This window comes from Rhizobium hidalgonense, assembly GCF_005862185.2.
GTDB classification, from domain to species: Bacteria; Pseudomonadota; Alphaproteobacteria; order Rhizobiales; family Rhizobiaceae; genus Rhizobium; species Rhizobium hidalgonense.
Genome location: NZ_CP054028.1, coordinates 910,103 through 967,202, shown reverse-complemented (window position 1 = coordinate 967,202; position 57,100 = coordinate 910,103). Strand labels below are relative to the sequence as shown.

The 57,100-nt window shown below is 58.7% G+C and carries 53 protein-coding genes and 2 pseudogenes (2 of these 55 cut by a window edge); 26 read left to right on the top strand and 29 right to left on the bottom strand.

Annotated features, from left to right (window positions below; translation table 11 throughout):
* From FFM81_RS25760 to FFM81_RS25750, 3 genes are all read right to left on the bottom strand, one after another.
* A protein-coding gene (locus FFM81_RS25760; protein ID WP_138386155.1) for an aldehyde dehydrogenase family protein crosses the window boundary here: on the bottom strand, nt 1-974 show its 5' portion. 439 nt of this gene lie to the left of the window's left edge; the window shows 974 of its 1,413 coding nt (coding positions 1-974); its start codon is at nt 972-974; its stop codon lies beyond the left edge, outside the window.
* Entirely contained in the window at nt 974-2,035 is a 1,062-nt protein-coding gene (locus FFM81_RS25755; RefSeq protein ID WP_003567792.1) for a homoserine dehydrogenase, read from the bottom strand. The genes FFM81_RS25760 and FFM81_RS25755 overlap by 1 nt, the downstream gene beginning before the upstream one ends.
* Before the next feature lie 245 nt (nt 2,036-2,280).
* Entirely contained in the window at nt 2,281-2,757 is a 477-nt protein-coding gene (locus FFM81_RS25750) for an Lrp/AsnC family transcriptional regulator (RefSeq protein WP_003567790.1), read from the bottom strand.
* Nucleotides 2,758-2,929: 172 nt separating this feature from the next.
* Here FFM81_RS25750 and FFM81_RS25745 point away from each other — a divergent pair, with 172 nt between their 5' ends.
* The 9 genes from FFM81_RS25745 to FFM81_RS25705 all read left to right on the top strand — a co-directional run bounded on the left by FFM81_RS25745 (nt 2,930) and on the right by FFM81_RS25705 (nt 11,308).
* A complete protein-coding gene (locus tag FFM81_RS25745) occupies nt 2,930-4,330 on the top strand; it encodes an aspartate aminotransferase family protein (protein ID WP_138386154.1) in 1,401 nt (466 codons plus the stop codon).
* A 29-nt stretch (nt 4,331-4,359) separates the two neighbouring features.
* Nucleotides 4,360-5,136, top strand: a complete 777-nt coding sequence (locus tag FFM81_RS25740; RefSeq protein WP_003567786.1) for an amino acid ABC transporter ATP-binding protein — start codon at nt 4,360-4,362, stop codon at nt 5,134-5,136.
* Nucleotides 5,137-5,174: 38 nt separating this feature from the next.
* Nucleotides 5,175-5,993, top strand: a complete 819-nt coding sequence (locus FFM81_RS25735; protein WP_138386153.1) for a transporter substrate-binding domain-containing protein — start codon at nt 5,175-5,177, stop codon at nt 5,991-5,993.
* A gap of 60 nt (nt 5,994-6,053) precedes the next feature.
* A complete protein-coding gene (locus tag FFM81_RS25730) occupies nt 6,054-6,767 on the top strand; it encodes an ABC transporter permease subunit (RefSeq protein WP_003567782.1) in 714 nt (237 codons plus the stop codon).
* A gap of 1 nt (nt 6,768) precedes the next feature.
* Complete coding sequence (locus tag FFM81_RS25725) at nt 6,769-7,449, top strand: ABC transporter permease (protein ID WP_138386152.1); 681 nt, start codon at nt 6,769-6,771, stop codon at nt 7,447-7,449.
* A gap of 23 nt (nt 7,450-7,472) precedes the next feature.
* A complete protein-coding gene (locus FFM81_RS25720; protein ID WP_138386151.1) occupies nt 7,473-7,826 on the top strand; it encodes a cupin domain-containing protein in 354 nt (117 codons plus the stop codon).
* 42 nt (nt 7,827-7,868) lie between these two features.
* Nucleotides 7,869-9,188 carry an NAD(P)/FAD-dependent oxidoreductase gene (locus FFM81_RS25715; RefSeq protein ID WP_173883846.1) on the top strand — a complete coding sequence of 440 codons (1,320 nt, stop codon included), beginning with the start codon at nt 7,869-7,871 and terminating at the stop codon, nt 9,186-9,188.
* 141 nt (nt 9,189-9,329) lie between these two features.
* A complete protein-coding gene (gene eutB / locus FFM81_RS25710; protein ID WP_138386150.1) occupies nt 9,330-10,313 on the top strand; it encodes a hydroxyectoine utilization dehydratase EutB in 984 nt (327 codons plus the stop codon).
* Nucleotides 10,313-11,308, top strand: a complete 996-nt coding sequence (locus tag FFM81_RS25705) for a cyclodeaminase (RefSeq protein ID WP_138386149.1) — start codon at nt 10,313-10,315, stop codon at nt 11,306-11,308. The genes eutB and FFM81_RS25705 overlap by 1 nt, the downstream gene beginning before the upstream one ends.
* 325 nt (nt 11,309-11,633) lie before the next feature.
* Here the strand turns inward: FFM81_RS25705 and FFM81_RS25700 are convergent, their stop codons facing one another.
* Nucleotides 11,634-12,518, bottom strand: a complete 885-nt coding sequence (locus FFM81_RS25700) for a LysR substrate-binding domain-containing protein (RefSeq protein ID WP_173883845.1) — start codon at nt 12,516-12,518, stop codon at nt 11,634-11,636.
* Nucleotides 12,519-12,898: 380 nt separating this feature from the next.
* On the opposite strand from FFM81_RS25700, the gene ltaE reads away from it, so the two are divergent.
* The 4 genes from ltaE (at nt 12,899) to FFM81_RS25680 (ending at nt 17,437) form a co-directional block, all read left to right on the top strand.
* Nucleotides 12,899-13,933: a low-specificity L-threonine aldolase gene (ltaE, locus tag FFM81_RS25695; RefSeq protein WP_138386147.1), complete on the top strand. Its 1,035-nt coding sequence runs from the start codon at nt 12,899-12,901 to the stop codon at nt 13,931-13,933.
* Between the two features lie 452 nt (nt 13,934-14,385).
* A complete protein-coding gene (locus tag FFM81_RS25690) occupies nt 14,386-15,894 on the top strand; it encodes an NAD-dependent succinate-semialdehyde dehydrogenase (RefSeq protein ID WP_173883880.1) in 1,509 nt (502 codons plus the stop codon).
* Nucleotides 15,895-16,002: 108 nt separating this feature from the next.
* Entirely contained in the window at nt 16,003-16,356 is a 354-nt protein-coding gene (locus tag FFM81_RS25685) for a cupin domain-containing protein (protein WP_003567761.1), read from the top strand.
* 244 nt (nt 16,357-16,600) lie between these two features.
* Nucleotides 16,601-17,437 carry a GNAT family N-acetyltransferase gene (locus FFM81_RS25680; protein ID WP_037091923.1) on the top strand — a complete coding sequence of 279 codons (837 nt, stop codon included), beginning with the start codon at nt 16,601-16,603 and terminating at the stop codon, nt 17,435-17,437.
* On the opposite strand, the pseudogene FFM81_RS25675 reads toward FFM81_RS25680, so the two are convergent.
* The 4 genes and pseudogenes from FFM81_RS25675 to FFM81_RS25660 form a co-directional block, all read right to left on the bottom strand.
* A pseudogene (locus FFM81_RS25675) lies at nt 17,427-17,851 on the bottom strand (Lrp/AsnC family transcriptional regulator). The gene FFM81_RS25680 and the pseudogene FFM81_RS25675 overlap by 11 nt on opposite strands.
* Nucleotides 17,852-17,933: 82 nt before the next feature.
* A complete protein-coding gene (locus FFM81_RS25670; protein WP_097536543.1) occupies nt 17,934-18,617 on the bottom strand; it encodes a GntR family transcriptional regulator in 684 nt (227 codons plus the stop codon).
* A 104-nt stretch (nt 18,618-18,721) separates the two neighbouring features.
* Nucleotides 18,722-20,092 (bottom strand): aspartate aminotransferase family protein, encoded by a 1,371-nt coding sequence (locus FFM81_RS25665; RefSeq protein WP_138386146.1) that lies wholly within the window; start codon nt 20,090-20,092, stop codon nt 18,722-18,724.
* Between the two features lie 8 nt (nt 20,093-20,100).
* Nucleotides 20,101-21,165: a phosphotransferase gene (locus FFM81_RS25660; RefSeq protein WP_246401242.1), complete on the bottom strand. Its 1,065-nt coding sequence runs from the start codon at nt 21,163-21,165 to the stop codon at nt 20,101-20,103.
* Nucleotides 21,166-21,651: 486 nt separating this feature from the next.
* On the opposite strand from FFM81_RS25660, the gene FFM81_RS25655 reads away from it, so the two are divergent.
* Nucleotides 21,652-22,341: a haloacid dehalogenase type II gene (locus tag FFM81_RS25655; RefSeq protein WP_138386144.1), complete on the top strand. Its 690-nt coding sequence runs from the start codon at nt 21,652-21,654 to the stop codon at nt 22,339-22,341.
* Between the two features lie 628 nt (nt 22,342-22,969).
* On the opposite strand, the gene FFM81_RS25650 is transcribed toward FFM81_RS25655, so the two are convergent.
* From FFM81_RS25650 to FFM81_RS25640, 3 genes are all read right to left on the bottom strand, one after another.
* On the bottom strand, nt 22,970-24,397 hold the full coding sequence (locus tag FFM81_RS25650) for an aldehyde dehydrogenase family protein (protein ID WP_138386143.1): 1,428 nt from the start codon (nt 24,395-24,397) through the stop codon (nt 22,970-22,972).
* A gap of 153 nt (nt 24,398-24,550) precedes the next feature.
* Complete coding sequence (locus FFM81_RS25645; protein ID WP_173883844.1) at nt 24,551-25,528, bottom strand: threonine/serine dehydratase family protein; 978 nt, start codon at nt 25,526-25,528, stop codon at nt 24,551-24,553.
* A complete protein-coding gene (locus FFM81_RS25640) occupies nt 25,525-26,520 on the bottom strand; it encodes an ornithine cyclodeaminase family protein (protein ID WP_138386141.1) in 996 nt (331 codons plus the stop codon). Before FFM81_RS25640 ends, FFM81_RS25645 begins: the two co-directional genes overlap by 4 nt.
* 438 nt (nt 26,521-26,958) lie before the next feature.
* Between FFM81_RS25640 and FFM81_RS25635 the strand changes: the two genes are divergently transcribed.
* Both FFM81_RS25635 and FFM81_RS25630 read left to right on the top strand, forming a co-directional pair.
* The gene (locus tag FFM81_RS25635) at nt 26,959-27,627 is read left to right on the top strand and encodes a haloacid dehalogenase type II (RefSeq protein ID WP_138386140.1); all 669 of its coding nucleotides are present in this window, start codon (nt 26,959-26,961) and stop codon (nt 27,625-27,627) included.
* A gap of 41 nt (nt 27,628-27,668) precedes the next feature.
* Nucleotides 27,669-27,986, top strand: a pseudogene (locus FFM81_RS25630) (FAD-dependent oxidoreductase); the annotation flags it as partial.
* A gap of 25 nt (nt 27,987-28,011) precedes the next feature.
* Here FFM81_RS25630 and FFM81_RS25625 read toward each other — a convergent pair.
* From FFM81_RS25625 to FFM81_RS25600, 6 genes are all read right to left on the bottom strand, one after another.
* Nucleotides 28,012-29,334, bottom strand: a complete 1,323-nt coding sequence (locus FFM81_RS25625) for an NAD(P)/FAD-dependent oxidoreductase (protein ID WP_138386139.1) — start codon at nt 29,332-29,334, stop codon at nt 28,012-28,014.
* 19 nt (nt 29,335-29,353) lie between these two features.
* Nucleotides 29,354-29,779 carry a RidA family protein gene (locus FFM81_RS25620; RefSeq protein WP_138386138.1) on the bottom strand — a complete coding sequence of 142 codons (426 nt, stop codon included), beginning with the start codon at nt 29,777-29,779 and terminating at the stop codon, nt 29,354-29,356.
* Nucleotides 29,779-30,957 carry an alanine racemase gene (locus tag FFM81_RS25615; protein ID WP_138386137.1) on the bottom strand — a complete coding sequence of 393 codons (1,179 nt, stop codon included), beginning with the start codon at nt 30,955-30,957 and terminating at the stop codon, nt 29,779-29,781. Before FFM81_RS25615 ends, FFM81_RS25620 begins: the two co-directional genes overlap by 1 nt.
* A 78-nt stretch (nt 30,958-31,035) precedes the next feature.
* Nucleotides 31,036-31,764: a beta/alpha barrel domain-containing protein gene (locus FFM81_RS25610; protein WP_138386136.1), complete on the bottom strand. Its 729-nt coding sequence runs from the start codon at nt 31,762-31,764 to the stop codon at nt 31,036-31,038.
* Nucleotides 31,765-31,775: 11 nt separating this feature from the next.
* Nucleotides 31,776-32,750, bottom strand: a complete 975-nt coding sequence (pdxA, locus tag FFM81_RS25605; RefSeq protein ID WP_138386135.1) for a 4-hydroxythreonine-4-phosphate dehydrogenase PdxA — start codon at nt 32,748-32,750, stop codon at nt 31,776-31,778.
* Nucleotides 32,747-33,958, bottom strand: coding sequence for a four-carbon acid sugar kinase family protein (locus FFM81_RS25600; RefSeq protein WP_138386134.1), 1,212 nt, complete (start codon nt 33,956-33,958; stop codon nt 32,747-32,749). The genes pdxA and FFM81_RS25600 overlap by 4 nt, the downstream gene beginning before the upstream one ends.
* A 68-nt stretch (nt 33,959-34,026) precedes the next feature.
* Between FFM81_RS25600 and FFM81_RS25595 the strand changes: the two genes are divergently transcribed.
* Nucleotides 34,027-34,935 carry a LysR substrate-binding domain-containing protein gene (locus FFM81_RS25595; protein ID WP_193220763.1) on the top strand — a complete coding sequence of 303 codons (909 nt, stop codon included), beginning with the start codon at nt 34,027-34,029 and terminating at the stop codon, nt 34,933-34,935.
* 123 nt (nt 34,936-35,058) lie between these two features.
* On the opposite strand, the gene FFM81_RS25590 is transcribed toward FFM81_RS25595, so the two are convergent.
* Nucleotides 35,059-35,727 carry a FadR/GntR family transcriptional regulator gene (locus FFM81_RS25590; protein ID WP_003567727.1) on the bottom strand — a complete coding sequence of 223 codons (669 nt, stop codon included), beginning with the start codon at nt 35,725-35,727 and terminating at the stop codon, nt 35,059-35,061.
* Between the two features lie 204 nt (nt 35,728-35,931).
* Between FFM81_RS25590 and FFM81_RS25585 the strand changes: the two genes are divergently transcribed.
* From FFM81_RS25585 to acs, 6 genes are all read left to right on the top strand, one after another.
* Complete coding sequence (locus tag FFM81_RS25585) at nt 35,932-37,575, top strand: ABC transporter ATP-binding protein (RefSeq protein ID WP_138386133.1); 1,644 nt, start codon at nt 35,932-35,934, stop codon at nt 37,573-37,575.
* Nucleotides 37,576-37,632: 57 nt separating this feature from the next.
* A complete protein-coding gene (locus FFM81_RS25580) occupies nt 37,633-39,303 on the top strand; it encodes a peptide ABC transporter substrate-binding protein (protein ID WP_003567723.1) in 1,671 nt (556 codons plus the stop codon).
* A 72-nt stretch (nt 39,304-39,375) separates the two neighbouring features.
* Nucleotides 39,376-40,326 carry an ABC transporter permease gene (locus FFM81_RS25575; RefSeq protein WP_138386132.1) on the top strand — a complete coding sequence of 317 codons (951 nt, stop codon included), beginning with the start codon at nt 39,376-39,378 and terminating at the stop codon, nt 40,324-40,326.
* 32 nt (nt 40,327-40,358) lie between these two features.
* Nucleotides 40,359-41,237, top strand: a complete 879-nt coding sequence (locus tag FFM81_RS25570; RefSeq protein ID WP_138386131.1) for an ABC transporter permease — start codon at nt 40,359-40,361, stop codon at nt 41,235-41,237.
* 191 nt (nt 41,238-41,428) lie between these two features.
* Nucleotides 41,429-42,763 (top strand): NAD(P)/FAD-dependent oxidoreductase, encoded by a 1,335-nt coding sequence (locus tag FFM81_RS25565; RefSeq protein WP_003567717.1) that lies wholly within the window; start codon nt 41,429-41,431, stop codon nt 42,761-42,763.
* 156 nt (nt 42,764-42,919) lie between these two features.
* A complete protein-coding gene (gene acs, locus FFM81_RS25560) occupies nt 42,920-44,881 on the top strand; it encodes an acetate--CoA ligase (RefSeq protein WP_025418529.1) in 1,962 nt (653 codons plus the stop codon).
* A gap of 67 nt (nt 44,882-44,948) precedes the next feature.
* Here the strand turns inward: acs and FFM81_RS25555 are convergent, their stop codons facing one another.
* The 8 genes from FFM81_RS25555 to FFM81_RS25520 all read right to left on the bottom strand — a co-directional run bounded on the left by FFM81_RS25555 (nt 44,949) and on the right by FFM81_RS25520 (nt 52,286).
* Nucleotides 44,949-46,040, bottom strand: a complete 1,092-nt coding sequence (locus tag FFM81_RS25555; RefSeq protein WP_138385978.1) for a sialidase family protein — start codon at nt 46,038-46,040, stop codon at nt 44,949-44,951.
* Between the two features lie 13 nt (nt 46,041-46,053).
* Complete coding sequence (locus FFM81_RS25550; RefSeq protein ID WP_003568560.1) at nt 46,054-46,356, bottom strand: hypothetical protein; 303 nt, start codon at nt 46,354-46,356, stop codon at nt 46,054-46,056.
* A gap of 216 nt (nt 46,357-46,572) precedes the next feature.
* Nucleotides 46,573-48,117 (bottom strand): MFS transporter, encoded by a 1,545-nt coding sequence (locus FFM81_RS25545; protein WP_138385979.1) that lies wholly within the window; start codon nt 48,115-48,117, stop codon nt 46,573-46,575.
* Between the two features lie 146 nt (nt 48,118-48,263).
* Nucleotides 48,264-48,782, bottom strand: a complete 519-nt coding sequence (locus FFM81_RS33345; protein WP_425504977.1) for a PRC-barrel domain-containing protein — start codon at nt 48,780-48,782, stop codon at nt 48,264-48,266.
* Between the two features lie 2 nt (nt 48,783-48,784).
* Entirely contained in the window at nt 48,785-49,144 is a 360-nt protein-coding gene (locus tag FFM81_RS25535; RefSeq protein WP_138385980.1) for a hypothetical protein, read from the bottom strand.
* Nucleotide 49,145: 1 nt separating this feature from the next.
* Nucleotides 49,146-50,363: an Nramp family divalent metal transporter gene (locus FFM81_RS25530; RefSeq protein WP_138385981.1), complete on the bottom strand. Its 1,218-nt coding sequence runs from the start codon at nt 50,361-50,363 to the stop codon at nt 49,146-49,148.
* The gene (locus tag FFM81_RS25525) at nt 50,360-50,902 is read right to left on the bottom strand and encodes a hypothetical protein (RefSeq protein ID WP_138385982.1); all 543 of its coding nucleotides are present in this window, start codon (nt 50,900-50,902) and stop codon (nt 50,360-50,362) included. Before FFM81_RS25525 ends, FFM81_RS25530 begins: the two co-directional genes overlap by 4 nt.
* Before the next feature lie 199 nt (nt 50,903-51,101).
* Nucleotides 51,102-52,286, bottom strand: a complete 1,185-nt coding sequence (locus tag FFM81_RS25520; protein WP_138385983.1) for an MFS transporter — start codon at nt 52,284-52,286, stop codon at nt 51,102-51,104.
* 850 nt (nt 52,287-53,136) lie between these two features.
* Between FFM81_RS25520 and FFM81_RS25515 the strand changes: the two genes are divergently transcribed.
* The 3 genes from FFM81_RS25515 (at nt 53,137) to FFM81_RS25505 (ending at nt 54,932) form a co-directional block, all read left to right on the top strand.
* Nucleotides 53,137-53,568, top strand: coding sequence for a hypothetical protein (locus FFM81_RS25515; RefSeq protein WP_003568571.1), 432 nt, complete (start codon nt 53,137-53,139; stop codon nt 53,566-53,568).
* 161 nt (nt 53,569-53,729) lie between these two features.
* Entirely contained in the window at nt 53,730-54,323 is a 594-nt protein-coding gene (locus FFM81_RS25510; RefSeq protein WP_138385984.1) for a hypothetical protein, read from the top strand.
* A 30-nt stretch (nt 54,324-54,353) separates the two neighbouring features.
* Nucleotides 54,354-54,932 carry a hypothetical protein gene (locus tag FFM81_RS25505; RefSeq protein ID WP_138385985.1) on the top strand — a complete coding sequence of 193 codons (579 nt, stop codon included), beginning with the start codon at nt 54,354-54,356 and terminating at the stop codon, nt 54,930-54,932.
* A gap of 346 nt (nt 54,933-55,278) precedes the next feature.
* On the opposite strand, the gene FFM81_RS25500 is transcribed toward FFM81_RS25505, so the two are convergent.
* The 3 genes in view from FFM81_RS25500 to FFM81_RS25490 are tightly spaced (each overlapping or abutting the next) and all read right to left on the bottom strand, a layout consistent with a single transcriptional unit that may run on beyond the window.
* Nucleotides 55,279-55,638 carry a cupin domain-containing protein gene (locus FFM81_RS25500; protein ID WP_138385986.1) on the bottom strand — a complete coding sequence of 120 codons (360 nt, stop codon included), beginning with the start codon at nt 55,636-55,638 and terminating at the stop codon, nt 55,279-55,281.
* On the bottom strand, nt 55,631-56,299 hold the full coding sequence (locus FFM81_RS25495) for a cysteine hydrolase family protein (protein WP_138385987.1): 669 nt from the start codon (nt 56,297-56,299) through the stop codon (nt 55,631-55,633). Before FFM81_RS25495 ends, FFM81_RS25500 begins: the two co-directional genes overlap by 8 nt.
* Nucleotides 56,299-57,100, bottom strand: the 3' portion of a protein-coding gene (locus FFM81_RS25490) for an ABC transporter ATP-binding protein (protein WP_138385988.1). It continues 749 nt past the right edge of the window; 802 of the gene's 1,551 nt are visible here — the last part of the coding sequence; its start codon lies beyond the right edge, outside the window — the gene reads right to left on this strand; it ends in the stop codon at nt 56,299-56,301. The genes FFM81_RS25495 and FFM81_RS25490 overlap by 1 nt, the downstream gene beginning before the upstream one ends.

Here is a 57,100-nt window from a genome sequence, read left to right as displayed (position 1 = left end):
TTCACCGCACGTTCGGAGATCATCGGACCCATGTCAGTCTCAGCGTTCATCGGATCGCCGGTCTTCATCCGGACGGTTTGGGCCACGAACTCGGTCTTGAAGTGTTCATAGACCGAGCGTTGCACCAGAATCCGCTGCGTTCCGATGCAGTTCTGGCCAGCCGCCCAGAAGGCGCCTGACACACAATCTTCCACGGCGGCCTGAACATCGCTGTTTTCCATCACGATAACCGGCGCATTGCCACCGAGATCCATTGCGAGCTTCTTGATGCCTGCAGATCTCGCAATGGCCTCGCCCGTGACAAATCCCCCTGTAAAGGAGATCATGCGAACGTCTTTTGCCGAGACAAGTGCCTTGCCCAGGTCGGCGCCGCCGACAGCGACCGTGATGACCTCTTCCGGCAAGCCGCTTTCGATCAAGACCTCTACCAACTTGATGGCGGAGAGAGGCGTAAGCTCCGACGGCTTCAGCAGTACCGCGTTTGCGCCGGCAACGGCGGGGCCAAGCTTGTGGGCCACGAGATTGAGCGGGTCGTTGTAAGGCGTGATCGCGGCGATGATCCCTAGCGGCGCCCGGGTATACCAGCCCTGACGAGATTCCGAGCCAGCATAGGCATCAAACGGAATGACTTCGCCAGCATTGCGCTTGGCTTCTTCGGCGGAGAGCTTCAGTGTGTTGACACAACGTGTCGCCTCCTTGCGGGCCTGGGCAATTGTCTTCCCCGCCTCCTGAACGATCAGGAGCGCAAACTCCTCCTTGCGTTCTTCGATGGTGGCTGCGGCCCTTTCGAGAATTGCAGAGCGCTGGTGGCGGGGGAGCGACCGGGCAATCTGCGCGCCGCGCCTGGCGCGTTCGAGTAACAGGTCCACAGCCTCGGCACTGGTCTCTGGGATTGCGCCGACAAAGCTTCCATCGAACGGATTAGTGACGATGATCTCCTTGGAAGAGGCGGGTTTCAAGGCGAGACCGGGCATCACGCGGCCTCCTTCGCGAAATTTGCCGACTGCGCATTGTGTATAGCCACGATGTCGGACAGCAGCGCGTAGGCGGTTTCGACTCGACCGGCGCCCGGGCCACTCATTGTGACTGGGCCGAGAAGCTCTGTGTTCAGCGATACCGCGTTGGTGGCGCCATTGACGCCGGTGAGCGGATGTCCGAGGGCAAGCTGTTTGGGCGCGACACTGCCGGTTATCGTCCCGTCGGCATTGCGAACTGCTGACCCGACCAGTTTCCAACGCCTTCCAGTCTTGGCAGCTGCTTGAATGTCGGAGGGAGAAAGCTTGGAGATGCCGTTGCAGGAGACATCCTCGGGCTTGAGATTTGCTCCCAGCAGCTCATTTGCTAAGATCACGACTTTCAGGCGAACGTCGAAACCCTCGACATCGGCGGTCGGATCGGCTTCGGCATAGCCCAGCGCCTGCGCTTCCGCGACGGCGCTGGCAAAGTCGAGACCCTCCTCCATGCGGCCGAGGACGAAGTTCGACGTGCCGTTGAGGATCCCTTCGAACCCTTTCACCTCTGCGCCGGCAAGGGTCTTCTCTGCCATCCTTATGACGGGCGTGCCGCTCATGACGGAGCCCTCATACTCGAAATGAACGCTGTTCGCCTTGGCAAGGGCCTTCAGTTCCCGAGCAGCGATTGCGACAGGCCCCTTGTTCGTGGTGACGACGTGCTTGCCCGAGTTCAGAGCCCAGCGGCAGTGCGAAACCGCCGGTTCGCCGTCCATCGGGTTCGTAAATGTCGCCTCTACGACGATGTCGGCAGGCGCCGTCTTGATGATGGCTTCGTTATCGGCCTCGGCATTGCCGCCGGAGAGCCGGCCAAAACCGCCTTTCGCGAAATTCGCCTCCACGAGGGTTTTGGCATCCAGGCCATTCGGCGAAATGACGGAGCCCAGATGGAGATCGCTGACCGCAACGATGTTCAGGCGGAAACCAAGGTCCCGTTCCCACAGTGGATTCTTTATGGCGATGAGCTCGGCCAAAGCCCGGTTGACGCCACCAAATCCGATTAGGGCAATATTGTAGATCTTCATGTGGTTTCCTCCGATGAGCGATTTATGCGCATATCATCAGATGCAAATCGCTCAGTCGGAACGGGACAAATAGACCAATCTGCCGTGCATTTTGCTCATGATGCTGACCGCTTGCCCGTCCAGTCCGGCCCCAGCGCGCGGCGGGATAGGTGGTTCGTGCGAAGAAACCGGCTCGCCCCAGCAATACGTCGAAGTGGCAATCTTTGCGCAAAGTGGACGCGTCTGAGCGGCTGTCTGCGGAAACCTCAGGAAAAGTGATCAAAGTCGATCGGAACTGAAAAGCCAGTCTTGACGCGGTCCATGACCACCATTGTCTTGAAGCCTTTGATATCGGGATTTTCATAGAAGAACTTGCGGGTGAAGACCTCATAGTCCTCCATGCTCTCGGCAGTGACGATGAGGACGAAATCCGCATCTCCCGTTACATAGTAGCCGTTCATTACTTCCGGCGTCTGCCGGATCGATTGTTTGAACCGATCGACGATGTCGGCTCTTTCGCGCTCAAGCGTGACCAGTACAAGCATTGCGATCGGTCGGCCGACAGATTTGGGTTTCACAACCGCAACCTCCGCCTCAATCACTCCGGCCTCGCGCAGCCGCTTGAGGCGCCGCTGCACCGCAGTGGCCGAAAGACCGACCATCGCACCGAGCTCCTCGCTGCTGTGCCTGTTATGATTCTGCACAATGTTGAGAAGACGAGCATCTAGTCGATCGAGCTGCATTTGGAAACTCCGCAGGATTTCGTCATTTATCGCGCCTAAAAAGCAGGATTTCCTCGTCAGAGCAACACCTACGTCGGAAATGAGCGTCTCAGTGCTTCTACGCTTCACAGACAAGACAGAGGCGACAGAGACGTTCAGCCCACGATGACCTCGCTGCATGAGGAATTGAGAAATGACCAATATTGCTGAAATAGCTGAGATGGATCGCAGGACCGTTCTGCATCCATTCACCTACCTTAAAAATTACGCCGCCGGGGAGACCGATCCTACCATCGTCGAGACTGGAAAAGGCGTTCGTATCCGCGACGCATCCGGCCGGGAATATCTGGACGGGTTTGCGGGCCTCTACTGCGTGAATGTCGGCTACGGCCGGACCGAAGTCGCCGAAGCGATCGCCCGGCAGGCCTACAAGCTTGCCTATTACCATTCCTACGCCGGACACACGACCGAGGAGCTCGCACGACTTTCGGATCGACTGGTGCGAATGGCGCCAGGCAATATGTCCAAGGTCTTCTACGGGCTGTCCGGTTCGGACGCGAACGAGACGCAAGCGAAGATCGTCTGGTATTACAACAATCTTCGCGGGAAAGCGCAAAAGAAGAAGATCATCTCGCGTGAGCGTGGCTATCATGGCTGTTCTGTGGTTTCCGGTTCCATGACGGGCTTGAGCTTTTACCACGATCATATGGATCTACCGGTTTCGGGGATTCTGCGTACCGGCCTGCCGCATTTCTATCGCGGCGCGATACCTGGCGAGACCGAAGAAGCCTTTTCACAGCGTCGCGCTGATGAATTGGAAGCGCTTATTCTCGCCGAAGGGCCGGACACTGTCGGCGCCTTCATTGCGGAGCCGGTCCTTGGAACGGGAGGCATTACACCGCCGCCGGCAGGATACTGGCCGAAAATCCAAGCTGTGCTGAAGAAGTACGACGTACTGCTGATTGCCGACGAGGTGGTCTGCGGGTTTGGCCGCACCGGTGCCATGTTCGGTTCGGATCTCTACTGTATGAATCCCGATCTGATCACCGTCGCCAAGGGCTTGACCTCAGCCTATGTGCCGCTGTCGGCGGCCATCGTTTCGCAGAAAGTCTACGAGGTCATGGAGGAGGCGACGCCGCGTGTGGGCTCCTTCTCACACGGTTACACCTATTCCGGTCATCCGATCGGCGCTGCGGCCGCGAACGCAGTGCTTGATATCGTCGAGCGTGAAAATCTGGCCGGACAGTCCGCGACGAAAGGCGCTTATCTTTTGCAACGGTTGAAGGCAGAGTTTGATCAGAACCCGATCGTCGGGGAAGTTCGTGGCGTCGGCATGCTTGCTGCCATCGAGTTCGTTTCCGATCGCGGTACCCGGGCTTCGTTCGATCCGGGCCTGAAAGTCGGCGCGCGCATCTCCCAAGCCGCTCGAAATCGCAACCTCATTGCGCGCGCAATGCCGCATGGAGACATTCTGGGCTTTGCACCACCACTCGTGATGACGGAAGCGGAAATCGACGAAATGGTTGCGATCGCAAGGGCTGCCGTTGACGAGGTGCTGCGGGAGCTGGACTCCCAGGGATTGGTGGCGGGATAACGAATGGGCACTCGTCTGAGGCTTTGCGCATGAACGCAATTCTAAAGGTTCACGAACTTACAAAGACGTTTGGATCGACGAAGGTGCTGGATGGTATCAGCTTCGACATGAGACAAGGTGAGGTCATTTCTCTGATCGGGTCGTCCGGATGTGGAAAAAGCACCGCACTTCGCTGTATCAACTTTCTGGAGACGCCTACATCAGGTCGGATCGAGTGCATGGGCCAGTCCGTCTCCGTCGTCAATGACGAGCGCGGCCGTAGTCAGATCGTCAACGGTCGCGATATCAGGAACCTTCGCAGACACATCGGCATGGTGTTCCAGAACTTCAATCTCTGGCCTCACCTGAGCGTCCTGTCCAACGTGACCGAGGCACTCGTTTGGGTGCTGAAACTCGGGAAGAAAGACGCCGAAGAGGTTGCGCTCTCGGCCTTGTCGAAAGTCGGCATGGCGAGCTTCCGCAACCGCTATCCGCAACAGCTTTCGGGCGGGCAGCAACAACGCGTCGCGATTGCGCGCGTTCTGGCAATGAGACCAAAACTGATGCTGTGCGATGAGCCGACATCTGCACTGGACCCCGAACTCGTGGGCGAAGTGCTGAAAGTCATAAGGGCGCTGGCGGAAGCGGGGGCTACCATCCTCCTCGTCACGCATGAAATGCGGTTCGCACGGGATGTGTCGAACCGGATGATATTCCTGCAAAACGGCCGCCTTGAGCAGGATGACGAACCGAAGGAATTGTTTCGAAATCCCGCGACGGAAGGGGTGAAGCGGTTTCTATCGACAGTGATGGCGGCCAACGCCTGAAAACCGCACTACAACGAAAACCATAAGGGGTAACAATCATGATCAACAGCAATCTCATCAAGTCAGCATTCACGACCAGCCTTCTCGTCTGCGCACTGGCGACGGGCGCGTCGGCAAAGGACGGCGTTCTGCGCATCGGGACGGAGGGCGATGCGCCGAAGTTCAGCATGGCCGATCCGAGCGGCACGGTAACCGGTTTCGACGCCGATATCGCCAACGGCATCTGCGCCGAGCTGAAACTGAAGTGTGAATTCGTCGTACAGACATTCAGCTCGCTGGTGCCTTCGATGGACAGCGATCGCTTTGACGTCATCATTTCCGGCCTCGGTATCACCGCCGAACGTCAGAAGAAGATCGACTACTCCATCCCCTATGCGACAACACCACTCTATTTCGCTGTCGCCAAGGACTCCCCGCTTGCAGGTCTCAAGAGCCTCGCCGAAATCGAGAAGGCTCTCCAGGGCAAGAGTGTCGGCGTCGTCACCGGGACGACCTACGCCAGGTTCATTGAGAAGCGGCTGAACGGCGCCGATCTTAAGACATACGACGCCGTCACGCAGCTGACCGCCGATCTCGCGAGCGGCCGTATTGACATCGCCTTCGCGGATTCTCCGACATGGATGGATTTTCTCGCAACGCCTGACGGCGCCAACTTCACCAGAATCGACCTGAAAATCATGGCCATGGACGACCCAGACGTCCTTGGCCATGGCATGGGAGTCGGGATGCGCAAAGGCAATACCGAGCTCAAGACCAAGGTTGATGCCGCCCTCTGCAAGATGATCAACGATGGCAAGGTCAAGGAAGCATCGATGCATTGGTTCCAGGACGACTACACGATTCCCTGCAAAAAGTGATCGTTTCGAACATGAAGCCTGCCTTGGCACGGGCCAAGGCAGGTCACGGGGATTGTGTCCATGTTGGGTGACCTTTGGGTGTTGATGGTGGAGCAAAGTTGGGCGCTCGCTCTGCTGAAAGGAAGTGTCGTCACGATCGCGATCGGTTTGATCGGAATGACATGCGGTTTTCTGGTTGCAACGCCCTTGGCCATCATGCGCTGGCGGAAGGTCAAGGTCGTTTCGCAACTGGTCGACGGGTACAGCATTCTTGTTCGTGGCGTTCCGGGCTTGTTGGTCATCTATCTCCTGTTTTTCGGGTCGATCGAGTGGGTGAAGGCGATTACGGCTGCGTTCGGCTACCAGGACTCGGCTGATAACGCATACCCCTATATCATCGGGGTAATCGCGATTGCCGTCATCTCGTGCGCCTATTCGATCGAAGTCATCCGGGGTGCGCTTCAGGCGGTGCCTTACGGTCTGCTGGAAGCCGCTCAGTCGCTCGCGTTGCCAAGAGGTGTAACGTTTATGCGCATCACGTTCCCACTGGCACTGCGACTGGCGCTTGGCGGGATCAACAACGTCTGGCAGATGACGATCAAGGACACGTCGCTCGTCTCGGTCGTCGGCTTACAGGAATTGATGAGGACGGCTGCCATCGGTGCGGGAATCACACGATCCCCGCTGCTTTTCTACTGTATCGCTGCGGCGCTCTTCTTCTGCATGACCGCAGTCAGTCAAACCGCGTTTTCCAGCGCAGAACGTGCGCTCGACCGCGGCTTCCGAGGACGCTGACATGGATCTTGGGATAATTGCGTATGCCGTTCCGTTCCTTGTCATAGGTGCCAAGACGACCTTGCTGATCGCCGTATTCGGCGTCGGTATTGGGCTTCCCTTTGGTGTCGCCGTCGGGCTCGCGCGCTGCTCGAGAAGCCAGGCATTGCGCCGCGTTTGCGACGCTTACTGTGCGATCTTCCGCGGCACGCCTATGCTGGTGCAGGTCTTCGTCATCTATTACGGCTTGGCCCAGGTGAGTTTTATTCGTCAGAATCCGTTTCTGTGGTGGATGATTGGAGACGGGTTGAGCGCTGCGGTCCTTGCCGTGGTGCTCAACACAGGTGCCTACACAGCCGAGATTTTCCGCACGGCTTTCCTCTCCCTGCCCAAAGGACTTATCGAGGCGGCAGAAGCCTGCGGCATGCACCCGTGGCATGTCTTTAGGAGGGTGAAATTTCCCCTTGCGGTGCGCCAGGCGCTTCCGGCCTATAGTAGCGAGGCAGCGATCATCGTAAAGGAATCCAGCCTCGCATCCACGATTACCGTTCTGGAAATCACCGGATATGCGAAGCGGCTCATGAGCGAGACGTTCGCGATCATGGACATCTTCATCATCACCGCAGCGTTCTATCTCACCATAAATATCGTCGTCTTGACGGGTTTGAAACTCCTCGAACGGCGCCTTTCGCTTGCCCGATAAACAGATCCAAGAAAGGTCTTCCAATGTCCAAACTCACTTTCGTCGATTGCGGCAACCTGCCTCAACCGCGTAAGGGCCAGCCCGCGCCTGAAAGCCTTGTCGAGGGTAATCCGCAGTTTCTTTCCTGGGACATTGCGCAGACGGCCGACGGCGTCGTTCGCTCCGGCGTCTGGGAAGCGACGCCCGGCGCCTACCGCTCGATCAAGGGCGAAACTTTCGAATTCTGTGTCATTCTTTCGGGCGTGTCCGAACTGATCGAGGATGGCTGTGAGCCGCGGCGCATCGTTGCCGGCGACGCTTTCGCCATGCATCCGGGTTTCGTCGGAACCTGGAGGGTGATCGAAACGACGCGCAAGCTCTGGGTTTGCCGAGACTAAGTCAAAATCAATTGAAATCCTCTATCCGGAACTTAAGCTCTCATGGCCCAGGCTCAAGCGCATCCCATTAAGTCCACGCCCTACTGGTGGGAGGACAGCACATTTCCCGCCCTGCCAGCGCGGAACCTCGAGAAGACGTGCGACGTGGCGATCGTTGGAGGAGGGTACACGGGTTTGTCGGCGGCCCTCGAGCTTGCCCGTGCCGGTAAGCATGTCCAGCTGTTTGACCGTCAAGCCCTTGGCCTCGCGGCATCGGGCCGCAATGGAGGCATGGCCAGCGGAAGCATCCGCCCGGGGCGCAAGGATCTGGTCAGGCGGTTCGGGCAGGAGAGGGCGCAAGCCATTCTCCTGGAAGGTAAGGCGGCGCGAGAGGATCTCTGGCGCTTCCTCAGAGATGAGAACATCGAATGCGATTTCTCGCTGTCTGGCGCCTTCAGCGGGGCCATGACGGTTGATCAAGCCGACGAACTCCGTCGTCAGGCAGAGTTTCTGCATCAGAATCTCGGCATCGAGGCATATCCGGTGGAAAGGGCCGATGTTCCGAAGTTCATCGGAACCGACCTTTATGTCGGAGGCCTTGTGCGCAATGACATCGGTGGGCTGCAGCCGGCCAAGCTTCTTGCGGCCATGATCGATCTGGTAAGTTCATCGTCGGCGATCATACATGAAAATACCGCAGTCCTTGGATCGAAAAGCGAGGCCGAAGGCGTGCGAATTCAAACGCAGCGCGGAGAGGTTTTCGCCAGAAAACTTCTTGTCTGCACTGATGGCTACACCGACGGTTTCGACCCGTGGCTCCGTCGCCGCCTTGTTCCTGTCCGCAGCAGGATAATCGCGACTGAACCGCTCGACAGAGAGGTGATAGATCGGCTGATGCCGCCACGCCTGATGTATGGCGACCTGCGTAAGCTCAGCTACTATTATCGACCATCGCACGACGGATCTCGGATCTTGTTCGGCGGACGCGACGGCACGACCGAAGGAGACTCCGCCGCTCCGATTGCACATCTGCAAAGCGAACTTGCGCGACTTTTTCCCGAACTCGCAGGAATAGGTCTTACGCACAGCTGGTTCGGCTATGTCGCCATGAACCGCGACATGATCCCGCGCATGTTCTCCCGCGGAAATACAGTCTATGCGACCGGCTATTGCGGCTCCGGTGTCGTATGGGCCAGATGGCTGGGCAAGAAGGCGGCGTTCAAGATCCTCGGTGACCCGGAACAATCGCGTTCAGCGTTCGATTTCGATGCCGCTCCGAGGGCCGTGCCATTCTTCAAGGGCAAACCCTGGTTCATTCCTATCGTTTACTCGATGTATGCGCGGCACGACAGGAAGATGCTCCTCAGACGCCTGAAGGGCTGAGGTTCAGATGCCATACTCGTTTCTGCAAGTCCGCCACGGCACCGAAAAAGGTTCGTGCCGTCCGCTTGCAATCAAGCCCCTGCGTTGGCGCTATGCGCAGCAGACAACAACTGGCAGAGGCCGGAGCTAAGGTGAACAGACATGATTAGTCTGGAAACGATCGAGCAGGCGCGCGAGCGCATCAGCAAGCACATCCGCATCACGCCTATCGTCATGTCGGCGGCACTGTCCGAACTGGCCGGGACGCAGGTCAGCCTGAAGCTGGAGCATCGCCAGTTGACCGGAAGCTTCAAGCTTCGTGGAGCAACCAATGCCGTGTTGCAGCTCACCCAATCCGAGCGGGATAGAGGCGTTGTTGCGGCTTCCACCGGCAATCACGGACGCGCTCTGTCCTATGCCGCCGGCGCGATTGGCTCTCGAGCGACCATTTGCATGTCGCACCTCGTGCCGGAAAACAAGGTGTCCGAAATCCGCCGGCTCGGCGCTCGCGTCCGGATCGTCGGGTCATCCCAAGATGAAGCGCAGGTTGAGGTTGATCGTCTCGTCGCGGAGGAGGGCCTCAGCATGATCCCCCCCTTTGATCACTCCTGGATCATCGCCGGCCAGGGCACCGTCGGACTTGAAATCGTCGAGGCGATGCCTGACGTCGCCGCGGTTCTTGTTCCCCTATCCGGAGGCGGTTTGGCAGCAGGTGTCGCGGCGGCGGTCAAGACGGTGCGCCCGGATGCCAAGGTAATCGGTATAACTATGGAAAGGGGAGCGGCGATGAAGGCTAGCATCGACGCGGGGCACCCGGTCCAGGTCGAAGAACATCGAAGTTTCGCCGATTCGCTCGGCGGCGGCATCGGTTTGGCCAATGCCTGGACGTACCCGATGTGCAAAACCCTCCTCGACGACGTGGTGCTCGTCGGCGAGCGCGAGATAGCCACTGGCATACGTCACGCCTATGCGTGTGAGCGTGAGATAATTGAGGGTGCTGGGGCAGTCGGCATTGCTGCGCTGCTCTCAGGTAAACTGGCGCAGGTTGAAGGCCCGATCGTCGCCATTCTTTCAGGCGGTAACATTGACATGGCGTTGCACATGAAGGTGGCCAGCGGCCTTGACACAATTGATGAGGGAGGCTGATGCCAAAAATAAGGATATTGACCGAGTCAGAGCTTCGAACCATCGTTCCGCTCGACATGGATGCGGTGGATTGCGTTGAAAACGCCTTCCGCGCATTGGCCCTGGAAAACGCGGTTCAGATGCCGCCGATTTTGCGCCTCGACGTGCCCCACAGCAGGGGCGAAGTCGATGTGAAGACGGCTTATATTCATGGTTTGAGCAGCTTTGCTATCAAGGTCAGCCCTGGTTTCTTTGATAATCCGAAGATCGGGCTTCCGAGCACTAATGGTCTGATGGTCTTGCTGTCGAGCAAAACCGGCTTGGTGGAAGCTCTCTTGCTTGACAATGGCTACCTCACCGACGTTCGCACAGCGGCCGCTGGCGCTGTCGCGGCAAACCATCTGGCACGGAAGGACGCGTCGATCGCAACGGTCTTCGGAGCGGGCGTTCAGGCCAGGCTGCAACTCGAAGCCCTCATGCTGGTGAGACCTATTCGAGAGATCCGCGTTTGGGCGCGTGATTATCGGCGGGCGCAAGCGCTTGTTGAGCAGCTCGGAGCAAGACAAAATCTTTCCATTTCCGCATTTGAGGATCCGCGAAGCGCGATCGCCGGGTCACAGATCGTCGTCACGACGACACCTGCCGACCGACCGATTGTCGATGCCTCGTGGCTCGAACCCGGACAGCACCTGACCGCCATGGGTTCGGACGCAGAACATAAGAACGAGATCGACCCCATCGCTATCAAAGCGGCAGATGTTTACGTGGCTGACAGCCTCAAGCAAACGCGAAGACTTGGTGAATTGCGCCATGCCATCAACGCAGGTCTCGTCGCAAGTGATGCTGATTTTCCGGAACTAGGTCAGGTCGTTGCGGGCGCCAGACCGGGCCGCAAAAGTGCGTCGGACATCACCATAGCCGATCTCACGGGGACCGGTGTTCAGGATACCGCTATTGCCACGCTGGCATTTGCGCGCGCCGAAGAACGAAGTGCCGGCACGTTCTTTGAAAGTTGATGCTGGTCGGCTCGTTGCCGCCGAGGCCTCAGCAACCCGACCGCCGATTCGGCGGCCATAGGTCTGCATTGGGGCCGTTCACGCTGCAGTGGAGACGGTCCCCCTAGCTCAGAATGTGTGGCGCCTGCGCCTCATACGCCACGCTGCCATTGCCAGGAGTCTACCCGAACGAGCACGTCTGCGCGTCGCCTTGAGAAAGTTTGGCCCCCCAAAAGGAGAGCCGTCATGGGAGAGGCCTTTGACCTCGCCTCTTAACCTACCCGATCCCCCGGAGCCTGACAGCTCTGACGAATCCAGGCGAACCGACCCACCTCCATAGCTGCTCTCATGACGCAGCATAGAAATCTTCTTGGATGGTGGCGAGGAGCCAAGACACGAATTGATCGATTCCAGCCGTCCTTCTCGCCAGCGCGGAACGAATAACGCCGTAATGAGAACCATCAGGGTGAAAGCCGAGTGGTGCGGTCAGGCGGCCTTTGCGGATATCGTCAATGGCAATAATCTTTGGGCACATGGCCACACCAAGACCGCTGGCTGCGGCCTCAACCATCAAGAAGTGATGGTCAAGAAAGCGCGTCGAACGCGGCTTCGGCGCGTCCGGATTGGCGGTGGACCACTTCTGCCATCCATCCGGCCGGGTCTTTGCAGCAAGCGCGACATAACCGCCGGCAGCAAACCGATCCGTCATGGAAGGGTGCATGACGGGACCGACTTCCTCCTCGATCAACCGTTCGATCTGCCAATCCGCATCGATCGCGAAATCCAGCCTGCGGATCGCAAGGGTGATACGGTCGCGCGCGAAATCGAAACCCCCACCACCGACAGAAAGATGAAAGTCGATTTCGGGATGGCGATCCTGAAATTCCGAGAGGCGCGGGATCAACCATCGCATGGCGACGGATCGTTCGCATGAAACGACGATCGGCGGTGACAGGTTGACTTTGCGGATATCCTCCAGGGCCGCTGAAACGAGCGACAAAGCGTCCGTCGTCGCCTGCGCGAGCCGTGAACCCTCTCCCGTCAGCCTTACGCCACGCCCATCAACTTCCAGCAAACGAATGTCGAGGTGTTCGGAAAGTTTCGAAACGCGCCGGCTGACAGCACCGTGCGTCAAATTTAACTCAGCCGCGGCCGCACGCACGGAACCCAGGCGCGCAACGACCTCAAAGGCACGCAGATCATCGAGAGATGGAATGTCCGAACGTTTCATTGGTGACAAACTATCACCGGTGTGTTTGAAATCATATCAATTTCCATCTCGAAGTACGCAGGTCAGTCGAGGCGGGCGCTCTCCCGAAGCGTTAATTCCATCGAAGACTGCAGCCACACGCTGTGAGGGCGATGAGCAGCATATGTGACGTCACAGGGCGGCAGCCGCTCGCAGACGGGCCGCGAGAGATCGAGCCAAAGATCGTTGTTGCAGGTGGTGGTCAAAGGCAGTTGCAGTGCCGATATGACGCCATAACTCGACGCGGCCAGATCGCATGATTGGTGATCTTCTATCACCATAATCCGTCAATTTATATCGATAGTCCGAGCCTATGCTTTCGTTAGTATGGCCGATACAGCCAAACTGATAGGGTCTCGATCATGCAAACTAATGCTATCCGCCTGGACTTCCGCTCCGATACGGTCACCCGCCCAACCGCGCAAATGCGCGCGGCGATGGCGGCCGCAGAGGTGGGCGACGATGTGTTGGGCGATGATTTCACGGTTAAAGCGCTCGAGACGCGCGTTGCCGAGATGTTCGGCAAAGAAGCGGGACTGCTGCTGCCGACCGGTACCATGGCCAATCTGGCCGCGATCATGAGCCACTGCCAGCGCGGAGAGGAATATCTCTGCGGAAATGAAGCCCATACCTATCTGTGGGAAGCTGGAGGCGCCGCCGTGCTCGGCTCGGTTCAGCCGCAGCCTTTGCCGGTCCGGGCTGATGGGACGATCCGCATCGACGACCTTCACGCGGCCGTCAAGGCGGACGATCCGCATTTTGCGATTACACGACTTGTAACGATCGAGAATACGTTCGTGGGGCGGGTACTGCCGCGAGGTCATCTGGACGAGGTCGTCCAGTTTGCACGGGATCGGAAGCTCGCCACTCATCTTGATGGTGCGCGGATATTCAACGCGGCCGTGGCGCTCGGCGTAGATGTCGCTTGTTTGGCTGAGGGTTTTGATAGTGTGTCGGTGTGCCTCTCAAAGGGGCTTGGGACGCCGCTCGGATCAGTGCTGGTCGGGGATGTCAGGTTGATCGGCCGAGCACGCCGGTGGCGCAAGATGCTCGGCGGGGGGATGCGGCAGGCGGGAATAGTTGCAGCGGCGGGACTGCATGCTCTCGACCACCATGTCCAACGTCTGGCCGAGGATCATGCCAACGCCAAGGCTCTCGCCGATGGATTGTCAGAAATCAAAGGACTGACGGTTAAGCCGCCGCAGTCCAACATGGTGTTCGTTGAGCTCGCGCCCGAACTGGCGACCCGGCTATCCGAGGCACTGCGTGATCGTGGGATCGCAGCAAGTTTTTGGCCCGGTGGGCGGATGCGCTGGGTCACCCATCTCGACGTCGATCGCGTCGCCGTTGACGAGGCTATCGCAGCAGTGCGCGAGGTTACCGAAAGTCGGATATGAAGACCCCGGCGGGTCAAACAGGGCAATGTGCGCACTCGTTCCAAGACTGCCCTATCCGACGAAAGAAGCTGGCCACTTCTGAATCTTAAACGATTTGCTGTTTATGGGGACGGGTCCTGAGCAGCGGACCTCGCCGTTGACCACCGACTAGCGTCACGTCGTTTGAGGCAGTTGCATCAAACGGGAGCCGAGAATTGGCTCATCACTGGCGAGCGGGCGTTTCCGAAAGGCCCGCGTGACGCTTATTCACGTCGACCAAGGAAACTCCTTTCGCAGGCGTTCTCCCTTTAGCTATGAGAGAGTGCCGCCGTTTAGAGCTGCTTTTTCTCACCGCAGCTGGACCGCGGTTTCAGAAGATCGAAAATAATATGCGAAACCAATTTGATCTATATTGACACCAATCACCAAACCAATTGTATATTGATCGCACGATGATCCCGATTGGTAGCGAAATGGTGCTGAACGTGAAAACAACTCCGACACTTGAAACAAGCCATGCCGCCCCTTCGCAGGTGGCTGCAGTGGCATGCAACGCTCCGACCCAACTCTTTATTGGCGGCGAATGGGTTTCGTCAAAGAGTGGCCGAACCTTTGATGTGATCGATCCTTCGGCGGCAGACGCAATTGCCACGGTTTGTGACGGCGACATTCAGGATGCAATGGCCGCCGTCGATGCGGCGGAAAAAGCAGCTGCGTCCTGGAAAGCAACTCCGCCGCGCCAGCGCGCAGACGTTCTGATGAGGTGTTTTCACCTTCTTCTTGAACAAGCTGAGTGGCTGGCGCAGCTGATCACGGTGGAAAACGGCAAGGCGCTTCCCGACGCGAGATCGGAAGTCGCCTACGCGGCCGAGTTTTTCCGTTGGTATGCCGAGGAGGCTGTGAGGGCTCCCGGTGAATTTGGATCATCACCTTCCGGCGCAAACCAGATCATCGTCAGCCATGAGCCGATTGGTATCGCCGTATTGGTAACGCCTTGGAATTTCCCGGCAGCGATGGCGACTCGAAAAATCGCCCCGGCATTGGCAGCAGGCTGCACTTGCATCCTGAAGCCGGCAGCCGAGACGCCTCTGACGGCGCTCGCCATTGGAGAACTGATGCGGCAGGCAGGTGTTCCTGCCGGAGTGGTCAACATCGTTCCCACGAAAAAAGCCGGTCCTGTGGTCAGTGCAATGCTGCATGACAAGCGGGTGCGGAAGCTGTCGTTCACCGGCTCGACCGGCGTTGGGAGAATACTGTTGCGCGAGGCCGCGGACCAGGTCGTTAGCTGTTCAATGGAATTGGGCGGCAACGCGCCTTTCATCGTATTCGACGATGCCGACCTCGAAACGGCGGTCGCAGGCGCAATGGTCGCAAAGATGCGCAACGGCGGTGAGGCTTGTACGGCCGCAAACCGCTTCTACGTTCAAAGAGGAATTTCTGCTGACTTCATTCGGCGCTTCGCGGAGGAGATGGCAGCGCTCAACGTCGGGCCAGGACTGGCACCGGAGACGCAGCTTGGCCCACTGATCACCGATGCTGCGGTGACCAAGGTGGAGCGCCTGGTGGACGACGCGATCGCCAAGGGAGCCCAGCTGGTGACAGGCGGAAGCAGGTTGAGCGGCGAGGGATTCTATTATTTGCCAACAGTTCTCGCCAATGTCTCTCCGGACGCCGAGATACTTCGCGAAGAAATCTTCGGTCCGGTTGCGCCAGTGATCGTGTTTGACACCGAGGACGAGGTCGTCGATCTGGCCAACGACACCGAATACGGGCTTGTATCCTATATCTTCAGCCGAGACCTCAAGCGTGTGCTTGCGGTCGCCGGCAGGCTGGAAAGCGGCATGGTCGGGATTAACCGCGGTGTCGTTTCCGACGCTGCGGCGCCGTTCGGCGGCATGAAGCAGAGTGGCCTCGGGCGCGAAGGCAGTCATCACGGCATGCTCGAATACCTCGAAACGAAGTACATCGCTGTCACCTGGTAGGTCGTCGCGAGCAAGGCCGCTTGCCAATAGCAATCATGTGCCGACGTCAGGCAGGCTCCAACCACGGAACAATGCCGCGGGTGACTGCAGCAAGAATAGGAGAGATAAATGTCCCTACTGAAAACCATCGATCCGAATCCATCCTTCGAGCCGAAACATAGAACTGCCGAGCCGGAGCGCCTGATTGCGGGCAGCCCCGCCTTCAAGACGTGGCTGCAGGACACCGCCAAGGACGGCAAGGTCAATACCGGTGTTTTCGAGGCGACGCCCGGTGAAACGCACTCCATCAAGGGCGAAACATTTGAATTCTGCCATCTTGTAGATGGCGTGATCGAACTGACGGAAAAGGGCAAGGATCCGGTCATCTATCGCGCGGGCGACAGCTTCGTGATGAAGCCGGGCTACGTCGGGGTCTGGAAGACAATCGAGACCGTGCGGAAGATTTTCGTCACCGTCACCTGATCATTCGAGCAAACGATGCCGTTTTAACGTGCATCTTCGCATTTGCAGGCGGGACAGGGCGAGGCGGCAGGCAAGCCGTTTCGGCCGGCGAGACTTGAAATCGATGGGCGGTTTATCCGTCGCTCTTTACTAGGCGTGTGTATACGTGTCTCCGGTACGGCCAGGAGACTCGATTCTCCGTCACGGCTTCATAGACCTTCGCCGTTATCACTGATGAGCAGGAGACTCACGAATGGATGAACTCATGCAAACGGAATCGATCGTTCTTGCGCCTTTCGAGGCTCATCATGTGGGCGGAGCCCTCGCGCTGTCGCGTGCAGCGGGTTGGGCGCACAGGAGGGAAGACTGGGAAATGATACGGTCTCTGAGCGAAGGACGCGTTGCGCTCGCCGGCGACCGGGTTGTGGGTACCGCCCTCATGACTCCCTTCGGCGACACTTGCTCTGCCATTAACATGATTATTGTCGATGAAAGCCAACGTGGACGGGGGGTGGGAAGAAAATTGACCACCGCCGCGTTGGAACTCGCTGGTGAGCGTGAATGCCGATTGACGGCGACGAATGACGGCTTGCCTCTATATGAAAAACTCGGCTTCGTCGCGACGCACCAAATCCTCCGTCATCAAGGCATTGCCGGTCAGGTCGGTGCTCCTGACAATGTTGAGTGGATCGGGCCTGACGCGCTGCCGGCAATCAAAGCGCTCGATCGTACGGCATTCGGGGCCGACCGTGACGCGATATACAACGCCCTGGCGAATGAGGGGCGTTTTGCCGCCATCCGGAAAGGTGATCATATCGTCGCATTTGCGGCGACGCGGTTGTTCGGAAAGGGTGAAGTCGTCGGGCCCGTCGTTGCTGAAAACTCGGAACAGGCGAGGGACCTGCTTGCCTTCATCCTATCGGGCAAGGAAGGTCGCATTGTAAGAGTCGATATCCCTGAACAGACCGGCCTTTCGTCACCGCTCGCGGACTGGGGACTGCCTAAGGAGGGCAGCGTCGTTGCGATGGTTCGCGGCGCGGCGGGTCGATGTGAAACACCGGCCGTTCAAACTTTCTGCCTTGCGAGCCAAGCTATTGGCTGACGTGAAAATCCGAAGTGCGACGCGGCGACATTGCAAGCGGCAAATGCACTTTGATCAGGGGCGATTTCGAGACGACGAAGGTGAAGTACTTGTCAATGCGGATCTCCAAATCGAGGAGCTGCTCCATGATCGCCTGGCACTCGTCGATTCCGGTGGTGACAAATTTTACGAGGTAATCGTAGCCTCCCGAAACCAAATGGCATTCGATAAGCTGATCGATCCTTCTCGATCGCGCTGATAAATCTCGCGAAGTCAAGTTGACGGTGATTCTTCAGCTTGATTTCGGTGAACACCGTCAGCGTCAGTTTTGCGATATTGATCTGCGCAAAACTGGATATAGCCCTTCCCCTCCAGCTTTCTTACGCGCAACAAACAGCGACTTGGCGAGAGGTTGACCATTTCCGCACGGCACATCTTTTGGCGGCGCGGCAGATGCCGCGAGTCGATCGGATCGAGGTGGTCTTTTCCGAAGCGTCACATCCCCGGGGAGCGCTGGTCAGCGTTGATCGAGCAGTTTGATCTGGAGATCTTCCCAATGCTCCTGGAATGCATCCCGCGCCGTATCGTAGTGACGGCTCCTCAAGCTGTTGATGAGCCGCTCGTGTTCTTCCGCCATTTCTTCAGCGGTGGAGTAGAAATCCTGCCGCTGTGCGAGAAGAAGCTCGATCTCGCCCTCAAGGTCCGAATAGGTCCGCTTGAGCCGAGCGCTACCGCTGGAGGCGATGATGGCGCGGTGGAAGTCGCGGTCCGCAGCAACCAACAGGGATCTGTCGGAGGACAGAGTCGACCTGTGCATAACATCGATCGCCTCCAGCGCCTGCGATGGGATAACGCCGGTCAGCACGATCAGACGAATGGCCTCGCCCTCGATGGCGCCGCGCACGCGCGTGATATCGACAATATCGTCTGGCCCGAATTCTGGCACCACAAAGCCCCGGTTCGGTATCTGACGTAACAGTCCTTGCGTGACGAGCACCTGGGCTGCTGTACGGAATGTGTGCCGCGAGGTCGAATGCTCTTCGCACATCTTCACGTCGCGTAGGAACTCGCCCGGTCGGAAGTCCCCCGACAAGATGCGCCGTCGCAAGGCGTGCACCAGGATTTCCACCGCGCTAGCGGGCAAGGGCTCGACGTTCATCTCTGGATCTTCGGCTTGGTTCTTGGCGGGCAGCGGCGGCATGGCTTTGGCTTTGCTCGTTGTTTATGTCGTATACCTACGCCACATGCGGCGGCGCTGGGCAAGGGAGATGATATTGTACCTTCCTCGCCGCATGCTGGCGGGTCCTAGATCTCCACGGACCGAAGCGCCTCATCGACGCCCTCGAGCAGACGCGCCGCGTTGGCCGATGTGAAGATGAGCGGGGGCCTGATCTTCAGGATATGTGCGTCCGCTCCCGTCGCGGAAATGAGGATGCGCCGGTCGCGCAGGGCATTGACCGCCGCAAGCGCACGGTCCATGTCCGGCGTTTTCCGGTCTCTGTCCGTAACGAGTTCGACGGCGAAATAGAGGCCGGCCCCGCGGACATCGCCGACAAATTCGTATTTTTTCTGCAGGTTCCGGAGGCCGTCGAGGATTTCGCCGCCGACCTTGGCGGCATTGTCCAACAGGCCCTCCTCGAGGATCGTATCGAGCACGGCTCTTGCTGCGGCGATAGCGACGGAGTTGCCGCCAAACGTATTGAAGTAGCGCATGCTGGATCCGAATTCGGCAACGAGTTCGGGCCGCAGCACCACGCCGGCAACGGGATAGCCGTTGCCCATAGGTTTGCCCATTGTGACGATGTCCGGATTGACCTTGTGACGGCTGTGGCCCCAAAGATGGGTGCCGGTCCGCCCGAATCCGGATTGCACCTCGTCGGCAATGAACAGGCCGCCCGCCTTGCGCACCACTTCCGCCACCGGCGCCAATATGTCCGTCGGATCGACATAGAGACCATCGGAGGAGAAGACGGAGTCGGCGATGAATGCCGCTAGGCCGCCGCCATGCTGCTCAATGTCAGCGATCTGCCGCGCGACATCCTCCGCCATCCGCCGGCCGATTTCCTCGACGGGCAGTCGATAGGAATCCGGCGCGGCGACAGTGCGAAGATAGGGATCCAGAGCCGACTTTTTGCCGAGCGACGGCGAGATTGCCGCCACCGCGCCGCTGTTGCCGTGATAGGCTTCCGCCGTGACGATGACGCCTGTCTTGCGTGTGTGGTAACGCGCGATCCGCAAGGCGAGATCGTTGGCTTCCGAGCCCGTGCATGTGAACATCGCGCATCCGGTTCGGCCGAGTTCGCCACCGAACGTATTGATCAGGGCTTCGGCATAGTCCAGCAGCGGCTCCTGCATGTAACGCGTGTGGGTACAGAGTACCTCGAGTTGCTTCTGGATCGCCTCAACGACCCGCGGATGAGAGTGCCCCAGCGACACCACGTTGTTGTAGGCATCGAGATATTCGTTGCCGTGCTTGTCATAGAGGAAGACGCCCTTCGCACGGGAGATCTCAACCGGGGACTTGTAGAAGAGCCGATAAGCAGGCCCGAGCAGCCTTTGCCGCCTGGCGACATGCTCGAGATCTTCACTTGTAAGATGAGACGTGTCCTGAGGGTTGAAGCCATTTGGCATGTCGCCACGGAAGCCCTTGGGCAGGGTAGTCGCTTGTTTGGACATTGCGGTTCCTATCGTGTCAGAAGATCGGAAATCTGTGCGGTCGAAATCGAGTGAAACCACTCGAGGTGGGCCCAGCCGGCTTCGGTGTTGCGTAGGATATAGCGGCTATTCTCGGGGAAGATCTCTGCGCGCCAGCATGTCAGCAGCGCACGAACCGCAAGCCGGCCCATCGACAGAAAGGGAATGAGCTGGAGCTCCTCATCCGTCAGTTCGGCATGGCGGAGATAACCGCGCAGAACGTCGCGCGCTTCGTCGAACAGGTCACGCCGGTTCCCTTGGTCGAATGTTTTTGGCATCTGGTTCATCAACGCCGTGGAGACATCGACGGCGATTGCGGTACGGACCGCATCGCCGAAGTCGATGACGCCGGTCAGAAACTGCGGACTAGAGTGATCGACGACCAGGTTCGACGTATTGAAGTCGTTGTGGAGCACTTGCCGCCGGCACAGATCGAGCTTCGGCTTGATTTCGGCAAACCGCTCGAGCGCACGGACGGTCCAGGCCCGCTTGTCGCCCTCAGGGATGAAGCTCAATAGATCGGTGAGGTCGAGCAGATGGGTGACGTCCCATGCCACCGTCCGGCCGTCTGCGGGGTGCGAGAAATCGGCCATGGAACGACGCATCTTTGCCAGGATTTCTCCGATCCGTTCACGCTGCGGGGCTGTGCAAGATGTTCGGTCGAGCGGGGTGCCGGCAAGGAAGGTTATAAGGCGGACGACTCGCCGTTCGCCGCCGCTCGTAGTGACGATTGGCAAATCCGCCCCGTCGACATCGCCAAATGTGCGGGGGATTGGTAGATCAGGGGCTCGCTTCTCCAAATGGCGCATCAGCGACACCTGGAAATCGAGTTCCTCGATCCGCTCAGAAGGATGAGCGATCTTCAATACAAATTTCCCCTGGGCGGCGCAGTCGAGGAGGAACGTATCGTCCTTTTCTGTTTCAAAGCGCGTTGCCGAGCCGCGCGTGCCATATACCCGCTCGGCGATTCGTTCGGCTTCCGCAGCGCCCACGGAATGGCACGCCTCGGAAAGCTCAGGGACGCGGGCTGGCCCGTACTGATGCTTGTGACCCATAACTCATTTATATCCTGAAGTTCGATGACCTCAGTATCTCATACTTCAATTTTTGTACAACAATTTATTTCAGTGATGGAATCTGGTCAGCCATAGCTTTTTGATGATTGCAGGGCAAAAATGCGCGAAAGCTAACAAAATCAATAACATGGTTGGCTGGCAGTGACGGCTTGGAGTAGCGACGTATACACGTCGACTGAGCGCTCGAGGATGGAAATCCAAAAAATTGTTGGACAATCAGTTGATATCGCCTCAAAGGTATGCCAGTGTGCTCCCACTGGTCGAAATGCAGCGAACAAGTCGGATTGATCCGCTTTGGTGGATTGGCCCGGTATCTAAAAAGGCAAGAAATGACCAGATTCGCAAAGGTACCTGCCGCGTCCGCATTGGGTCCGTCGGGACCGCGACCTCTTAGACAGGCGGCATGCCCGCCAAAACGACCTGGACAGGCACACCGTGCCATGAAAATTGGAAGGAATACACGCGATGACTCAATTTCGGCCGAAGTACGTGACCTTCGATTGCTACGGCACCCTCACCAATTTCGACATGGCCGGCGCAGCGCGGCGCGTCTACAGCGAGCGCCTCTCCCCTGAAGCGATGGCAGCCTTCGTTGAGGCTTTCAGGGGCTATCGGCTTGACGAGGTGCTAGGCCCATGGAAACCGTTCGTCGAAGTGGTACACAATTCAATCGAACGCAGCTGCAAACGTATCGGTATCCCGTTCAAACCCGAAGACGCGCAACGCATCTATGACGAGGTGCCAACCTGGGGTCCGCACCCGGACGTCCCGGCTGGCCTGTCCAAAGTGGCCAAGGAAATTCCGCTGGTCATCCTGTCGAACTCCATGAACAGCCTGATTATGTCGAACGTGGAAAAGTTGGGCGCACCCGTCCATATGGTAATCACGGCAGAAGAAGTCGGGGCATACAAACCTCTGATGAAGGGCTTCGAATACATGCTCGACAAGCTCGGCTGCGGACCGGAAGACATTACTCACGTGTCCTCATCCTTCCGCTACGACCTGATGACCGCCTATGACCTGGGCATCAAGAGCAAGGTCTGGGTCAACCGCGGCCATGAGCCCGCCAATCCTTATTACGAATACACCGAGATCAAGGACATCGGTGGACTAGCTGCCGCCGTTGGCCTGGAACCAGCCCTCAAGCGCGCCTGAAAAGCCAAGGCTCAGGCGCTGTGACGACAAGGAGATCGGGGCCGTCCGTTGGCCCCTTCTCTTTCGCCTGAAGTGAGCAAGCATCGCCTTTCGGGGGATCCCATCCGTACGCGTGATCTGCTGGCGTTAGAGGACGGTGCGATCCGAGCTTGACGCAACGGCACGTCGGACTTAGCACGCGTTTGTTGCGCGGTCGCTGTCGATGCCCGCTTTCGAGTACCGGTACTGTTCCTCAACAACCGTTTTAGGCCCGCACAGCGGTCGTCCGCGAAGCGTGGGGGAGTGACTGACCGGCTCGATCTTTACGGTTGGATTGGTCAAACAGCCGATCCCATTCACCCGACCTTATGATGCTCCTATCGATGCAGCGGACAGCCTTCCGGGTTTGATCGGCGAGTTCGAAATCCAGGGTCGGCTGGTCTTTTTCTGAATAAGTGAAAACGTGAAACTGATCTTCGACCCTGCTCGGCCTGTGCTGACGCGGGGATGTCATTCACAGGCGACGGCATCTTCAGAGCGGTCGATCCCACGCGATCATCCGTGATCGCGCGTAGCTGGATCTCCCGTTTGACTGTATTCGCAGCCCCTTGCGCAGGCATCCGAAACGGCTACACCGCACAGTGACCATTCACTCGTTCGCGAAGCCGGCTATGCCCTTGATCTCGGTAAACTCGTGCAGTCCGAACTTTCCGTATTCCCGACCGTTGCCGGATTGCTTGTAGCCGCCGAAAGGGGCGGCGCTATCCCAGGCGGAGCTGTTGAGGCGAACGCTGCCGGCGCGCAGCCTGCCTGCGAGCGCTCGCGCCTCCTCTGGATCGCCCTGAATGTAGGCCGCTAGACCGTAAGGCGTATCGTTCGCGATTGCGATCGCTTCCTCCTCACCTTCATAGCCGATGATCGACAGCACCGGGCCGAAGATTTCCTCCCGCGCGATTGTCATCTGGTTGGTCACGCGGGCAAACACCGTCGGGCGCACGTAATAGCCGGAATTGAGATGCGAAGGGCGACCAGGGCCGCCGGCGACCAGCTCCGCTCCTTCTGCGATGCCGCGTTCGATCAACGCTTGGATCTTGTCGAACTGGGCGCCGCTTGCGACCGGCCCGAGGTCGGTGCGAGGGTCAGATGGGGGGCCGACAACCAGCGCAGCAGCCTCTCTCGCAGCGATCGAGCTTGCTTCCTCCATTCGCTCCGCAGGCACCAACATTCGGGTGGGCGCAGTGCAGGTTTGGCCGGAATTGCCGAAGCACCGGCGTACGCCGGCGGCGACCGCGCCTGAGAAGTCGGCGCTGCGCAGGATGATGTTCGGCGACTTGCCGCCGAGCTCCTGATGCACTCGCTTGACGGTCGGTGCCGCCGCCTGCGCAACGGCAATGCCAGCGCGCGTCGACCCGGTGAAGGATACCATATCCACATCCGGGTGGCTGGCCAGGGCCGTTCCGACCGTAGGCCCATCGCCATGAACGAGGTTGAAGACGCCTTTCGGCACGCCGGCTTCATCCATGATCTCGGTAAAGATCACCGCGTTGAAGGGAGCGATCTCCGATGGCTTCAGGACCATGGTGCATCCCGTGGCGAGCGCCGGAGCGACCTTGCAGGCGATCTGGTTGATCGGCCAGTTCCACGGCGTGATCATCGCGACGACCCCGATCGGCTCGCGTGTGATGCAGGTGGTCCCCTGCATGTAGTCGGAGGCAAAGGTCTCGAGGGCTTTGATCGTCTGTTCGAAATGGAGAGCTCCGATGGCGGCCTGCTCGGCCCGGGCCATGCCGAGCGGCGCGCCCATTTCCCGTGAGATCATGGCGCCGACCTCGTCATTGCGGCGCTTTAGAATCGTTACAATTCGCCTCAGCAGTTCGACGCGCTCTTCCTTGGATGTCTGCGAGAAGGAGGCAAAGGCTCGCCGCGCGGCCGCGACCGCCTTTTCCGCGTCGGCGGCACTGCCGAGTGCGATCGTGCCCATCGGCTCTTCGGTCGAGGGATCGATGACCTCATGTGTTTTCGACACGGACGGCGAGACCCATTCACCGTCGATATAGAAGCGGTGGCTATGTTTCACTGGTGGCTCCCTTGAATGGCTTGATCTATCCTCCCTCACGAATGAAATCCCGATCCGTCCCGCGGTCGGACTGTTTGCATTTGTGAAAGAGGATTTGAGATCACAGACGTCGAACGGCGATCGGGGTCGCGTACTGACTGAAGCTGAGACCGATCACGGGGCCAAATTGTAAATCTCGGCAAGGTCGCTTAGATCCCAATTCCCGCCGGACAGGACCGCACAGACTTTCTCATCTGGCTTGAGGTCTATGCTGCCGGCCAGCAGTGCTCCAACGCCAATCGCGGCGGCTGGTTCAGCGATTAATTTCGCGTCCTTGGCAAGCGCGCGCATTCCCGCGATGATGTGCTCGTCTTCAACAAGAACAATCTCGTCCACATATTTTTCGATAATCGGGTAAGGATTTCGACCCGGAACACTTAATCTCAAACCATCCGCGATGGTGTTCTTTAACGGAAGCGATGTGCGCTCCTTGTTTTTCCGGCTGTAGAAATATTTCGGGGTCAAGGCAGGCTCTGCCCCGATAACGCGCACCGATGGCTTGGTTTCTTTGATCGCAGTGGCGATGCCCGAGATCAGACCTCCACCGCCCAGGGGCACGATAATTGTGTCCACATCTTCCAAGTCTTCGAGGATCTCACACCCGATCGTTCCCTGACCAGCCATTACGACCGGGTCCTCGAAGCCGTGAATGACTGCATAATCATTTCCTTCAGCGATCTCGTAGACTTTTCTCCATCTAGCAGCATTATCACCATCAAAAAGAATGACTTCCGCGCCAAGGGCCTCTGTATTGGCGATCTTGATTTTGGGTGTGGTGACCGGCAGCACCAACATCACTTTTACGCCGAGCATCCTCGCTGCGTAGGCAAGCGCCTGGGCGTGGTTCCCCGACGAGGTCGCAATGATCCCATTTGCGATCTCTTCTCGGGGGAGCGAGAGAGCCTTGTTCAGGGCGCCGCGGATCTTGAATGCGCCGGTAATCTGGAGTGTTTCCGGTTTGAGGTAGAGCTGACAACCAACCGCTTTCTCGATCTTGTCTGCACGCAACAGCGGCGTGTGTCTGACATGCGGCTTTAGCCGCTGCTGAGCTTCGCGGATGTCCTGAATGGTGGGATAGTTGCGCATGGTCATTCCTCAAAAAACGGGAAGAAAGTGCCGACATTGTTCGCTATGGCGTTGCGATAAATTTTGGTGGCGGTCGTATTGTCTTGAATGGCCATCCCAGTGGAGTCGAAAATGGTGATTTCGTCATCACTTTCGCGTCCCGGCTTCCTCCCCAACAATACCTCGCCGATTTCGCCGTGGATGTCGTCCTTGGCAATGATGTCTTTATTCAGCGGGTGCCAGCTCTCGCCCTTTTGCGTGCATTGTGAAAGCGAGTCGACGATGATTTTGGCGTTTCGGAAAAGCTCCGGATCGAGCTCCTGTTTGCCCCGCTGATCCGTGCCGATCGCAACGATGTGCGTACCGGGTTTTACCCATTCCGCTTCCACAAGCGACCCTTTCCCTCGGGTCGTTGTGATCAAGATGTCGGCCGGCTCGACCGCCTCCTTCTTCGTGCTTGCGACCGTAACGGGAATGCCGAATTCGCGCTCGATATCCGCCTTATATTTGAAACTTGTTTCGTAGGTGCTGTCCCAGGCGTGGATCTCTTCGATCTTCATGATCTCGTTGATCGCCCGGATTTGCATTCTTGCCTGATGGCCCGTGCCGATCGACGCGATCGTCCTGGCGTTCTTTCTCGCCAGTGCTTTGACGGAAACAGCTCCCGCCGCCCCGGTTCTAAGGCCGGTGATCAAGCTGCCATCCATGATACAAATCAGCGCACAGCTCCTGGCATCAAACAGGAGAATGGTGCCCATGCTGTTCGGCACGCCGTGTTCTACCGGGTTGTTGGCGAAACCTCCCGAATGCGCCTTCATCGAGATGATTTCCGCTACTTTATGATAGCCAAGTTTGAAGTCGATCTCGCCACGCAGCGAGGGCAGATGAATCCCGATATAATCGGGCTGCTCCACCTGATCGCTGCTGAAGGCCTTGTAAGCCTCTTCGACCGCGCCGATGACTTCCGTCATACCGATAAGCCGCCCTACGTCATGCTTATTGAGCAGCAGCGTTTTCATGCGTGACCTCTCTCATTTTGCGTCGGCGCATTGCGACCTGACCTGCATTGATCATATCAGGCCAGCTGTGCGTCTATTGGCGGTATTCGCGGGATCCCAGGCAGATTGTTTTATATCGCAGGGCGATTTTGGCAGAGAGTACCGCCCCCCGGTGGAAGTTGGGCGGCGTGCTGGAACTATCCCGCCACTTCCAATGCTAACATCGACGAATGATTGGGGCTTCCGTTTCCGGCATAACGAGTTGATCGGGCAGCATCTGTCTGCCGCGGCCCGCATCTCGTTCGCGGATCACTATTACCCAGCACTCACAAGGGCAAAGGATGTTTCCCTTCAGCATTTTGTGCTGATGTTCCGCCATCGCCGGGCAATACAGATGCGAGCGTCGAGCTATGATTGGTCATAACTTGAACAACTCCCCGTAAAGGAAGGACGAGGCGCATGACCATTTTCCGCCCGAAATACATCACCTTCGACTGCCATGGCACGCTTATCAACTTCCAGATGGCGGAGGCCGCACGCGATCTTTACGGCGACCAAATGAGCGAGCAGAAAATGCTGCAGTTCATCGCGGATTTTTCTGCGTACCGCCTTGATGAAGTCATGGCCGACTGGAAGCCTTACGCGGAAGTGGTTCATAACGCACTGGCAAGGACCTGCAAACGCAACGGTATCGACTTCAAGGACGAAGACGCGCAGATGGTTTACGAACGCGTTCCCACTTGGGGGCCGCATCCAGACGTTCCGGCGGGTCTTGCCAAGGTGGCTAAGGAAATTCCACTGGTCATTCTGTCAAATGCGATGAACTCGCAGATCATGTCCAACGTCGAGAAGCTCGGCGCGCCCTTCCACGCCGTCTACACCGCCGAACAGGCCGGCGCCTACAAGCCGCACTTCCGGGCGTTCGAATATATGCTCGATATGCTTGGTTGCGGCCCGGAGGATATACTCCATTGCTCCTCCTCGTTCCGTTACGATCTGATGTCCGCACATGACCTCGGGATCAAGAACAAGGTTTGGGTCAATCGCGGTCACGAGCCCGCCAATCCCTATTACGGATACACCGAAATTTCAGGCATCTCGGGATTGCCCGGGGTCGTCGGGCTTTAAGGTGCGCAGATATATCTAAAAATCCCGATCCCGCCGGACCAAAGGCAAGCCTAGCAGAGAACCTCCCGCAACTCGCCAGTTCGAGATTGACAATTGCTGGGGAGGGCTCGTCGACATAACCAAGGACCGCCTCCCGGCGCAGGCTATCACGACGGCTTCTGGTAGGCCATGGGTTGCTCCGGCCAGGGGGCCTAGCTTTCGACCCACCTCGGAATGCTGATCGCCGACGCGATCTTCGGCCGACAGGACCGCAATCCGATAAAGGGGCTCGACTGGCCGGCCGTCCCGGGGCACTTTGGAACCCCTGGTTCCTGCCGCTGGTCGGCATGTACTACAAGGTGCTGGACAGCCTCGGTTAGGAACGACACTGGCCCTTTGCCTTGATCACAGCCCGCCGACCTCGACTCTGGAGCCGTCAAAGAAGCGCGACAGCCGGAACGGCGTGGGATCGACGCAAGGCCTATCGTTCGCAACCAGGTCAGCTGCCAGGCGGCCGATGCCCGGGCCAATGCCGAATCCATGGCCGGAACCGCCCGCGGCCAAGTAAAGGCCTTGCACATGATCGGACGCCGAGATGACTGGTACCGCGTCCGGTGTGCAATCCACATACGCGCCCCAGCTGTCGGTGATCTCAATGCCCCTTAGCGCCGGGAACTGTTCAGTGACGCCCTTCAGAATGGCCGCGATCGTCCGGCGGCTCGGTCTTGGATCGAGAACTCGGATCCGCTCGAAAGGCGAAAGCGTATCCTTGGTCCAGCTCGCCAACGCTTCCGGTCCGTGGAACATGGATCTGCCCACGCCGATCTGGACCGCTTTCAATCGCTTCAGAAACATCGGCATGAACCAGCGCGCATAACGCAGGCCTTGCGGCGTAATTTCGAGCGTGGCCCTGCCGCTGACAGCAAGCGTGTAGCTGCCATCCAACCTGCGGGTCAACGAGCACTCTGGAGTGTAGATCGCCTCGCCGAGATTCGTTGTGGGTCGCGTACGAATTGCGGTCTGGCGCACGCTTGCCTGCGGAAATTGAACGCCGTACTGGCGGCAGAACAAGGATGTCCACGCACCGCCGGCGTTCAGAACGGCATGCGACCGGATAAGCCCCTTTTCCGTGATCACCCCAGCAACCGCGCCATTGACGATATCGAGACCGCGGGCGGCGCATTCCTGGTGGATCGTGGCACCAAATTTGCGCGCGCCGTTCGCGATCGTCGGCGCGGCAATTGCCGGCTCGCCTTTGCCGTCATCGACCGAGTGGACGCCGCCGAGCCAACGACGACCTTGCGCGGGAATTCTGTCATGTGTCTCCCGGGCAGTTAGCATCTTGGTATTGACGTTGAATTGCCGGGCAAGATCAAGCCATTGTTCCCATTCCGCCAGCTGCTTGGGGTTGTCTGTCGCATAGAACAGACCGCATTGGCGGAAGCCGACGTCCTCGTCGATTTTGGCGGCAAACTGGTCCCACGCCTGCATGGAAACCCCTGATAGCGGCAGTTCGCGCTCATCGCGGTTCTGCCGGCGGCACCAGCCCCAGTTTCGGCTGGACTGCTCACCGCCAACATAGCCCTTCTCGAGCAATGCAACGGATAGCCCCCGCTCTGCGAGAAAAAATGCCGCCGACGCGCCAATAATGCCGCCGCCGATGACGACAACGTCGGCCTCCGCGGGAAGCTCTTGATCGCTCTGTATGCGTTTGACGAGTGGTGACATGGCGGCTGACCTGAATTGATTAGTCGGAGCTGTTTTCTGTCTGCCGCGCAGGAGCGTTCTGCGCGAGCACGGCGATCGCGTCGATCTCGACGAGATAGCCGTAGTGGAGTTCGGGTACCGGAACCACGGTGCGCGCCGGGCGCGCCTCTCCCAGCCGCGCCGCATAAACCTGGTTGAAGCGCGGCCAGTTGCTGACGCCAACGATGTAGGCGGTCACCCTGATGAGATCGTCCGGGCTTCCCCCTGCCGCTTCCAGGACTGCCAGCATATTGTCGATGGCTTGCCTCGCCTGCGTCTCGAACCCATCGTCGGGAAGCGACGCCCCATCCGGCCGGATCGGGAGCTGCCCTGATATATAAAGATGCTTGCCCGCCAGCTTGGCCTGGACATAGTGACCGGCAGGGCTGGGCGCGCGATCGGTGTTTACGGTTATCACGTTCGACATCACCAGCCTCCGAAGCGCGGCCAACAAGCCTCAACGGCATGCGAGCCGCTGCGGACAATATGATAGACCGGGTGCTGCGCAGCGGTCGCGCAAGCATGGTTCGGCAGGATCCGCACTCGGTCTCCGATCGCCAGATCCGGAAGGCCCGCGCTCGAGCCGGGCCGCACGGCGAGGATGCCATGCTCCTGGTTCGCGTCGACAACGATGATGTCCTGGTAGGCATTGCCGTCGATGTCACTGACGAGGCCATATCCCTGGTCGATGGCCTGCCTGCTGGTGCCGCGGTCTCGCGACAAAGACATCCATCCGCCATCGGTTATGATCCACCCCTTCTCGCGCTGGTGCCCGATAACCGTCGCAAGAACGCTGAGCGCGATGTCTTCGACCTGGCAAATGCCGATGCCTGCCATCACCAGATCGAAGAACACGAACACCCCGGCGCGGACTTCGGTCACGCCTGTTAGATCCTTCGCATGATGGGCGGTCGGCGTCGAACCGACGCTGACGATCGGGCACGGCAGACCCGCACCACGAAGAAGCTGCGCGGCTTCAACAACGGCCAACCGCTCCGCCTCCGCAAACCGCTGCTGCGCCTCGTCGCCACCACCTTTGTAGCTATCGCCGGCATGGGTCAAAACGCCACGCAGCTCCGCGCCTGTGGCCAGCGTCTGCCCAATCTCCAGCAACTGCGCGTGATTGCCAGGCACAACACCCGAGCGGTGGCCATCGCAATCGATCTCGATCATGGCTGGGATCCGCATTCCGGCGCCTCGGGACGCCTCGGCAACCGCTTGCGCCTGTTCGACGGTATCCAGTACCACCACGAGATCGACGCCCTTGGCGCGCAGCTCGGCGACACGCGCGAGCTTTGAAGGAGCGATGCCGACGGCATAGATCACGTCGCGAACGCCAGCGGCCGCAAACTGCTCCGCTTCCTTCAGCGTCGAGACGGTCGCCGGTCCCTCTGGCGCACTCATGCACCGCCGGGCCACCTCAATCGACTTCGCCGTCTTCAGATGCGGTCGCAGCGACACGCCGAGGTCATCGAGCCGGTTCCTGAGCCGCTTGATATTGCGGTCCATCCGGTCCGCATCCAGAACCAGACAGGGCGTTTCCAACGTCTCAAGCGTGGTCGTGGCTGCCAAGCCAGGGGAGGGGGCTAACGTCGCTAGATCCATTTGTCGGGTCTCCAAATTCGAAACTCACCTTGTGCCCAAATCGTAAAGACAGCAATTAATGATCGGTGAAGCTCCGATTCAGGTGTGCCTTAATGCCGATGGCGCGATACCATCCGCGTCAGCCCGAATCCGCTCAAGAATGTTGATCTCCGCCTTGATTTCCAATCGCAGATCGGCACTGCCGGAAAAAGCGCCATTGAAAGCCGCCGTTCCGATGGTAAAACCTGCAGCACCAGACCGTACGACCGCCGCCAACCTTTCAGGACTGTCGATCGATCCGGCAACAACCACAGGCTTGGCCACGGCCTCGCACACCCGCGTCATCAGCTCTTCGACATCGCCGCCGAAGCGATAGGCGAGCAGATCGAGACCGCTGACACCGTTGATTGCCGCCAAATGCCGGGCACTTTCCACAATTGTCTCGATGGTCCCTTCGAGCTTGCTCGGATGGCCGACGATCTTGCCGGGGAACGGATAGTACCCCATGTTTCGCCCAGCAATAACTGGGAGAACGACGTTCGGTCGGGTTCCACCCATCAAGATGTCAACGCCGAGGTCGACCGCGGCCTGCGCGGATCGTCGTTCGCTCTCCTCGTCGAGGCTGACCACTTCGAGATAGAGCGTGGCACCCGCCGCCTTGATTGCTGAAGCTAGGCACAAGAGTTTATCGAATGGCAGGCCGATATCCTTGAACCCCACATGTCTGATGCCGACGGCAAGCACATCCTTGAGGCGCTCGGCCGCGTCGGCAACGGTGCGGTCCTGGTTGGTCAACATAAAGATGAAGGCGGGAGAAGTCTGGGGCATCGAAAGCGCTCCTAGATTGCGTTGAGAAGCAGCGCCTGATCGAAGGCGTAGCGAAGTGAGGAATGGTCGGCCGTGCCTTTGCCCGCGATGTCGAATGCGGTGCCGTGATCGACGCTGGTACGGATGAAGGGCAGGCCGATGGTGACGTTGACGCCGTTGTCGATGCCGAGATACTTGACCGGAATGAGGCCCTGGTCGTGATATTGCGCAACGACGATATCGAACTCGCCCTTGCGGGCCCGCATGAAAATCGTGTCTCCTGGCCATGGACCGGATGCGTTTATTCCAAGTTCCTGAGCCCGGCTGATTGCCGGCGCGATAATGTCGAGATCCTCGCGTCCGAACATGCCGTTTTCACCGGCATGGGGATTGAGGCCGGCGACGGCGACGCGGGGCGAGGCGATGCCATATGCCTTACCTGCCCGGTGCGCCAATTCGATCGTTCTGAACACAGATTGCTGCGTCACGAGGCCGATAGCGTCGCGCAACGACACGTGGATCGTGACCAGGATGACACGCAGCTCGTCGTTTGCCAGCATCATCGCGAACTTGTCGGTCCCCGATCGTTCCGCAAGGATTTCGGTGTGGCCGGGGTAATTGAGCCCGCCCTTCTTCATTGCTTCCTTGTTGATCGGCGCCGTGACGAGGGCCCTGATGTTGCCTGCCAGCGCTTCGTCGATCGCCCTCACAACATAGTCGTAGCTGGCGCGGCCAGCGCGAGCATCCACCTGACCGGTCGGCAAATCGTCAGGAAGATCCGAAACATTGAGAACGGCTATGAGTTTGCCGTCTGGAACAGCCTCATCGACTGACATGATGGGCTGCACGTGAAGCGGAAGATCGAGGGCTCGGACTGCGCGTTCCATCACCTTGGCGTCACCAATCACCACCGCGTGCTCAGGAAGTCCGTCCGCAAAAACGCGTGCGATGATTTCCGGGCCGATCCCACAAGGATCGCCCATGGTAATTCCGATAGGCGTTTTCATTTCTTATCTCCAAGCCAGAGGCCGCGAAGCAGCTCAGCTGATTTCAGCAGGATATTGGGCGAGCCGAAGCCGCCCGCTTTTGTGATAATGTGAAAGGGATGCGATCCGGTCGTGCGCCCCACCGGAATTCCGGGCTCGATCTCGCCCAAAAGTTCGAGTGAACCAATCCCAAGTACGCCCAGCACCGATTCGGCGGTGTCGCCGCCGGTCAGGAAAAGACCCGTGACGGGATAACGCTCGATTAGCAGGCGGACCGCCTGGCCAAGAGCGATCGCAACGGACCGAGGATCGACCGACGTGCCGCGCTCAGACGTTGTTAGAAGGACATCTCCGGCAGACCCCGATTGGCGATATTGCCCAACGGCGCTTTCGGCCGCGAGAACGGGAGAATGAGATGCCTGCTCGGCGTCGACGACGATCTGTCGGACGTCGTCCTTGCCTCTCAGCCTTGAGCATTGCTCGCGGCTAAGCGGATTAACGCTGCCGATGACAAAGAGATTGAGCGACGCCGTGCGGGACGACAGTGCGGCGTCATCGGCCCGGCCGACCTGGTCCGCCAACGCAGTCGCCAGCCCCGGAGAACCACACCAAAGGATGGACTTTGCATCCGCCGCCGATTTCACCAGCAGGGCCAGATCGTGCTGCGTTGCTGCATCGACTATCAGTAACTTCCTGTCATCCGCGACAAGTTCTCCAGACTTCAAGGCTCGAACTTCCGCAAGTCCAAGAAAACGCACTTCCGCGTCTGGAATAGCCGGGAACAGGGCGCGAATGTGCGAGTCTGTTATGGGGTGGAGGGGGTCCTTTGCAAATTCGGTCTCCTCCAACGGCACGCCACGAAGAAGCTGACGCCCTCCTTCCGTGGTTCGCCCACCGGCTGGGAAAGCCGGAGCGACGATTGCAATAGCCCGACCGGAGGCTCTGCGTGCAGCGATTATTTCAGCGCCAATGTGACCACGAATGGTGGAATCGACAGTATTGTAAAGGATTTCCGCGGACGCCAGGCTTTTTGCAGCGTGCGCCGCTCGATCGACAGCATCTTCAATGGATGCTGCACGACTGGCCTTGTTTACCGATACAATCGCAGCATCTTCCCGTGGCGATCGCTGATGATCGGCGAACACGAGGCATCTGTGCCCCATGCTCACGAATGGCGCGGCGCCATCCGTTGCGCTGGTGAGATCGTCGGCGAGAATTCCTACCTTCAAAATTGCTCTCCCGTCGGTTCTCAATGTGACGAGAGATTATTAGCGCTATTGCTTCTGCCGAAAAAACGATGAATTCTGACAGAAATCCGTCACTTCAAGTCACAGATATGGCCGCACGAGTCCCTTCATTATCCGCATTGAGAGCCTTTGAATCCGCTGCACGTCATTTGAATTTCGGGCGTGCAGGCGATGAACTGTTTGTCACACACAGCGCCATCAGCAAGCAAATCCGCTTGCTTGAGGAAGACCTTGGAGTGGCTCTTTTCGAACGAAGAAACAGAGCCGTTTTCCTCACGGACGCGGGGCGACGCCTCCTTGTTACGATGAGCGAGGTGCTTCGCCTGATCAGCGATTGTTGCGAGGAAATAAGAGTTGGCGGTTCCGCACCGCTGGTGGTCTCATGCGAGCCGACCTTCACGCAGCGGTGGCTGATCCCTCGTCTCCCACAATTCAATGCACTTCATCCGGATATCGAGGTTCATGTATTAGCCGCTGGTGGTCCGGTGAGCTTTGACAGGAGCCACATCGATCTGGCGCTGCGGAGAAGCGATTTTAGCTGGTCGCCGGAGCTTTTTGTGGAAACGGTCGTCGAAGAATGTGTCGGCCCCGTATGCGCGCCACGCCTGTTGGCTTCCGCCAGCGATGACATTCTCTCCTTGCCTCGCATTCATTCGGCCACGCGCCGAGACGCGTGGGCGCGATACATCGCCGATAATCAGCTCGCAGATCCAAAAGCGCCCGGCAACCAGGTGTTCGAACACTTCTATTTGAGTATCGAGGCGGCAATCGCTGGCTTAGGTGCTGCGATTGGTCCGGAGCCGTTGGTAGCCGATGCAGTGGAAAGCGGGCAACTGGTGGCGCCGCGGGGATTCTCCGGCAACGGCCATAGCTACATCCTGTTGAGCCGCCTTCCATTCGAAGGCGATGCTAGAAAACGAAACTTCCTCTCATGGCTTCGACGGCAGTTTGGTTCCTGAAGCGCTTAGTTGGCCAGCACCTTGCGGCTGTGCTCCGCTCGTGAGGATGGCAGAGGTCGCAGCCGAGACCGTCGCAGTGGGCAATGCGATAATGTCCTTCGATACCAGTTGACCAGATCCAGTTCAAATGCTGGGACCCAGTATGTTCGTTCTGGCTTCGATGATGTGGTCGTACATGTTTCGCTCGGCCTCCCTGCTATCACGATCTTTTATTGCGTCGAGAATTGCCTGATGGCTGACGATATACGCCGTCATGCGCTCGGAGGTCAGCGACTGTTCCTTCATTTTCCCCCAGAGGTTCCCGGCCCGTACCGCGTGAATACCTTCATAGAGCGAGGCAAGAAGACCGTTACGAGCCGCCTGGACGATGATGCGATGAAAGACGGCGTCCCATTTCTCGAATTCGCCCAGTGCTTCCGACGCGCTGCCTCGTGCGATTGATTTCTGCATTTCCTCGACTTCCTGCCTGGTCGCCCGTAACGCTGCCAACGCGGCGATCTTCGGCTCTATGATCAGCCGAGCCTCAAAGACTTCCGCCGGATAGGTGCGCAATGTGTCTCCTTCATTGGTTGCCGGCCGGCGAAGGGCGCTCGAACTCACGCCGCTGCCGGCAATAAAGGTGCCTCTGCCGACGTGCCTGATAAGGCGGCCTTCCTTCTCCAAGGAACTGAGCATCCTTCTAAGGGCGGTACGCGGCAGCCCGAGTTTCAGTGCCAAGTCACGCTCGGGAGGCAGGCGATCGCCTGGTTCCAGACCTTCCGCCTCAATGAAGTCCTTCAACACCACGCTCATGTGACCTCCAATAAATATTTTGCGAAACCAATTTGATCTATATTGACACCAATGGCAAGACCAATCTTATAATAATCATCGAACCAACGCCGATTGGTTGCGAATGGTGCTGAGAGGCACTGCTCGAAAAGATTACGCGGCAGCATGCATTGATCGGCGATCAAAATCTCAAATGAGAAGCTGCGTAGACAAGGAGAAAAACCGATGGCCGTTACGACAGAGGCTGTTACAGCAGGCGATGCAGCGCTTTCGGTGCGTGGTCTCACAGTCGACTTGCCAAAAGGCATGGAGCGAGCTCATGCCGTCGAAAACGTGTCGTTTGACCTCAAGCGCGGTCAAATCCTCTGCATTATCGGCGAGTCTGGATCGGGCAAGTCGGTAACCGCGAATACTATCATGGGGCTTTTGCCAAAGGTAATTCCAGTCTCCTCGGGTGCGATCAATCTCGATGGAACGGCCATCGTCGACGCGCCGGCAAAAAAGCTGCGCCAGTTGCGCGGCCGCGTCGTGTCCATGATCTTTCAGGATCCGCTTTCGGCGCTCAACCCGCTGATGACGGTCGGCGAGCAGGTTACTGAAGTGATGGCGGCCCATGGAGTGGGCACCAAAGCCTCGCGGCGTGACCGCGCACTCGAGTTGCTTACCGAGGTGGGCCTGCCCGATCCGGACTTGATGTACCACCAGTATCCGTTCCGGCTTTCTGGTGGCCAGCGCCAACGCGTGATGATCGCGATGGCGCTGGCCCTGGAGCCGACCGTTCTGATCGCAGACGAACCAACGACAGCCCTCGACGTAACCACCCAGGCGCAGATCCTGAAGCTCATCCGTGACATTCAGCGTCGTAAGGACATGAGCGTCATGTTCATCACCCACGACTTCGGCGTTGTCGCAGAAATTGCCGACAGCGTCGTGGTTATGGAGAAAGGGCGGATTGTCGAGCAGGGCACCGCCGATCAGGTTCTCAAATCCCCCAGCCACCCCTACACCCAGCGCCTGATTGCCGCCGTTCCGCGCCTCACGGGCGAGGACAGAAAACTCACGGCGCAGACGAGCGACGAGACAGTCCTGACTGTCAATGGTTTGTGCAAGACCTATCGCAGCGGCAGCGCGCTGTTCGGCAGCCAGCGGGTCGTGCCTGCGGTACAGGACGCCTCGTTCACCTTGGCCGCGGGCCGCACCCTTGGCATTGTCGGCGAAAGCGGTTCCGGAAAATCGTCGTTGGGGCGACTCCTGATCAAGCTCCAGGACAGCGACAGCGGTCAGATCCTGTTTGAGGGCAAGGACATCATCAAGCTCTCTGAATCCGAGTTCCGGCCGCTACGCCCTCGGATTCAGATGATCTTTCAGGATCCCTTTGCATCGCTCAATCCGCGCTCCACTATCGGTCAGATATTGACCGTCGGGCCCGTCGCACATGGTATGCCCTACGCGCAGGCGCGCGACGAAGCTCGGGCTTTGCTATCCCACGTCGGTCTCGATGCGGGTGCGTTCGGCCGCTACCCGCACGAATTCTCGGGCGGTCAGCGCCAGCGCATCGGCATCGCGCGGGCCTTGATGTTCAAGCCCAAGCTGCTGATTGCCGACGAAGCAGTCTCAGCGCTCGACGTGTCGATCCAGGCGCAGATCCTCAAGCTGCTTGACCAAATCCAGCGCGAGACCGGCGTATCAATGGTCTTCATCACCCATGATCTGCGTGTTGCCAGTCAGATCTGCGACGAAATTGCTGTGATGCAGAAGGGCCGGGTCGTCGAGCGCGGCCCGCCGTCTCAGATCTTCCTGAAACCGCAATGCGACTACACGCGTGAACTTGTAGCTGCAATTCCCGGAGAACGGCGCAGAGACACTTGAGAAAGTGCAATGAACTCCGGGAAGTAGCTTCCTAACGAGCAAAAGAGAGGGAATGAAATGACAAAAGAGTCTAGGACCAAAAGCAACATTTCTCGGCGCGACGCACTGCGCCTGATGGCAGCCGGCGGCATTGCATGCTTTGCCGCTCCCAACCTGATCGGCAAACCTGACATTGCTCGGGCCGCCGACAAGAAGCCTGCGGGTCGCGTCGTCGTCGGGCTTTCGCAGGAACCGACGGTCTTCAATCCGCTGATGGCCCATATCGAAACGGACGATGCGGTCCACTTCTCACTCTTCGACGCCCTCTTTCGCATGGATCCGGGCGGCGTGCTCCAGCCCAATCTTGCACTAGAGGTGCCCACGCAAAAGAACGGCGGCATCTCGGCGGATGGCCTGAACTGGCGCGTTCGCCTGCGTGACGATGTGCGCTGGCATGACGGCCAGCCGTTTACCGCTGAGGACGTGAAGTTCACCCTTGAACTGATCACCAATCCGAAATTCCGCGCCTGGCGTACGGGCGGCCATTCGCTGGTGCGCGACCTCACGGTGGTCTCGCCAACTGAAATCACCTGGCGCATGGAGCAGGTTTTTGCTCCTTACCTGTCGTTTCTCACCGAAACCTTCATCGTGCCGAAGCACCTTCTCGAGAAGGAAGCTGATCCGAACGCAGCAGCCTTCAATCAGGCACCCGTTGGCACCGGCGCCTTTAAGTGGAGCCAGCGCGTGGCCGGCGACCATCTCGAACTGGCGGCGAACCCGGATTATTTTGGGGACGGTCCGTACGTCGAACAGGTCATATTCAAATACATTCCTGACCAGACGGTGCTCTACACCCAGTTCAAGAGCGGCGACATCGACCTCACAGACCAGGCGTACATCACGCCCGACCACTACGACGAGGCCAGCAAGTTGCCGGGCCGTGTGGTGAGCCGGGTGCCTGGTGCCTCCGTCGAGTCCTTCTATCTCAACCTCGAGCGGCCGCAGTTCAAGGAACTTGCGGTGCGTCAGGCACTCTATGCTGCAATGGACAGAAAGGCGATCATTGACGCCCTCTATTTCGGCGTGGTGACAACGACGGAAACCTTCATGCCGAAGGAGTCTTACTATTTCAATCCGAACCTTCCGGCGCAGGAATTCAATCTCGACGCCGCACGCAAGCTCCTCGACGATGCCGGCTGGGTGCCGGGGTCGGACGGAATCCGGGAGAAGAACGGAGTGAGGCTGGCGTTCAACAACTCGACCACATCCGGCAATAACCTCCGCGAGCAGGTGCAGCAGTTCCTGCAGCAGACATTCGCAGAAATTGGTGTCCAGATGACAATCTCGAATTTGCCAGCTGCTGTCATGTTCGGCGAGTTTTGGCTGAAGTCACAGTTCGACACGGCAATCTCGGGTGTTACGCATCTGATTGCCGCGGACCCCGATGCAACCAACCGTCTGGCGAGCAGTGCGATTGCCGCCAAGGGCGGAAAGGGATCGAACGTCGGCCAGTATTCCAATCCGGAAGTGGATGCGCTGCTCAAGAAAGGTGCGCAGACCTTCGATCCGGAGGCACGTCGTGAAATCTACTACCGCATTCAGGAAATCGTGCGTCAGGACCTTCCCTTCCTTCCGCTTTTTGCCGCCACATACGTGGTTGGCACGAAGGAAGGCCTTGAAGGCTGGGAACCGAATACGAACACGCGCACCGCATCCTGGCATGCTGCCGGCTGGCACTGGAAGAGCTGAGTTAACCTCCCGTCGTCGCCGCCGCGCGTCGCGGCGGCGACCTCTATTGGCGCTATCACAGGGAGAGCCTGAATGCGTAGCTTCCTACTTAACCGGTTCGCTCAGAGCCTCGTACTGCTCCTGATCGTTTCCATCATCGGCTTCGTGGTCCTCAACCTGATCCCTGGCGGCCCGCTGGCACAATTCGGGCTCGATGCGAGCATGACTCAGGACGACTTGAAGCGACTGGCGGACCAGTTGGGCTTGAACCGTCCTCTGTGGGTGCAGTATCTGGATTGGGCCTGGCGCCTGTTGACAGGAGACTGGGGCCACTCCTTCCGCGACGGGGCGCCAGTTCTCGAGGTGATTGGACGGCACCTCATGGCAACGTTGTTGCTGATGGGATCGTCCACGGTGATTGCGATCGCTATCGGTACGTGGATCGGTGTTCGCGGCGCCGTAAAGCGCTATTCGGTTTTCGACTACGTGGCGACCGTCGGTGCGATGGTGGCCCTTTCGATCCCGACTTTCTGGTTCGGCCTGATCGGGATCTACGTCTTCTCGCTCAAACTTGGCTGGCTTCCAGCCGGCAACATGTACACGATCGGCGACGAATCCGTTCTGAACTATCTCCATCATCTTATTCTGCCCAGTGTAGTGCTCGCGCTCGTGCATGTGGCCATCTGGAGCCGCTACATGCGAACGGCTACTCTCGACGTTATCAATCAGGAATTCATAAAGACTGCCCGCGCTAAAGGATTAAGTGAGCGGCACATCCTGATCAAACATGTCATAGGCAACGCCCTCCTGCCGATGATCACACTCCTTGGGATGCAGCTTCCCAGCGTCCTGACGGGTGCTCTGGTCACCGAGACGGTGTTTACCTGGCCGGGCATGGGACGCCTGTTCCTCGACAGCCTCGGCTACAGTGACTATCCGGTGGTGATGGGATTGCTCATGTTCTCAGCGATCCTTGTCGTGGTGAGCAACCTCGCAGCCGACATTGTTGTCGCCATCATCGATCCCCGTATCCGTCTGAGTTAAGCGCCATGAACGCTCATCAGGAGACAGCCATCATGACTGCCATTGCCGCAAATTCGCCCCGGGAGCGCTGGTGGAACAGCCGAACTGCGCACCGTTTCATGAAGCACCATCTGGCCCTCATCGGGATGGTGATGATCGCTCTCCTGACCCTGGCATGCGTTTTGGGTCCCCATGTGTTGCCGTACGATTCCCTCTACATCGACCTGCGCGCTCGCTTCGCTCCGCCCCTGACCGGCCAGCATTATCTCGGCACGGACCCGCTGGGACGAGACCTAGGCGCCCGCCTGTTCATGGCGGGACGGATTTCGCTCTTGGTCGGCTTCTCGGCGATGCTGTTGTCGACGCTGATCGGAACCCTTGTCGGCGTGGTGGCTGGATATAGGGGAGGCCTGATCGGCACCGTTTTGATGCGTGCCGTGGATGGCTTCCTTTCTTTCCCGTCCATCTTCCTCGTGCTTGCTCTTGCCGCTGCGTTGAAGCCAAGCCCAATCATGATTACCGTCGTCATCGCTGCCACAAGCTGGATGGAAGTTGCGCGCATCGTCGAGGCCGAGGTCCGCTCTTTGCGCGAGCGCGAATTCGTGTTGGCCGGCCGCATGCTGGGACTGAGTGCAACGCACATCATGTTCCGCGAGATCCTTCCCAATGCCATAGGCCCGATCATCGTCGCCGCGACCCTGACCGTCGCCCGAGCAATTCTGATGGAGGCCTATATCAGCTTCCTCGGCTATGGAATTCAGCCGCCGCTGCCCAGCTGGGGTAATATGCTGAACGGCGCCCAGCAATATCTGGGGACGGCACCTTGGCTGGCGATCATTCCCGGCGCGGCCATAACGATCGCTGTCACCAGCTTCAATTTCATCGGCGACGGGCTGCGCGATGCGTTCGATGTTCGCGGTGATCACAGCTGAGGAACAGCATCTCGCGCCCGCCCCAACGAGACATCCGCTGCTGAACGCGCACCTGAGTGTCGGGTGGAATACGTCAGACGTCATCGCCTCCCGAGCGTCGGTAATGTTCCGAGGTCACGACGACAGATTGTTGAGCTTTTATCATTCCAGTCCGGAGATGACTGGAGCACGATGCCAGAGGAATAGTGACTATGCCGGTCCAGGTTCAGAAAGTAAGTGATAGCGCCTCTTTTCCAACCGAGGTCGATGTCGTCGTCATCGGGGCGGGGATCGTGGGTACCTGCACGGCCTATGAGCTCGCCCGCAAAGGGGTATCCGTGGCGCTGCTCGAAAAGGGCATCGTCGGTGGCGAGCAGTCAAGCCGCAACTGGGGATGGGTTCGCCAGCAAAACCGCGACCTCTATGAACTTTCGCTGGCCATGTACAGTCTGCGGCGCTGGGAGGAACTGAGCACCGAGACTGCCCGCGATCTCGGGTTCCGCCGAACGGGCATACTTTATTGCACGAAGAACGAGGCTGATGTCGCCCGATGGGAAAAGTGGGGCCAGGCTGCACGTGTGCAAGGGTTTCACAGCCAGATCCTCAGCTCATCCGAGGCCAATGAGCGAGCTTCAGGCGGTACATCCTCCTGGGTCGGCGGCGTTTGGTCGCCGACGGATGGGAGAGCCGAGCCCAGTCTTGCTGTGCCCGCCATCGCCGAGGCAGCGAAGGAAAACGGAGTATCGCTGCATCAAAACTGCGCCGTTCGGGGCCTCGACATCAGCAACGGCCGGGTAACAGGCGTGTGGACTGAGCGGGGGCTTGTGAAAGCCGGCACAGTTGTTTGCGCTGGCGGAGCATGGGCTTCGCGCTTTTCTCAGCGATATGGCATCGAGCTTCCAGTCGCAAACATCTCCGGGACCGCAATCAAGACGACCCGCGCGCCCGAAATCATTCAAGCAGGATGCCTTTCGGCTTCGAACTTCGTGTTGCGACGTCGGACAGACGGCGCCTACACGGTTGCCGTACCGGGACGTGGTACGCTCGACATCACGCCGCGGGGGATGCGATACGCGGTCAAATTCTATCAGATGTACCGCAGCAAGATCGGCAAGAAGCTAAAGTACCGCCTGAAGAGCAGCTTCTGGAATGGGCCCGATGCTGTCGGTAGCTGGGAGAATGACGAAATCTCGCCGTTTGAAAAGAACCGTATTCTGGATCCAGCGCCCGATGGCGAACTCGTCAAGCTCGCATTGAGGAACCTTGAAAGCGAATACCCAGCGCTCAAAGGCATCGGCGTCGAGCGCGCCTGGGGAGGGCTCATTGATACTTCTCCGGATCTCGTCCCGGTTATTTCGAGAGTGGGCCATCTGCCTGGTTACGTGGTTGCCGCGGGATTCAGCGGACACGGCTTTGCCATTGGACCGGGTGCCGGTCGGTTGGTCAGCGAGATCGTGATGAACGAGACGCCGATTACGGACATCTCACCCTACAGGCTGAGCCGCTTCAGCGACGGCTCGACGATTAGGCGGCCGGAAATGATGTAATGATTTTGTCGGTCGCAGTCCAAGTCGCTGCTGTCGGTGTACTCATGAACGGGCCTCAAACCCGACATGGGTGAGGATATCAATCAGTCAAAACAGACTTCAAAATTCTGATCGAGCGGAATCAGTTTTCAGAAGCCAAAGACATGGAGCTAAACTGTGGTCCTCGAGCGCTACACCGTGCCGCGTCTTGTGCGGCAGCGAGCATTGATAGACCGGGATAAGTACCTGAAATGGTACGAGGAGAGCGTCGAGAACCCGGACAAGTTCTGGGGCAAACACGGCAAGCGGATCGACTGGTTCAAGCCTTATAGCAAGGTCAAGAACACCTCCTTCACCGGCAAAGTCTCGATCAAGTGGTTCGAGGACGGTGAGACCAACGTCTCCTATAATTGCATCGACCGCCATCTCAAGACCAACGGCGACCAGGTGGCGATCATTTGGGAAGGCGACAACCCCTATATCGACAAGAAGGTCACCTATAACGAGCTCTATGAGCATGTCTGCCGGATGGCGAACGTGTTGAAGAAGCACGGCGTCAAGAAGGGCGATCGCGTCACCATCTATATGCCGATGATCCCGGAGGCCGCTTACGCGATGCTCGCCTGCGCCCGCATCGGCGCGGTGCATTCGATCGTCTTCGGCGGGTTTTCGCCCGAAGCTTTGGCGGGGCGTATTGTCGACTGTGAATCCACCTTCGTCATTACCTGCGACGAAGGTCTGCGTGGCGGCAAGCCGGTGCCTTTGAAGGACAATACCGATACCGCAATCGACATTGCCGCACGCCAGCACGTGATGGTGAATAAGGTGCTGGTGGTGCGCCGCACCGGCGGCAAGACGGGCTGGGCGCCCGGCCGCGATCTCTGGCACCACCAGGAGATCGCCACGGTGAAGGCGGAATGCCCGCCGGTGAAGATGAAGGCGGAAGATCCGCTCTTCATTCTTTATACGTCAGGCTCGACCGGCAAGCCGAAGGGCGTGCTGCACACGACCGGCGGTTACCTCGTCTATGCGGCGATGACACATGAATATGTCTTCGACTACCATCACGGCGACGTCTATTGGTGCACCGCCGATGTCGGCTGGGTCACCGGCCATTCCTATATCGTCTATGGGCCGCTCGCCAACTGCGCGACGACGCTGATGTTCGAGGGCGTGCCGAATTTCCCCGATCAGGGCCGCTTCTGGGAAGTCATCGACAAGCACAAGGTCAATATCTTCTATACCGCGCCGACGGCGATCCGCTCGCTGATGGGGGCCGGCGACAACTTCGTCACCCGCTCCTCGCGCTCGTCGCTGCGCCTGCTCGGCACCGTCGGCGAGCCGATCAACCCGGAAGCCTGGGAATGGTATTACAATGTCGTCGGCGACAAACGCTGCCCGGTTATCGATACCTGGTGGCAGACGGAAACCGGCGGCCACATGATCACGCCGCTGCCCGGCGCCATCGATCTGAAACCCGGTTCGGCGACGGTGCCGTTCTTCGGCATCAAACCGCAGCTGGTCGACAATGAAGGCAAGGTGCTGGAAGGGGCGGCCGACGGCAATCTCTGCATCACCGACAGCTGGCCCGGCCAGATGCGCACCGTCTACGGCGATCATCAGCGCTTCATCCAGACCTATTTCTCCACCTACAAGGGGAAATATTTCACCGGTGACGGCTGCCGGCGCGATGCGGACGGCTATTACTGGATCACCGGACGCGTCGACGACGTGCTCAACGTTTCCGGCCACCGGCTGGGCACCGCGGAGGTGGAATCCGCACTTGTCTCGCACCATCTGGTTTCGGAAGCCGCGGTCGTCGGTTATCCACACCCGATCAAGGGCCAGGGCATTTATTGTTACGTGACGCTGATGGCCGGTCACGAAGGGACGGACACGCTTCGCCAGGAACTGGTGAAACATGTGCGTGCCGAAATCGGCCCGATCGCCGCACCCGACAAGATCCAGTTCGCGCCCGGCCTGCCGAAGACCCGTTCCGGCAAGATCATGCGCCGCATCCTGCGCAAGATCGCCGAAGACGATTTCGGTGCGCTTGGGGATACCTCGACGCTCGCCGATCCGGCTGTTGTCGACGACCTGATCGGGAACCGGCAGAATTGGACGGCACGCACTCCGTAACGGCATCTTCGCCTAATCGTCAGAAAGTTCCAGAAATCAATGATATGAACAAAAAGTAACTCCCTTTTCAGTCTCTTGTCAGTGTAATGGCGGAGGCGGCGATGTAGCGCTCAGCGCCACTGCCATCGTTGAAGTAGTAAACTGCCAGGATAGAGCCCTCGCCAGTCTTCACGACACGAGCATAGCCGAGATCAGGCGTGCCGCCGTCGCACCGGATGATCGTCTCGGCACTCCACGTTCTACCCTGGTCGGAACTGGCGCGCATCCTGATGCTGAAGGGTGGATCACGGTAGCCATAAACGAGAACCAGCATGCCGGCGAGCGACACGAGGGCCGGCGGGTTGCCATTGCTGCCAGTGTCGACGATAGAGCCTTTGGCGGTCCAAGTCTTGCCATGATCGGTCGAAGCGAAGGCTTCTATCCAGCCTTTGTCGCAGCCCGTTCCCATGCAGCGCGTCAGGGTCAAGATTGCCCCACCTGAGCGCATCGTCGACGCCGGCATAATCGAATATCCGGCAGGTGCCGCATCGAGAAAGCCTTGAATGGCGAAGTTGCGCCCGCCATCCCGTGTGCGTGCGCAGAAAACCCTGCCTTCGGATCCATCGTATTTGGAGGTACCCAGCAGGAAGAGGGCATCGTCCGTGCCAAGAGCAACAATATCGGTGCGCGCTGAGATCGGGAGGTCCAAACCGGTGAAGCGATATGGGCCCCGCCACGTCAGCGCGCGATCCCGGCTGACATAGAACCAGCTCATAGCATCGCCACACACATCGGTTCTGGCGCACATGACGATCGTCTCATCGTCGTGAAAGTCTATGGGATCATCCAGACCACGAAAGTCATCATCGATCGACAGATGCGGGCGAACCTTGAGATCGAAACTCAAGTGTTCATCGGCCGAAAGCGAACGTCCGCCCGGCACATGGCCTGAGAACGGTTCGCTCGTCCATGAAAGGCCTCCGTCTAAGCTGCGCGCCTGCCATGGTACGAATGGGAAATTATGGTTTAGTTCGTGGATCTCCTCTTTCGGTCCGAGTTTTCCGCGTGCGAATACGGCGACCGTTTCGTCACCCCAAGACCATAACCCATAGTTCGCCGGCCAGCCCGCGAACTCGCCGGGTTTGCGATAAACTTCAAAATGGCGGAATTGCATGTCCATCGGGGTTGCCTCGTTATAGCGTTTCGACGGGAAGCGCCCGAACAAGCAATTCCTTCTGCTTGAGCAGTTGTTCGAGTTTACGTCGATACTGATGCCACCACGTGCGGTCGAGATCGTCCACCATGACTTCGATCACAACAACCACATCCTCCTCCTCTCTCGCACCGTTCGACCAAAGTCCTTCTGCGGGGGAATTGAGATAGGCCGTCGCCCCACCGAACCGCTCCGTCATCTCGTGCTGGACAGTGGCAATGAGGTCTTCGGCATCGATACCTACTTGCGATGCCGCTGGAATAAACATCTGTACCAAATGCATGGTGACATCTCCTTGCCTGGGAAACATTGGACATCTGACGAGGTTCCATCAATGCTGAGCGCGTTGCGCGACAGCAGTCCTGATCTCAGGGCCGACATTCCCGACCGCTGGATCGCGGCCTGGCCCCGATGTTCCGAACTCGATTGTCTGTCTGCCCGTCCCCGCATTCTCCTCCTCGTAGTGCGCTCTTGAGAGGGACGGTCCGCGAGCGAGAGTTCAATGCGGCAGCACGCCGTCTTCGTCGATGTGGGCGCGCACATATATTTTGCGGGCGACGATCGCGAGAAACAGCAGCGTGACAGAGGCAAGGGCGCAACAGACTGCGAAGCCGAGCGAGAAGCCCATTTTTGCCGTTTCGAGCCATATTGGGGTCGTGGTCTGGGTCTTTGCGACCTCGACTGCGCCGGCAAGCGTGGCGGAGGCTGCCGATGCCTGCATGGCGTCGAGGCCGCTCAAGTTCACGTCACCCATCGTCATCCGGTAGACGACGGTGCCGAGACTGCCAAGGACGGCGACACCGAGGGCACCGCCGAATTCCGCACTGGTTTCCGATATTGCCGAGGCCGAGCCTGCGCGCTCGGGCGGGGCGGTGCCGACGATGAGGCCTGTCGTGGTGAGAACGACAGGCACGAAACCGAGGGCAATCAGCATGCTCGAACCGAGAACGCCGAGCAGGTTTTGATTATAGGCCGCGACGGCCATCGCAGCCACTCCGGCAGCATTGATGACGAGGCCTGTCAAAACCGTACGAACCGGTCCGAAACGGTTGGTGAAGCGATAGGCCTGAAAAGACATGATGGTGAAGACCAGCGACGGTGGGATGGACCACAATGCGGCTTTGAGCGGCGACAGACCAAGCACGAGCTGCAGAAACAGATTCTGGAAAAGGAATACGCCGAAAACGAAAAACATCGCGGCGAGATTGACCATCAGGGAAGCGGTAAAGGCTGGGATGCGGAAAAGGCTGAGATCGATCAGTGGATGGACGAGGTGCTTTTGGCGCTGCACGAATAGAGCGCCGATCACCAGCCCGATGGCGACCGGGACCAGCTGAAGCGGTTCGAAACCATCAGCCGCCATATGTTTGAAGCCATAGATGATCGGCAGGACGGTCGCCAGCGACAAGAGGACGCTGAGCAGGTCAAGCTCGCCGCCTTCGTCGTTCTTGTATTCCGGCAACAGGAGCGGGGCGACGATCAGCAGTGTCAGCATGACCGGAATATTGATCAGAAACACCGAACCCCAGTAGAAATATTGCAGCAGCACGCCGCCGACCAACGGCCCCACGAGGCCTCCGAGAGCAAAAGCGCTACCCCAGACGCCGATGGCCCGATTTCGTTCCGCTTCGTTCTGAAAGAGGTTGGCAATGAGCGACAAGGTCGAGGGAGCAACCGTTGCACCTGCAATCCCGAGGAGCGCCCGGGCGATGATCAACTGTTGGGCTGAGCTTGAAAAAGCGGCCAAAGCGGAGGCGGCGCCGAAGGCGACAGCGCCGTACAACAGCACACGCCTACGCCCGACCCGGTCTCCTAATGTACCCATAGTGACGAGAAAACCGGCAACCATGAAACCATAGATGTCGTTGATCCACAGAAGCTGCGATGCGGATGGGTCGAGATCAGCGACAATCGCTGGCATCGCAAGAAAGAGGACGGATAGGTCCATCGAATAGATCAGACAGGCGATAGACAGAACGTAAAGGCCGATCCATTCGCGACGGCCCGCAAGCTGCTCACGGTTTTCTGTTCCTTCCTCCTGCATTCTCGGCTCCCATTTCTTCGATCCGGGCAGATATAGTGTAAGAGAAGCGACGATCGAGCGGATTCGGTTCGGTTAAAGGCCCTCGAGGTCGCCGAGATTGGCGGCGGCCTCCCAATGCGTCATCACGCACTCGAGGTCGCCGGCTATTATTTCTCCGAAGCGCAGAAGAGCGCCGCTAGCCGAGGGCTGGCATTGGAACTGGCCCCACGCCGCGTCAACGTCCATGCGCCAGGTCCATCGACACCGGTCCTCGCGAAGGCACTCGGTGACGGGCGGGAGGCTGACGTGGCGTCGCTAGTGATGTTGGGCGAGGAGCTGTAACGGCGAGGCGTGCGACATCTGGAAAGGCTGCTACAATCGAGCGTCTGCAGGGCGGTTTCCCGGCAAGTCACTCGCAAGTACTTGAGATCCCGCATATCGAGCTTGTCCCATGGAACCGCTTTTTTGCTGCCGGATTTTGCCGCCCCTATCGCGGTCAGTACCGCGCGACCGATGGCTAGGGCCGAAAGTCGCTCGAAGAGACTGTAGACGCCGAGGTGATATTCCACGACACAGAGATCCGCGCCGCATGCTTCAGCCTTGACCTCTTCCACACGGCCAATGGCCTTGCCGTCGAGGTCGTAGACCTGTTTTCCCAGCAGCAGTTCGAGCCGAACCTCGTTCATTATTATCCTCCCGGGATCCACGTGATCACGTGGCGCTTCAGCCAATCCTGACACTGCTCCAACGGCGTCTCGCGACGATCCACATTTACTTCGATGTTGATCCCAACGTCCCTCACTTTTTCCCAGGGCACGCGGAATGCCGTGGCATTCTCATCTATTCCAGCTGGTCGGAGAAGCCAAAGAAGGAAGCGATGCGGCCGGCGGCCCATCCGCCGCGACAGCGTCAGACTACCCATTTCGATGAACGCGACTTTGGGAGCGTCGCCGTCAGAAAGGCTGAGGACGACGCCGTCTGCCTTGCCGATACGGTTTTGCTTCTTGTCGACCATTTGCTTGTCAAGCACTTCGCGGATCAGAAGCATATCATCCTCCAAAGATCTGCAGGGGAAGAGTTATGAGGGCGACGATGAACGACAGGCCGATAATCACTAACACGGCGGTATTGCTGATCCATCCATTACGGTGCTTCCCAACAAAATTGCGATCGTTCATCAAAAACAGAAACGGAATTACGCCGAAGGGCAAGGCCAACGCAGTGATCGCCATCGAGAAAATCGTCAGCTGCAGGGGATCGACGCCAATCGCGATCGGCAGGATGGCGATACCGATGAAGCCTGTATAAACAAGGGAGAATGCTGGATCGGTTTGGGGCTTGGCATCTTCCGACCAATTCCAGCCAAAACCCTGCGCAACCAGGTATGCCTGACCAAGGCTTGCTTCGAGCGCAGCGCCGAAGCAGCTGATTCCAAGCGTTGCCGCGAAAAGGTAAAAACCCCATTTGCCCAATGCTGGGGTCAATATCGGCGCAATCTGGTCATATCCTTCGATATCGGTGATGCCGCGCGGCGGAAAGACGAGTGCTGCCACGATCAGGATTGACGCTGCAATGACGGCACCAAAGCTCATCCCCACCGTCGCGATTACCCGATTGGCGCCGAGGAAGCTCTTATCCCATTTTTCCTCGATCGCGCCTGACGAGTAAAACAAGAACAGAAACGGGGCTATCACGGCGCCGAGAATGCTGACAGCAATGAAACCATAGTGCAGCGGCTCTTTATCCGGCAGCATCGGCACCAGCCCTTTTGCCACCTCCAGCCAGGGCGGATCCATGACAAATACACCCACCACAAAGCATACCGCCACCAAGCCCATGAGGGCTACACCATCTTCGATCATGCCGAATGTGCCCTTCCAGAGCAGAAGCCATACGGTCAAGGCTACCGGCAAGGCCCACCACTGAAAACCGACGCCGCTGACAAATTGCAGTGCTAGCGCAATCCCGCCAATCTCTGACGCGAGGACGAGCAGATTGACGATCGAAATGATCGATAAAGTGACCAGGAAGTAATTCGCTCCAAAACGTTCCCTCATCCCATCGGCGACGGTGTGACGGCTCGCAATGGCAAATCGCCCCGACATTTCAATCAGGAAGATGAGACATACCGTGCCGATGACAATGGGCCAAAGCAAGCTGAACCCATAGGTTGCCCCCGCCTGGCTCGACGTTGCGATCTGGCCGGTTTCAATAAATCCCCCGACGCTGGTGACTATCCCCAGCGAAATTTGAAGCAGCTTTTTCATCCGCCTGCACCAAGGAGTATACGCTGGTCGACCTCGTAGCTGTGAAGCTCGACAAGATCTTGATGGGCCTGGTCGAATCGTCCCTGTCCGATCTCGTCGTGCGCCGCGGCGATCAATCCATTGAGCCTAACGACAGCCGCTCTCGCTTCGTCATATCTCGAGGTTTGCGGCAGCTGCGATGAGAGTTGCAATATCTCCCTATGGCATCGTTGCACGGCAAGATCGGTAAAGCCTTCTGGAACACGTCCGCCAAGGCGGGCATCGAGGATCATCTCGGCGCTGGCGCTCCACAGGAGGATTTCCTGCATTTGCTTGTGAGACTGCTCATCCTTGTTCGTACAGGAGACGAGTGACAGCAATAAAACCGCAGATAACGCTCTGTTCGACCACCCCGGACTTCGTTTCACCCTTCTTCGTGAAACGACGCGAACGTGATCTTGGCCTGCATCTGCCGTGTCGCCGGCCAGTGCGACGTCGCGAGTTTTCGGCGCTCGTCTGTCACGGGTAGAGGAGGTGCGCGCCGGAAGATTATGGGTCAAGATGCGCTCCTTTTGAAGAACGCGCCGAAATCGCGGTTTGGGTTACTAAACAACCGTTTACCGATCAGTTTAGTTCCGCCCTCATGTAAGAACACATGGCGAGGGAGGCCGTAGACACCAAGTAGTCAATAGAGCCCGGCGTCATCACCTATTCTTTAGCTGTATCAATCCCGCAGTAGGGAACCGGCACCACGATCGGTCATCGGTTGACACTCTGAACAGCGGTAGCGCTACCGCCGCCCGCAGCGCGGCGCGGGGCAAGCGCCTTGACCGAAAGGAGCGCGTAGATGATCAGCGGAAGGCAGACGAGATAGGATGTCCTGATACCTGCATGTTCGGCGATGAAACCGAGCAGCGGCGGCGCCAGGAAGAAGACGACGAAGGTCATCTGGCCGAGAGCGGCGACGTTGAGATACGCCGCGCGGTCAGTGCGCTGGGCAGCCGCGGAGACGGCGAGGGGGTAAACCGCGCTGCAGCCGGCGCCCATCAAGGCAAAGCCCGTCAGTGCGACATAGGCATGGGGCGCGCCCCAGACGGCGCAGATGCCGGTTGCCGAAAGAACAAGCAGCATCGTGGCGACGGCGCGCGCGCCAAACCGATCGACCAGCGGATCAACGAACAGGCGCGCCAGCGCCATGCAAAAGGTAAAGAGTGTCAGTCCCAGCCCGCCGATGAAAGGTTCGACTGAAAACACGTCGCGCATATAGATCGCCGACCAGTCGATTCCGGCACCTTCGACGAGAAAGGCGGCGATGCCGATTACGCAGAGCGGCATTAGTCCCCACGTGGGAAGCGCCACCGGCGGCGCCTTGCCCTCGTCCAACGTAATACGCGCTGGCGCATTGCGCATGCCGGCGATTGCCCAGATGCCGATGACAAGGACCGCGATAAAGGTCACGGCGAGATGGAGCTGCATCGAAATACCGGCCTGGCGGACGACCGAAGAGACAAGCGCCGTTACGAAGAAGCCGAGGCTCCAGAAACCATGCGCTCTGTTCATTACGCCGCGTCCTAGCTGCGCTTCGATGCGGTCGATCTCGACATTGAGATTGATCTCCAGCGCTCCGGCGAGCAGTCCCTCGAAGAAAAGCAAACAGAACACGGCCGGCGCGGCACCGATCCATGGCACCAGCGACAGCAGCGCAGACGTGCCGAGAACCGTAATAAACGCCGTCGTCCGTGCACCGAGCCGGGCGATCAAGGGCGAAGACAAAGTCAACGAGATCAAGGCGCCGATCGCAGCCCCTATCAACGTCAACCCAAGCTCGGACTTGTCGACTCCAAGTGAAACCTGCAAATCCGGCATCCTCGACAGCAGCGCCCCCAGCGACACGGCGAAGAGAAAGAAGCAGACATAGATCCGCTGCTGCGGCGCAATTTTCATAATGCAACTCCGGGGATTGACGCGTCGAAGCACAAGACGCGCATTGGGTCTATGACGAATACCTCAAAGGGCCTGAGTTCAAAACTTGTTTCTGAATGGCTGCGACGGAGCAGGCGGTCTTGCTTGACATTCTTCGTGATCACCCGCGCCATCACCTTTTGGAAAGGCGCGATCATTGTGATCTTCACCAGCGCACAGCGGCTGCGCCAACGCTGGCCGTTCCATCGCTGCCAATGTCATGAGGCTCGACCAGCGATCGTCAACGCTACGCCACTCAGGACCTCCAAGGCTCGACGAGTCCCCGGATTATCGGCTACTTTCGAAACCTCTTCGGCAGCACGCCTCGGTCGGAGTCGGTCGGCGAGGAGAACACGTCTCCCGCCACCGGCCGAATATGAAGCATTGCGGCGTCGATGTTGAGGAGCTCATTGGCCTGCGGTGACACCATTTTCCGCAGCACGCTCTCCTTTCAGCGGTGCGGATATGGAGACCGCCGGCGCCTGATCCAGCCAGTCGTTCCACGAACTCTTTGTCAAATCGGCCCGTCACGGCGCGCTTACGGGTGCAACTTCTACCGCGCGATTTTGCGGACGCTGAATTAGCCGATCGTCTCTATCACCGATGTCCCAGCATCGTAGGCCTCACGCGTCAAAGGTCGGTTTTGAAAATGCTCAGGTCATTTGAATGAGTCGGCGCTGGTTCAGATCCCTTCACGAGCGACGGACGTTCGGCCTTCCTTTAGGCCTGAGAATGGCACTGCCGCCACCGCTCGTCGACGATCCCATAGCGCCATTGTTGACTCCGTCTTTCAGTCAGTTGAAAAGAAACTTGGCTATAAAGGAGATGACCGATGGCTGAAGAGAATAATACAGGCACCGCTACCGGAGTTGCGGAAACCGATGCGCCCATAAAAACGGACGTTAAGAAACAGCGCGCGCCGCGTCGTCAAAAGCAAGCTGCCGAACCGGCTCCTGCCGCATCGGAGGCGGTGACCGGACCCTCGTCGGCGGCAGGTGCGGCAAAACCTGGCGGACGGGGCAGGGGAAGAAAGCCGAAGTCGACCGAGGCGAAAGTCTCCGAGAGCAAGAGCGCGCTCAAGGGCGTTGCGAGGAGAAGGTCGGCGAAGTCTGCCGAGCGAACAGCAGAGGTATCGGCACCCGCAATAGACGAGTTGGAAGATTTGATCCAGCTTGAAGAAGAGAACAAGCGGCTGCGCAAATTACTGACCGAAAAGCTGCGCCAGGAAAATACCGATCTGCGCAAACGGCTCGGGCTTGGTTGATCAGAGCACACATGTAATCCGGCCGCGACAGCGGCCCCAGCCACGGCATCTTCGGCAGGAGAAATAGTCGCTGGGCACGTCCTCGTGCCCAGCCGGATTGCCAGTGAGGTTAGAGCAACTGCCGCAGAATAGCAGTCGGGGTTGATTGAGGTGAAGTGCCCATGAAAACACCATGGAAATTCCTTGTCGAATTGACGTCGCGGCGGCGACCGGCAAAGGGGCAGGAGCGCGCGATCGGACATGCCACCGATCCCGAGGCTCACGATATCGATACGGAGCAGACGCAGAAACTCCCCTCCGAAAGTTCCGCTTCCGCAGATCGCAATGAGGCTGTCCCGGCCTTTCACGTTCCGGCGGGCTCGAATGAGAGGGAAGCCGGTCCCGAAGCCGGGCATGCATTGGTGCGGCGGAGCGATGAGGCGGCGCGGACAGCCTCGGCAAACGAGGCCAGTCCCTCTGATGGCAGGGCTGATGTACCGGCGCCGATCAGCGGGACAAGTTTAAAGTCTCAAAGAAATGCTCCGACGAAGCACCGTGAACGTGCAAAGAGAACCCAGGCAGACGTGGTCGCGCGAAGCACTATCGTCGCGCAGGAAACTCAACGCGTGCAGCCGTCATCCTCCCGGGATGCCTTCTTCGACGAAGTGGCGAGCCTTGATGAGGACATCAAAACGCTGAAAAGCGAGCTTGCTCAGAAGCTCCAACTGCAGAACGCTCAACTGAAGAAGATGCTGAAGCGGTTCGACGTTTCGTGAGCTTGGTAAAGAACTAGAGGTCGAATACAAATGAAAACACCGCAGCGAAAGTTCGTCGTCGAATTCAAGTCGGGCCGCCGGCGATCAACGACGCAGCCGGATTCAATCTGGGGAAATACCGATCTCAAGGCTTTTGCCCGTCAGGCCGAGACGGACGCGCCGCACCTATTCGAATCGAAAATGGGATTGGCGGTTTCAAATCAGCCTGGAGAAATGCCGCAGGAGCAGCGGTCGGGAAATCATCTCGATGAGAGGGATAACGCCAGCAACCAAAAGCAGCTTGCGCCGTCATTGACCGACGCCGTGCAGATACCTTCCTTGAAAACCGATCAAGGCTCCGTTGGCGCCATCTCAAGATCGACAAAACATGCAGTCAAACGGCGGGCTCGAGGAGCGGCGCCCCGCATGGACGAGAGCCGCTTGGAACATTCCTTACATGGTGAAAGTGACGAGCGCGGCCAGGCATCCGCCGCAAAGGTTGAAGCACCAATTGACGAGTTGGCGGTGCTTGATACGGAAAACCGACGGCTCAAGGCATTGCTGATCAGGCAACTCCACCAAGAGAACCTGCAGCTTCGAAAGATGCTCGAGCGATTTGACGTCTCTTGAGTTTGTACCTCTGAAAGTTCCCGCGTTCGGCCATGTGGCCTCCGCCGTCTCCATCGCGCCGAACGCCTGTACTTCAGTCTGCGAATGCTGATTTTTGGATGTCTTTATGCCACGTGGCGGAGGATAGGGGTGAATAATTCGATTCCCTTGGACTGCGCCAGAGGTGGAGAGCAGCTCTCAGATTCAGCCCCCATGACCTGCCATTGAAAATTTCTTCCAGATTGGATTGGAGAGCAAAAGGAGCGCATGATGGACCTGCAACAGTTTTGACGTTTCCTCAACCGCGGAGCTGGAGCTCTGATGGCCGGAGCAGGGGTTCCGCTAACGCCATGTGTTTGCCTGGCGCTCAGGCGTTACGCTCACGCTCTTCCAATATTGTCACCGGCCGATCCCATTGGATGAGCACGACACAGCCGGTGTCGCTCCAGACCGAGTGTTCGCTACCGGGTGCGTTGACGATGTAGCTGCCGCGGCCGTAATCGCCGGCTTCATCCGATTGCACTCCGTCGAGCACGAGAATCGTTTCCAGCCCCTCATGCCGATGGCGGGGAACGCCGGCGCCGGCTTCGTATTTCAGGAGCGCCACGCCGGGCTGGTCGCCCTTGAAGGTCCGGATCCAGTGGATCGTCACCTGATCGCGGAAGGGTCCGAACTCCAGATCCCTCCAGCCGCCCGAGGTCAGCAGTTCGCGGGTCGTTTCAGGCATGGACGATGCTCTCCAATATGTCGTCGACATGGGCGGTCCAGCCAACGATTGCGCCTTGGGCGCGGATCATGGCGATGGCTGCGGCCTTGAACTCCGGAAAATAGCTTTCCGTCGCTTCCACCGCGAGCAGGCATTCATAGCCGCGGTCGTTCGCCTCACGCATTGTCGTCTGCACGCAAACTTCCGTCGTCACTCCGGCAAAGACGAGCTGCTTGATGCGCTTCTGTTGCAATACCTCGCCGAGCTCGGTTGCGTAAAAGGCGCCTTTGCCCGGCTTTTCAATCACGACTTCGCCTTTGACCGGAGCAAGTTCCGGCAAGATCGCGGTGCCGGGCTCGCCGGCGATGAGGATACGGCCCATGGGGCCTTCGTCGCCGATCCTGAGTGCGGGAGCGCCGCGGTCGCGTTTTGCCGGTGGCAGATCCGAAAGATCGGGCCTATGGCATTCCATCGTGTGGATGACCGGCAACCCGGCTAAACGGAAGCCCTGGATCAAGCGTTTGACATCGGGCACGATCCTGGTGATGCGGCTGACGTCATTGCCGAGGCTGGCGCCAAAGCCACCGGGCTCGGCGAAATCACGCTGCATGTCGATAACGATGAGCGCGAGCTGGTCATGCTTCAGCGGAAAGGCGAAGGGTTCTGCCTTGATCTCAGCCATCAGTGATGCCCCGCCATATGGGCGCCGATCACGCCGATGTCGGCCGAACGCGCCGCTGTCTCGTAGACCAGCCTGCCTTCGGAGATGACCATGATGCGGTCGGACATCTCGAGCAACTCGTCGAGGTCCTCGGAAAGCAGCAAGACCGCAGTGCCGGAATTGCGCGCCTTCATGATGCGGGCGCGGATTTCGGCGACGGCCGAGAAATCGAGACCGAAGCAGGGGTTGGAAACGATCAGCAGGTCCACCTCGCCGGTGAGCTCGCGGGCGAGCACCGCGCGCTGCACATTGCCGCCCGAAAGTGCCGCGATCGGCGATGAGGCGGAAGCGGTCTTCACCTTGAAGTCGGAAATCAGCGCCGCGGCGCGCTTCTTCATCTTGCCCTTGTTCAGCCAGATCGCGTTCTTGCCGCCCGTTTTCAGGTCGAAAGTGCGGAAGGCGAGGTTTTCGCTGACGGTCATTTTCGGAGCGCAGGCGTTCTGCAGCGGCTCCTCCGGGATGAAGCGGACATTGTTCTTGCGGGTCTCGCGACGTGTTGCGCTATAAGCCGCGCCTTTGACGCTGACACGGCCGATATTGGTCGGCCGCTGGCCAGCAAGGATTTCCGTCAGTTCCTTCTGCCCATTGCCAGATATGCCGGCGATGCCGACGATCTCGCCGGCGCGCACCTTGAGATTGTCGATCTCGATGGTTTTGAGGCCGGACCGATCCGGCGCTTTGACCTGCGCCACTTCGAGGACCGGCTTTGCGGTTTCCGGGACGGGGACGCGGGCATCGAGTTCGGCGAGTTTGACGTCCCCG

Bases quoted from the DNA above. Each gene is read 5' to 3' on its own strand.
- FFM81_RS25755 (WP_003567792.1), bottom strand. From the start codon at position 2,035: ATGAAGATCTACAATATTGCCCTAATCGGATTTGGTGGCGTCAACCGG.
- FFM81_RS25750 (WP_003567790.1), bottom strand. From the start codon at position 2,757: ATGCAGCTCGATCGACTAGATGCTCGTCTTCTCAACATTGTGCAGAAT.
- FFM81_RS25745 (WP_138386154.1), top strand. From the start codon at position 2,930: ATGACCAATATTGCTGAAATAGCTGAGATGGATCGCAGGACCGTTCTG.
- FFM81_RS25740 (WP_003567786.1), top strand. From the start codon at position 4,360: ATGAACGCAATTCTAAAGGTTCACGAACTTACAAAGACGTTTGGATCG.
- FFM81_RS25735 (WP_138386153.1), top strand. From the start codon at position 5,175: ATGATCAACAGCAATCTCATCAAGTCAGCATTCACGACCAGCCTTCTC.
- FFM81_RS25730 (WP_003567782.1), top strand. From the start codon at position 6,054: ATGTTGGGTGACCTTTGGGTGTTGATGGTGGAGCAAAGTTGGGCGCTC.
- FFM81_RS25725 (WP_138386152.1), top strand. From the start codon at position 6,769: ATGGATCTTGGGATAATTGCGTATGCCGTTCCGTTCCTTGTCATAGGT.
- FFM81_RS25720 (WP_138386151.1), top strand. From the start codon at position 7,473: ATGTCCAAACTCACTTTCGTCGATTGCGGCAACCTGCCTCAACCGCGT.
- FFM81_RS25715 (WP_173883846.1), top strand. From the start codon at position 7,869: ATGGCCCAGGCTCAAGCGCATCCCATTAAGTCCACGCCCTACTGGTGG.
- eutB (WP_138386150.1), top strand. From the start codon at position 9,330: ATGATTAGTCTGGAAACGATCGAGCAGGCGCGCGAGCGCATCAGCAAG.
- FFM81_RS25705 (WP_138386149.1), top strand. From the start codon at position 10,313: ATGCCAAAAATAAGGATATTGACCGAGTCAGAGCTTCGAACCATCGTT.
- FFM81_RS25700 (WP_173883845.1), bottom strand. From the start codon at position 12,518: ATGAAACGTTCGGACATTCCATCTCTCGATGATCTGCGTGCCTTTGAG.
- ltaE (WP_138386147.1), top strand. From the start codon at position 12,899: ATGCAAACTAATGCTATCCGCCTGGACTTCCGCTCCGATACGGTCACC.
- FFM81_RS25690 (WP_173883880.1), top strand. From the start codon at position 14,386: ATGGTGCTGAACGTGAAAACAACTCCGACACTTGAAACAAGCCATGCC.
- FFM81_RS25685 (WP_003567761.1), top strand. From the start codon at position 16,003: ATGTCCCTACTGAAAACCATCGATCCGAATCCATCCTTCGAGCCGAAA.
- FFM81_RS25680 (WP_037091923.1), top strand. From the start codon at position 16,601: ATGCAAACGGAATCGATCGTTCTTGCGCCTTTCGAGGCTCATCATGTG.
- FFM81_RS25670 (WP_097536543.1), bottom strand. From the start codon at position 18,617: ATGCCGCCGCTGCCCGCCAAGAACCAAGCCGAAGATCCAGAGATGAAC.
- FFM81_RS25665 (WP_138386146.1), bottom strand. From the start codon at position 20,092: ATGTCCAAACAAGCGACTACCCTGCCCAAGGGCTTCCGTGGCGACATG.
- FFM81_RS25660 (WP_246401242.1), bottom strand. From the start codon at position 21,165: ATGGGTCACAAGCATCAGTACGGGCCAGCCCGCGTCCCTGAGCTTTCC.
- FFM81_RS25655 (WP_138386144.1), top strand. From the start codon at position 21,652: ATGACTCAATTTCGGCCGAAGTACGTGACCTTCGATTGCTACGGCACC.
- FFM81_RS25645 (WP_173883844.1), bottom strand. From the start codon at position 25,528: ATGACCATGCGCAACTATCCCACCATTCAGGACATCCGCGAAGCTCAG.
- FFM81_RS25640 (WP_138386141.1), bottom strand. From the start codon at position 26,520: ATGAAAACGCTGCTGCTCAATAAGCATGACGTAGGGCGGCTTATCGGT.
- FFM81_RS25635 (WP_138386140.1), top strand. From the start codon at position 26,959: ATGACCATTTTCCGCCCGAAATACATCACCTTCGACTGCCATGGCACG.
- FFM81_RS25625 (WP_138386139.1), bottom strand. From the start codon at position 29,334: ATGTCACCACTCGTCAAACGCATACAGAGCGATCAAGAGCTTCCCGCG.
- FFM81_RS25620 (WP_138386138.1), bottom strand. From the start codon at position 29,779: ATGTCGAACGTGATAACCGTAAACACCGATCGCGCGCCCAGCCCTGCC.
- FFM81_RS25615 (WP_138386137.1), bottom strand. From the start codon at position 30,957: ATGGATCTAGCGACGTTAGCCCCCTCCCCTGGCTTGGCAGCCACGACC.
- FFM81_RS25610 (WP_138386136.1), bottom strand. From the start codon at position 31,764: ATGCCCCAGACTTCTCCCGCCTTCATCTTTATGTTGACCAACCAGGAC.
- pdxA (WP_138386135.1), bottom strand. From the start codon at position 32,750: ATGAAAACGCCTATCGGAATTACCATGGGCGATCCTTGTGGGATCGGC.
- FFM81_RS25595 (WP_193220763.1), top strand. From the start codon at position 34,027: ATGAATTCTGACAGAAATCCGTCACTTCAAGTCACAGATATGGCCGCA.
- FFM81_RS25590 (WP_003567727.1), bottom strand. From the start codon at position 35,727: ATGAGCGTGGTGTTGAAGGACTTCATTGAGGCGGAAGGTCTGGAACCA.
- FFM81_RS25585 (WP_138386133.1), top strand. From the start codon at position 35,932: ATGGCCGTTACGACAGAGGCTGTTACAGCAGGCGATGCAGCGCTTTCG.
- FFM81_RS25580 (WP_003567723.1), top strand. From the start codon at position 37,633: ATGACAAAAGAGTCTAGGACCAAAAGCAACATTTCTCGGCGCGACGCA.
- FFM81_RS25575 (WP_138386132.1), top strand. From the start codon at position 39,376: ATGCGTAGCTTCCTACTTAACCGGTTCGCTCAGAGCCTCGTACTGCTC.
- FFM81_RS25570 (WP_138386131.1), top strand. From the start codon at position 40,359: ATGACTGCCATTGCCGCAAATTCGCCCCGGGAGCGCTGGTGGAACAGC.
- FFM81_RS25565 (WP_003567717.1), top strand. From the start codon at position 41,429: ATGCCGGTCCAGGTTCAGAAAGTAAGTGATAGCGCCTCTTTTCCAACC.
- FFM81_RS25555 (WP_138385978.1), bottom strand. From the start codon at position 46,040: ATGGACATGCAATTCCGCCATTTTGAAGTTTATCGCAAACCCGGCGAG.
- FFM81_RS25550 (WP_003568560.1), bottom strand. From the start codon at position 46,356: ATGCATTTGGTACAGATGTTTATTCCAGCGGCATCGCAAGTAGGTATC.
- FFM81_RS25545 (WP_138385979.1), bottom strand. From the start codon at position 48,117: ATGCAGGAGGAAGGAACAGAAAACCGTGAGCAGCTTGCGGGCCGTCGC.
- FFM81_RS33345 (WP_425504977.1), bottom strand. From the start codon at position 48,782: ATGAACGAGGTTCGGCTCGAACTGCTGCTGGGAAAACAGGTCTACGAC.
- FFM81_RS25535 (WP_138385980.1), bottom strand. From the start codon at position 49,144: ATGCTTCTGATCCGCGAAGTGCTTGACAAGCAAATGGTCGACAAGAAG.
- FFM81_RS25530 (WP_138385981.1), bottom strand. From the start codon at position 50,363: ATGAAAAAGCTGCTTCAAATTTCGCTGGGGATAGTCACCAGCGTCGGG.
- FFM81_RS25520 (WP_138385983.1), bottom strand. From the start codon at position 52,286: ATGAAAATTGCGCCGCAGCAGCGGATCTATGTCTGCTTCTTTCTCTTC.
- FFM81_RS25515 (WP_003568571.1), top strand. From the start codon at position 53,137: ATGGCTGAAGAGAATAATACAGGCACCGCTACCGGAGTTGCGGAAACC.
- FFM81_RS25510 (WP_138385984.1), top strand. From the start codon at position 53,730: ATGAAAACACCATGGAAATTCCTTGTCGAATTGACGTCGCGGCGGCGA.
- FFM81_RS25505 (WP_138385985.1), top strand. From the start codon at position 54,354: ATGAAAACACCGCAGCGAAAGTTCGTCGTCGAATTCAAGTCGGGCCGC.
- FFM81_RS25500 (WP_138385986.1), bottom strand. From the start codon at position 55,638: ATGCCTGAAACGACCCGCGAACTGCTGACCTCGGGCGGCTGGAGGGAT.
- FFM81_RS25495 (WP_138385987.1), bottom strand. From the start codon at position 56,299: ATGGCTGAGATCAAGGCAGAACCCTTCGCCTTTCCGCTGAAGCATGAC.